Genomic DNA, 50,246 nt, shown 5'->3' on the forward strand with positions numbered 1-50,246 from the left:
GGAAAATGTTTGTGTGGAAAGAGTTTTAAACACACACATATTTTATAATTATGGACATGGAGGGTCAGGTGTAACGTTGTCATGGGGATGTTCACAAGAAATTGTCCACTTAGTACAACAAATGCTCTGCGAATCGGCAAATCCAGTTGCTTTACATAGTAGTAAGATAGATAGCAATAAGCAGACTGTCTTTATGCTACATGATATGTTTCTGAGCAAAACTGATTTTAGACATATCTGCTCAGAGAATAGAAATCTAGTTTTACTCTGTAGTCGGCGAGGACTCAGTGAGGTTGTACCCTCCCAGTATCAATACTTATATATTGTGCAGATTGTAGAACCTTATAATTTACAAAATCTGCTCCAAACCTATCAACAGATTAAGGCTGACTATAAACTATTAGATGATAACTGCCGGATTGTCACCAACGATGAGTATTCAGTACTGTTAGCTGCACAGTTGCGTGAAGCTCTAAATCTGCCAGGCGATCGCCCAACGATGATCCAGCAGTTTACTGATAAGAGTTACCTCAAATCTGCCCTCAAAAATTCCCTGATTCGGATGCCTAAGTATCTGATTTTTGCTCAAGACCGATACCGTAAAGAGCCGGTTTCATACTTAAAGTTTCTTCTAGAAGAACTAGGTAATCACATTTTGATCAAACCAATTATCAGAGTCGGAAGTGAAAAAAGCAGAATAATCTATACTGTTGATGATTTGAAAGCTTGGTGTGAAAGCAATGTAGATTCAGATTCCGAATTTGAGATGAATGAATTCATTAAAGGTCAGTTATACAATACAAGTGTTGTTCTAAAAAACGGTCAGCCTTGTTATTTCGCTGCTTGCAAGCAGTATCGACCTAATGATGAGTTCATTTCTGGTCATCAAATCGGCAATATTATTGTTAGAGAAGAAGAACCAGAATTTCAAAAACTCTGGCAATTTTCAAGTGATGTGTTAGAAAGTTTAGAACACAATTACCCGAAAAATGGTGTACTCAATATTGATTTATTACTACCTTTTCTTAGCGAAGAAGCAATCCTAATGAAAGTAGCTGCACGTCCCCCGGAAGCGCTTGTATCAAGAATGTTTTACATATATCAGGGGCTACGTCTAAACGAGTTACATCTCCAATTACAGATAGGTGATTCGCCTGATATCATTCTCAAGGATAGAAATGAATGGAAGTACAGCGCTTCCTCGATTCATCCAAAGCAGAATGGTGTTGTTACAGAAATTAAGAAGCCAGTTTTTGAAACTGATGTGGAAATTTATTGGCAGATTTATTTGGGAGAAAGACTGGAAAAATCACAAAGTATGAGGGATATTGCCATTGCTATTGTTTTGAGCCATCATGACTTTTCAACCCTTCAAGAGGAATATCAGGTAGCCAATTCTAGCAATTTCTACAATACTAAAAAAGATTTTTTCTAGCAGCCCGAAAGAAACTGTTTTACAGCAGTATTTGAGTTAAAAACCGAAAAATTACCGCCTAAATGAGTAAATTTTAGTGTATTCTGCGCTTTTCTAGAACACCGATTCAGTAATCGGAGAGCAAAAGAAAAATCAGCCCAAAGAGAAATAAACAATGGAGAATAAAGTGTAGAAAACGCTTGCTAGCCAAGACTTATAGCGACAAATAAGCTCTAAGCAATATTTAACAAAATCTTTTGGAGAGGGATAACCTGAATTGAGGTAGATTCAGGTAATAAATGTGAGCTTCGCAAGCAGAGAATCTACGTATGCGGCCAGAAAATTGGAATCCACCGATAGAACTATCAGCAGCAGAGCAAAGTATTGTTAAGCGGATTAAACGAGCAAAGTTGTTTACATTCTTACGGCAATATCGCCATCAATTATTTGATGAGAAATTTCAAGAAGAACTGAGCAAGCTTTATGCAGATTCTCCCAAAGGGCATCCTCCAGTTCCGCCAGCACAACTGGCGTTAACGACAATCCTACAAGCCTATACGGGAGCAACAGAAGCAGAAGCGATTGAAGCATTAAGTATGGACAGGCGTTGGCAATTAGTACTCGATTGCATAGATTGCGAAATAGCTCCTTTTTCGCAGGCGACACTGGTTAGATTTCGGAGTGCGCTAATTATCCAAGGGCTTGACCGACGATTAATTGAGAGAACAGTCGAACTAGCAGAGCAAACCTTGGGTTTTGGCTCAAAGCAGTTACGGGCAGCACTAGAACTCTTGCAAAAGTATTTTGTGGTATGATTGAGAGTTTGGCAATTTGTGATTAGGACTTTGAGGAGCAGTGAAAATAGAGAAAGCCAAGCAGCTTACTGCAAAAAAATTTAAGCGAATGACTGGAGTGAGGCGTAAAACCTTTGAATTAATGGTTGATGTGGTTAAAGCTGATGCTCAAAAGAAGAAGAAGCCTGGCCGCCGTCCTAAATTAATTATTGAAGACCAAGTTTTAATGGTCATCCAATATTGGAGAGAGTACCGCACTTACTATCACATTGGATTAGATTTTGAGCTTTCAGAATCTGCGGTTTGCCGAATAGTTTTTAAAATCGAAAATATTTTAATTAAGTCCAGAAAGTTCAGTCTACCAGGGAAAAAACAATTATGGAAAATATCATCTGAAGAAGATTTAGTCGTAATGGATGTTACCGAGAGTCCAATTGAAAAACCTCAGAAAGGTCAAAAAAGATTTTTTAGCGGGAAACAGGGAGAACATACTTTAAAAACGCAGGTAGTGATCTACCAAAAAAGCAGCAAAATCATCTGTTTGGGGCATGATAAGGGAAAAATCCATGATTTTCGCTTATTTAAAAATAGTGGAATAAAATTTGTAGAATTAATTAAGGTAATAGCGGATAAAGGCTATCAAGGAATTGCTAAAATTCATCAATTAAGTGAAACACCAATTAAAAAACCAAAAGGAAAAAAGTTGACGAAAGAACAGAAAAAATACAATCGGGAACTAAATCGATTAAGGATTGTTGTTGAACACGTAAATCGTCGGCTAAAGATATTTAAAATTTTGTCTGATAAATATCGAAATCGTCATCGACGTTTTGGGTTAAGATCGAATTTAATTGCGGGAATTTATAATCACGAATTAGCCATATAAATCGGATAAAAAATCGAATTAATCCAATAATTTCAGTATTAATCAATAACTGAAATGATGTTTGCTGCAATCTTCTTAACTAGCAAGCGCCAGATAATACTTGCTAGAAGAAAATGATAAACTCTTACTATTTTAATGCCCCAAATTTGAAAATAAAATAACCCTTAACTATACCACAAAATATTTATGCAAGAGTTCTACTGGATTCTAGCCCATTGTGGGGAGCATCAAAGGTCGAAGATACATATAATTTATTGGGTCACGCCCTTAAAAAAGTGATTGGCGTGATAGCCGTTCAGCAGGGGAGGGAGCTGGCGGAAGTTGCTAATGACATTGGCGTAGATATGTTGGCAGGTTCGAGCTTGAAAGCCGCTTTGGACTTAAACTGGGATGACCCAAACCAGAAAAATTTGGCCTTGGGGATTATATAGCAACCGCCACATCGGTTAGGACGCTAGATGTAAAATATGCTCCATTGCATCTCGTAGACATTCATATTGTTCAAGTTGCTTGCGAATGCGACTTTTGAGCCAAGACCAGCATCGCTCAATCTTGTTGAGATCCGGTGAATAGGGAGGTAAGTACAGAAGTTTGCAACCTGCTTGCTGAATCAGTTGCTCAATACGACCACCTTTATGGAACGTGGCATTATCGATGACTACCACCTGCCCTGGTTCCAGCAGAGGGATTAAGCAGGTTTCCAACCAAATCTCAAACACAATCCGGTTGCAGGAACCTTCGACTGTAAAGGGAGCCATCAGTTGCTGGTTACGCAAGGCCGCAATCATATTGACTCGACCTTGCCGTCGTCCTGGCTTCAATGCATGAAACCGTTCTCCTTTCTGATTCCAGCCATAACCATAGTCTTCTCGATTGTCCATACCCGCTTCATCAACATAAACAATCGTTTCATCTGCCTGAGCTGTCAACTGTTCTATGAATGCTTGCCGTTTAACTTCATCTCGCTCTTGATAGCCATAGGTCTTTTTTTTCGCGTGAACCCTATTTTCTTCAATGCTCTTGCAATTGTGCGTTAGCGTAGCTCGCCGTAGGCATCGCTGATATTACCATCCCACAGTTGAGCCATCTCCACTTGGGTTTTATCACCATGAGATTTAGCAAAAGCCCGAAATTTCTCCCAGTCTGTGATTTTATGGTTATTTCCAGGCGGGTGGTTGGGCAACGGCAGAACATCTCCCGTTTCAGCTTTACGCTGTAACCACAGGTTGATCGTGTTGCGGCTGATGTTGAAGAGTTCACTGGCTTCGCTTTTCTTCAATCCATCTAACTCAATGGATTGGATTACCTTCTGGCGGAAGTCGTAACTGTAGGGTTTAGCCATAGCGAATTAGACCAGAGCAACTCATGATAATACTTTTAGTCTATGTCCTAATAGACTAGACGGCTGCTATACCACCTATTTGGTCTGCATCAACAGTGTTGGCATCTACATTACCTCCAGCAAATTGGGAATAACGTTGATCGTAGTTAGAAACTTTCCTCGGATTTTCTGCCAATGCTTTTTGAACTGAGCCTTGCTGTTCCACTATGTCAAACAAGCGGTTAATCTGTGTTTCCTGTTTGAAAATTAGGGTATCTTTATCCTCAAGTCTTGCTTGGTACTGTGCTGACAATGCTTTAGTCGCAAATTCATAGCCCTGCATAAAGTCGTTGTGGATTTTTGCTTTATCTGCATCAGGGGAAACAGTTACTCGGACTACAAGAATGCCGTCGCCTTTCTTCTCAATGCTTTGGACATCCAATTGTGCGCCTTGGTTTTCGACTTCTAGCTTTTTGAAGGAGTAGGCGAAAGCATCCCAGTCGATGCCGTTGCGGAAGATTAGGTCTACTGTTTCTAATAATTTTTGGAACAGTTTAGCAAATTCTCCAGGAGCAAAATTACCACTACTAGGGCGGCGTTCTTGTTGTTTTTGATGGAGGTAGATGTAGTCGCAGATTATTGCATCAAGATTAGTAAAAGCGTTAATTGCCCAGTCTTTTATACAAGATCCAGTTAGACAAACACCTCTTAAATTTGCATCATACAAGCTGGTTTGTGTTAAATTAGTTTCAAATAAATTAGCTTTTCCAAGATCAGCCTTTCTTAAATTTGAGCGATAAAGGTTTGTGTTACTAAAGTTAACCTCTCTTAAGTCTGCCTCTTCAAAATTTGCATCAGTCAGACTTATGTTACTAAGATTCGTTCCTTTCAACTTAGTAATAGAAAAGTTTGTATTTGAAACGAGAGCTTCTTTAAGATTAATGTCTACAAGTATAGCACCATTAAAATTTGCATTAATAAGGTATGCTTGTGTTAAGTTTGCTTTAGTAAGATCGGCTGCTACAAGTTTTGCATCATTAAGAGTTGCTTTACTCAAGTCAGCTTCTATCAGTTTTGTGTCTTGATATTTATTTGAGCTAAGTATAGCCTTATGAAGGTAAGCAGCATGAAGATTAGCTCCACAAAGTTCTGCCCCACTAAAGTTAGTCTCTTCAAAATTGGCTTTTCTCAAATTAGCATTATGTAGTTTAGCCCCAGTTAAATCAGGTCTTACTTTAGGATATTTATTCCTCCACTCATTCCAAACCTCCACTCCTTGCCTAAGTATTGCCAAATGCTCCTCATTCGCCATCACCAGTTACCCCTCTGCTTCATCTGTAGCAACTGAACTATTCAGCATCCTGCCAGCCTTCTAAAGTTGCCAAAAGTATATTCACAAGAGGATGATCCACTAGTTCCTTCAATGCCTCAGTTCCACCAGATTTTAACGCCCCAATTACCCGCGCTTTCAATGTAGGATTATTATCGATTTGCTTGAGTGCTTCTGTCACCGCTACCTGTTTTTCTAGTGGTGTATTAGTCGGGTAAGTCTGCCCTAACTGATTGAGAAGCTGCTGAATTTCTGCTGCGGCTTCTGCAAGATTCTGCCGTTGCTCCGGGGTGTAGTTGGTGATGTTGCCACCGATTTGCTGTGCGGTTACTGTGTCTGCGTTGACTAGACCACCTGCAAATTGAGCGCCTTTGAGGTCAAAGTTAGACTGTTTTTTAGAAGCTTCTGCCATTATGGTATCTCCTTGGTTTTGATAAGTTTGGGCATAAAAACTAGGGCGTTGTAGTGCTGTCACTACCATATTCTGTAGATCAGCAATTCTACTATCTTTTTCGGCGACGAGCGCTTTAACTTCTTGTTCCGCAAGGGCTTTTAGCTGATTATAAGTATCAAAATACTCTGCACTCAGTTGCGATTTGTCGGCTGTGATCGCTGTTTTGGCACGCAGCAAGAACTTGTCCTCACCACGAACTTCCATACCTACAATTCGCAAATCTGCCTCTGGGTTATTCTCAGCTAACTGCTTGAACGAGATAGCGATCGCTCTTGGGTCAACACTTTGATTATGGTATAGGTCGAGCGTGTCGAAGATGGGCTTGATGAAATCCCCAAACTCACCCGGAGCAAACACTTCCTGGCGATTGTCAGGTTTGCGGTGAGGGTCGGGGTTGTCTATAGTGGGCAGGCGCATGTAAACGTACTCGCATCTAACCCCATCAAATTTGGTATCAGTGCTAATGTTCCAATCTTCAATGAATGCGCCAGTGAGAGTTGCACCTGTAAAATCAGTGCCGTCGAGTTGGGTTTGTACTAGCTTGGCTCTGGATAAATCTACATGTTGCAAGTTGGCTTCACTTAAGTCTGCGCCAATGAAACTAACATCTGATAAATTAGCTCCACTCAGATTGACTCCTCGTAAGTTCTCACGTTCAAAGTTTTTTTCTTGTTCCTCTCCTATAACTAGTAATTGGCGGATTTTTTTATCTTTTAAATAAGTGTTTCCTACCTTAGCTAAAGCTAAAAATTGAGCCTTAAACCAAATAGTACGAGTCAGGTTAGCTTCAGAGAAGTTCGTGTTTTTTAATACTGCTTCCGAAAAGTTAGTATCTGTTAAATTACTCTGCCGAAAATTGGTTCCGTCTCTAGCCACAATGTCAATAATAAGAGTGCGAATAAAGACATACTTTTTATCTTCGAGTAAAGCACGCCAACCAATGTAAGCAGATACCCCTGCTAATATTATTGTCAACATAGATGTCACTATTAATGCCTTTCCCTTTGCAGCTAATAGTGCCATCCCTATAGTCACTACTATTGTTCCTACTATTGCACCAGTATTTACTACTGCACTTACCCCTACCACTATTACTGCACTTGATGTTACACCTGCTACTGCCGCTACAACTGCACCACTAGCTAATACTGCCTCTGATGCTATGGGTGCTGATGCTACTGCTGCTGTTAATATTACTATTAATAACTTGAAACCTGCAATCAATCCTTGGTTGAGGGTAAGAATGAAGAAGGCAAGCAAGGTTATGAAACTACCTATACAGGTAAACACCTTTTCAGATGAATAGTTTTCCACAACATCTATCCAGTAGTGGCTACACACTTGGAAGCAAAATCCTGGAATTATAGACAGCATCAAAAAGATTATTAGCCAGCCAATTTCCCATCGTCTTTCAATCCCAGCTTTGGCATGACTAAAGTTTGCTCCGATTAGATTTGCACCAGTAAAATCAGCGCCACGAATATCTGCACCGCTAAAGTTTACCCCATTAAGGTTCTTACCTCGAAAAGAACGACCTCTGAGATTTTGGCACGAGAAGTCTTGGGGCATGGCTAGGCTGGTGAAAGTGAGAGTTTATGCTGGATACAGCTTGAGTATGCGGTTTTACGGTAAATAGTGCAATATTTTTGATAATGATTAAATTCCGGCATTCCACAAAATCCATACTAGACTCTGATCCCCGTAGTTGTGCTGATTTTTTATGGTGAAATTCTTAAATCAGAAAACTACGCTGCGATCGCATTGGGCAGCAAGTACACCTGCGGAATGCGAACAGATGCAGTCCTTGAGCGATGACGAAAGCACGCACCGGAGGTAGAGAACATCAGTCGAGTGGATGGATTCTTGACCAAGTTTTTTATATTAATTTAAATTTCTTGCCAATCAACTTGAGCTAACTAAGATTTGATTAATGTCAGGGAGGATTAAACCTAGTGTATTATCTGTGAATTGTCATAAAATACAGAAGCTAGTTTCATGGCTATGCTCACTCTACATCTGACTACCCACACGAATCCGACTCAACAATGCACTGTTACCCAAATTCCATTCAATATTGGTAGTGACCCAGACAACGATTTAGTCATTAGCGATAAAAGCGTAGACAGCTTTCACGCGCAAATCATTTGGAAACAAGATCAGTACTTGTTGATTGACTTAGGCAGTAGCAGTGGGACTCGCATCGGCAGCATTCAGTTACAACCACACAAGTCCGGCTCACTTGGAGATGCAACTTTAGTACAGGTCGGTTCCATCATTATCGAAGTGAAAATAAGCTCTCCTGTACCAGCTTCAAAGACACTAATATTTGGAGCAGCAGCAAAAATCCAGACAAGCAATAGCACAAAGTCTCAAACAACCACTCAAGAGAATTTGAGATTGGATGCTGTTGGCTTGTACAAATCTACTAGACCAGTGTTTGGGACGACTCTGATCAACGATATTTCTCTGTCGTTCTTTCCTAAAGAGTTTATTGTCATTGCTGGAGTAAGCGGTGGTGGCAAATCAACGCTAATGGATGCACTAAATGGGCAACGTCGTGCATCGGGCAAGGTTCTTACTAATGGTATTAGCCTTTATCGCCATTTTAAGGCTTTCAAACACCGCATAGGTTACGTTCCGCAGGACGATATTGTTCACCCAGAGTTGACCGTAAGGGAAGCTTTAAACTATGCTGTACAGCTTCGGCTACCTTTTGCCACACCAGAACAAAGACAGCAGCGTATCCAAGAAGTATTAGAGCAGTTGCAACTGACCCAACGTAAGCACGTACCAGTCAAGCGACTTAGCGGTGGTCAGCGAAAGCGAGTTTCTATTGGAGTAGAGTTAATTACCAAACCTAGCCTGTTTTTCTTGGATGAAGCCACATCTGGGCTAGACCCTGGCACTGAACTCCAAATCATGGAACTACTGCGGGTGAGCGCAAACGCTGGAAGCACTGTACTGCTGATTACTCATGCTACCAAAAATGTAGCAATCGCTGACTTAGTGGTTTTTCTTGCGAAGGGTGGTAGATTAGCTTACGTTGGCCCTCCTAAGTTGGCGTTTGACTACTTTCAAGTCCAAGATTTTGATGCTATCTACGACAAAGTGGAGCGCCAGCTATCCCCGCAGCAATGGGAAGAACGCTTCAAATCTTCTGGCTTCTACAGAAAATTTATCACTGATCGCCACAAGACTATTCCCCCACATAAGGTTCCACCTGCACCAATAGAATCGAGATTTTGGCAACAGTGGGGAGTGCTGTGCCGTCGCAATTTGAATATACTGCTCAAAAACAAGATTAGCTTGGCATTAATGATTTTGGGAGCGCCAATTTTGGGGTCAGTTAATTTTGCACTGTGGAAATCAGACTTGTTTAGTACCAAGACTGGCAATGCTGGACAGACAATTACAATGCTGTTTGTGACTGTGATTATGGCCGTAATGTCTGGTTCATTAGCAACCATGTCAGAGATTGCTAAAGAAACAGCAATTTACCGTCGTGAGCGTAGTGCTGGGTTAGGTTTACTTCCTTATCTTGCATCTAAGCTTCAGTTAGCATTCCTGTTGGGACTATACCAGTCAGCTGTACTGTTAGGTTGTATGGTTGCAGCAGTAGTAATTCCTATTGATAGTAGCGCTTTAGCCGGAATGTACTTTAGTTTATTCCTAGCATCTTTTGGCAGTATGGTGCTGGGGCTATTAGTTTCTGCGATCGCTCCCAACCAAAGCGTTGCTCCCTTGCTAACAATTTTAGTGCTAGTTCCTCAAATTGTCTTTGGTGGTGGTATCCTTCCACAAGCTGAGTTCAATCCTATTGGTAAGACAGTTAATCAGTTGATGTTGACTAAGTACCCATTTGAATCGTTAGTAACCTTGAGTGCGCTGGGAGAAGATGTAGCGAAAGACTTGTGTTGGCAGAAGTCTGAACAGCAAAAGAAATCATTATCAGAAGCCCAAACAGCCATTTGCAAGTGTTACGGCAAGGATTTGTTTACAGAGTGCAAGTTTCCAGGTTTGGGCAAAGTGGAACGAACCTCCCTTTCCCAAGTAGATTTACTAAAAGGACGTTTATTAATCAAAAGTATTTATGATAGTTATGGAAATATTCTTAGTATTAATTTATTGACGAACTGGCTGCAAATGTTAATAATAATTATAGGAATTACAGTTATATTATTTCTGGCGCAAGTTTTTAAAATTTGAGTCTATCACAAAGTTATTAATGCCATAAATTGTTTTTTTTGTAACAAAAATTGTCTCGATTTGAATGATGCAGAAAATTTTGCAATAATTTTAATTATAGCATGATTATTTAATGTTAATCACAGTCAATGTTGAACTATATGAAAGAGCATAAATTCATCTCTTGGTCTTAGTGCAATAACTACTTTGGACTCTGCGATTGCATTCAACAGTATATTTGTATTTTATAATCTACAACTTGCGTTAATTAGGAAGATATACCCCAAACTCTAATTTTTGAATCATCGGTACCACTAACTAAGATTTTGCCATTAGGACTGAAAGCAAGAGAATTTACTAGACTTTTAAGTTCAAGAGTCTGTAGAAGTGCTGCTGTTTGATAATTCCAAATCCTGATTTTATTATCTTCACCACCACTGGCAATAATTTTTTCTGTTGGACTAAACGTGATAGCATTCACAGAACCTTCATGACCAGTAAGAAGACGATATTCTGTTGGGGTACTTGTATTCCACAGCTTTATTGGTGGATTCAAAACACCATTCTCACCGACATTTGTACCTCCACTGGCAATTGTTTGTCCATTTGGACTAATAGCAACTGCTCGAATTGAACCTACCGAACGGTCTAACCAAGACAGCATAGAACCCCAAAAATTAGAAGGGCGATTTAAAATACTTATTCTTTCGCCACTGCGCCAATCCCAAATCATAATTGCACCATCAATCCCACCACTCACTAAAAACCGCCCATCACAGTTAAAAGTAACAGAATTGACATCATATCCATGTCCACGTAAGGTGCGTAGCTGTTTTCCGCTACTGAGATGCCAAAGTCTAATAATAGCGTCAAAGTGTGCAGTAGCGAGGGTTTGACCATCTGGGCTAAAGACGACGCAATTAGTTCCTAAAGAAACCAGCGAACTGCCTAAAGTTTGTTTAAGCCTACCTGTACTGATATTCCACAACTTGATATTACCATCGTGTAATTCCATTTTACTGGCACTTGCCAAAGTTTGCCCATCTGGGCTAAAGTCAACAGTAAGAACTGGGCTAGAATGTCCTGTTAAAGTAGTTAATAATTCTCCAGTCGTTAAGTCCCATAATTTAATTGTGTGATCGCTACTGCCACTAGCAACTATCTTTCCATCTGGGCTAATGGCAACAGATAAAACAGAATCTAAATGTCCGTTGAGGGTAGTGAGATTTTTATAAAGGCCATCTGGACTATTTACTTGTTTTTCTTGTTTTGCCAATTCTTCTCTAATTTTTTTTATTAAACTATCTATTTTTACCTGATTATCTAAGCCGACATTTTCACGTATTACTTCTAATAAGATACAAAGTGCAGGCTTTTCAGGGGCAATTTCTCCAAATGCTACTAGCTCCTTCACCATTTGGGGAATAAAAACATCCACAGGCGTATCCCACACCAGACGATTCAATACTTTTGCATTAGTCCCTAAAGCTATAAAAAGATAAGACTGACGTTGTTGTTTATCCCACATAAATGGGCTTAACACAAGCGATACTTCTTGGATAATTACCCCACTGATTTCTGCCATTTAAATTACCTCTGCAACCTTGTGTAAATTTCTGGTGTGTTGTTTTTAAGGTCACTCAACAATGCGATCGCACTTGTTCCTGCATTGCGTAAATACTTTTGTTGTGTATTCGGTTCTAGTAACATCCCACCGCTATGGTGAATCCCTACCACCTGAAAATCATCATCGAAAACAGGCGACCCCGATGAACCTGGTTCTGTAGTAGTAGTATATTGCAATACTTGATTATCGGCGTAAGCAACAAAGTTATTCTGTATAGAGATTTTCTTTAAATGCCCACCTGGATGCTGAATAATTGCTACGCGGTCATCTCGCCGCATTAGTTTACTCTTGAAGATTAAAGGCTTGCCGAAACCGGGTACTTCTTTCAGGGTTACTACTGTATAGTCCAATGCTTCGTTAGTGTAAAAAACACCTCCGGCTAAAGCTCCAATAGTCTGTGTTGGGCATTGCTTACCTTTAATATCCAGTTGATAGTTAAAGCTAAAATCACTTTTCTCTCCTACTTCTTGACTATTAATAACGTGATTGTTCGTCATTAGTAAATCAGACGCAATCATAAATCCTGTGCCTAAACCGTCTGGAGTAGCGATCCGAACCACGGCTTTTGAAGCTTCCAGAGCCAAGTTTAAAATGTATATATCGCGTAATGTATTTTCCCCAATAATCTTTTCTTTGATATCAGATGTACTATCTACTCCCTTCCAGTTGCCAATTCCACGGCTAGGACTGACTGGAACATCAAGTGGGTAGTTCCGAAATAGTTCTATGATAAAGTCTGTATCTTCATCCCCAGTAAAAGGCTGAATATAGTTGAGGAAGACAGCAAGAGCTTCTTTATCGTAAGCGACTCGTCCAAATTGAGCTAAAAATCGCACTACTTCCACAGAAACACCCATCGGCGCACCATCCAAATCTAACCGCGCTAGGATAATATCTGCTTGGGCTACACCTTGTAATGCACCTGCGACTAAACGACGGCGATCGCGCACATTACCAAAGTCGGGTAAATTTTGGACTATGCGGGCTAGGCGTTGGAAGTCAAGTATAGATAATTGGACTGTCAATGTCGCTACTCCTATTAGTAAGCATCGATATTATTTATTAGTGATTCTATATACTCGGAATCATGCCTAAACCACCTTCTAGACGCAACAAAGCCACCTCTGCCGCATCTACCGATTCAACTTCAGTAGCTAACTCTGCAAATGAGGATATCTCTCAGCAAGTAGATCCAGCTACAGCAACAATTAATGTTACTGCCGTTGAAGTTCCAGAATTAACCGAGCAGGAAATTAGCGATAAGCCTGACGGCATGGCTACGCTTACCGCTTGCACCTGGAGAGGAAAGTGGAACGGGCGTTTTTTGAAGCGGGAAAGGCTTTAATGGAGTTACGCGAACGCAGACTGTACGGCTCGACCCACAAAACTAATCGGACAGTTACTCAATATGCTCCCCTACCACTCTAAGATACTGTTTGCTAACAATATTTAACTTCCCAAAAATTTTTAAGGTTAAATTAATTTAATTAAATTTTGTAACCGTTATCTTTTTCGATAATCAGGAATCCGGTTGAGAAAGTGATCCATACTCCGTTCTGCCAGAGCTGCAATAGTCAGCGAAGGATTTGAGCAGGCTGTTGAACCAGGAATAAGCGCACTATCAACAACAAACAAGTTGGTATAACCAAAGACCTGTCCATGAGTGTTGCATACTTGTCCAATAGTTGCACCACCAAGCGGGTGTGCTGTACTACTGTAGTCAGGCGGTGCAGCTAGACTTGTACCATTGGCTTGGTTGAGCCGTTGGTAAGTATACTGGAGAGCTTGAGCATTTTTCTGACTATCGGCTGAGTTGCTAGGCCACAACAAATCTGCTGACCCAGTAGACATATTGTAAGTAAGATAGCCCTCCGGTTTTGAAATTCCCTGACCAAGCACAGGAATTAGACCTTGTGGGATAAAAGGAATCGCTTGGAATGGCTCAAGTATTAGTGGCGCAATAGGATTGTCAAGATGCTCAACTGATATCACACCAGGAGTTCCCTGTGTTGGATTAGTCTGACTAGCATTAATCATTAAAGTAGTTGAATCAGAATTTGTCCCCCAAAACTTTCCTACCTGATGATTGAGGCGGCGCAAAGTACCATTGCTTTTAGCACGCAGCAATAGTTCAGTAGTACCAATTGAACCTGCGGCTAAAAACAGATAGCGGCAAACAAAGGATTTTTGAAAAAGCACTTCTCCTTGTTCGTTGATTTGATTGCAGACAACCCGATAACGCCCACGATCTGATTCCCCAATTGTAGTGACTACGTGTAAAGGTCGGATTTCAACGTTACCAGTAGTTTCTGCCATACTTAGATAGTTGCGGTCTACGCTGTTTTTAGCACCACTATTTGTGCCATAGTAAATTTGACCTGCAATAATAGAAGCTACTTTCTCACCAGCAATTTCCTGACGAACAATGTCCCAGTCAAAAGCGATGTCAATCTTACGTGCATTTAAACCCGCTCTGGCTGCTTGCTCCAAAAGAATACGGCTGGCTAAGTAGTATTTAGTTTGTAGAATATCGTCTGGGATTGGAGAGGACTTGAGGATAGAACGCACTCGTGGGTAATAAACTCTATCTAGTTCAGAGTATTTAATAGTGCGTGGAAAAACTTTGTAAAATAGTTCCTCAGTTGGCTGATAGGTGATGCCACCATAGACAAGCGAAGTACCCCCCACACCTGCCCCTCGATAAGCATTGATACCATTACCTCTTTTAACGTCGAAAACACCTGTATATACATTAATAGGGGTTGCTGGAACTGGTGCGGGTAAAACTGTAGTAGGACTAAGCCAGGTAGAACGACCATCTGGATTATCTGTTGTAGAGAAGGTATTACCTGCGCTAGTAATTTGCCATCGTCGTCCCCGTTCTAATACAACTGTTTCAATTCCAGCCTGACCAAGACGCAATGATGCGACTGCACCGCCAAAACCACTACCAATTACTATCGCCTCAACATACTCGTCAACACTGCTAGCCCAAGTGCGAATATTGGATACACCTATGCTGGCAGATGCCGCCGCCGCCGATGCCTGAAGAAATCGACGACGATTTAGCATTTGGGACATACTTTACTCCTATTTTTCACAAGCCATGTTTGTGCGGTTGTAAATCGTAGTTATTTCAGTTAGCTAATTGGCGATTTTTAATATTCGCAACCAAAAATTTGCCTAAATTAGAAAAATTTGCTTGATTTACAACAATTATTAGCATTTATGGATACAAGTAGTATCAGATTAATCATTTCTAAGCAATAATGCTTAGTTAAATTAAATTATAGTTAAAGATTAATTAATAATGGGTTAAGCTTATTCAATAACGATGAAAACTTTTCTTACTTTAAATAAATTGGCTCTTCCGTAGGTGTTATGTTGAAATTGAAACAATAATAATGTGATGGGCTTACGCCCTGCCAAGAGTGCGATGGTGTAATCACCCGCCGGAGTCGATTGCAGAGATAATTGAAGCACCCAAGATTATCACTAGTCGCCCTGACATTGGTTATTGGATTGATACCAGCCGTATTGGTATAAAGCCTTGTGCCAATGAGTTAAAAGGATAGCGATCGCCTACAGCAGGCAGTTAGGCTATCTTGCTTGGCTTAACTAAAGTATTATTCTCCCGAACTTAACTCAGATTGGTTCAAAATTGCCTCTAGCAATCCAGTCGGTAAGCTGCTAGTTACCATGTATTTACACTGAATGCTTAATTACAGAAAAACTTTTAGCTTATGTTCTACTCATAATTGTCGCCTTTAAATTACTTAAGCTTCATCACTTAAACTAAATTTAAACTCTTCACTACGGCTTTACACTTATTAGTGTTTACTTTGCAGCTTCTTGAAGAGAATATCATTACTTTTATCATTGTGATAACAGTTTGAATGATTGATATTAGAGAAGTAGTTTTAATTTGAGTTGATTAAATCAGTGAATAAAAAATGGGCGACTAAACGACTCACAATTAATTTGGCATCAAGTGAAGCAGAAAAATTAGAAAAATACTGCTCAATGACTGGTAGACCTGCAACCGATGTAATTCGAGAGTTGATTCGCTCTTTGCCAGCCGAAGAAATACCAAATGCAAATTAAACTGTTTGATGAGTAACACTCGCTTTTTTGTTCAACTCAAGCACACAATACCAAAGCAAAAAACTGGTTCAGGTAATGCTAATTGCTGTATCAATAAAAAATTTACCTAAATGGTTAATAAAACAGCTAAACTAGCTTTATAATTTCCATTTTTGACTTACCACGGACTAAAGCTATAAATCACTTACTATCTCCTTAAATATTCCTCTGAAAGTTCATGATTAATGCTGATGTGGTTCTTAGCTTTGAGGGAAGAAGCTGAACTAAATACAAAATCGTCAAAACAACAGTTTGTTAAAACATGGATTTCATTAACCAAGCACGAAATTTGGCGGATACGCTCAAAGATAAAGCGCAAGAAGCAGCAACTACTACAGCAAAGGGGATAGAAGAAGTAATTGATGTCATCAAAAATACTACTGTAGAGATTACTAGCTCAAGTATTAATGCAGTTACTAATTTACCTGCAACAGCACAGCAAGGTTTCCAAACAGTACAAAATATCAGTAAAGCATTTGAAACAACTGCTATTGGTGTGAGTACTTCGAGTCTGTCCATAGCTGAAGCATTGCAAAAGCTGCCTTCGACTGCGGCGGAATTAGCCGTAGAAATGCCCAAGATTGCATATAGATTGAGGTATCGTGCTGGTCTGAGAACTGGGGATTTATCTCGATCTGATACAGATGTCATGAAGCTGTTTGAGAAAATTCCCGGTACATCAAAGCTAGGAGGTAATGAAAGAACCATCCGTGAATTCTTGAGCGATAAACATGGTAGCCATATCATTCCACGCTCCCAAGGTGGCTCAAACGGTGCTGACAACATTGTGTGGGAAATAGGCATTGATAATCTCCGTCGCGGAGCCGAAGTTATGACTGTTGGGGAGCAGTTTTATGTTCGGGTTTACAATGCCGTAGATTCTATTGTCAGCAATTCTGGAACAATTGCTAAGTTGGGGATTACTGCTACAGGAACCGCTATTCTCACTCAAGTTATAGTCACAGCGATTTCATACTCCTTGGATCTTTATCGGGGCGATATTACTGTTGAAGAGTATAAAAATTTAATTGTAGAAGCGGCAAAAGCAGCAGGTATTGCGACACCGATTGTTTTTCTGGTCTTAGTAGCTGTATTAGCCTTATTTCCAGAATTTACAGTTGTATTATCTGCACCAGTGGTTATTGCAGGTTTCAATGCCTTATTTGGCATGAGTATTGCGATGCCGATAGTACAATCGCTACTCCGTCATGCTCAAGCTGGTGGTTTTGGCATAGAAACTGCTGATGCTTACAGAAATGCGCTTGGTGGATCTGCGCCTGCTTGAAATCTGCGACAAATTTTAACTGGAGTGCTGGTTTTAGCTTCAAGGCTAGTTTGGTTTGTCTTGACAGCTAATCATACGAAAAAAGTTGAACATTGTTACAATCTCTACATTTACGCGCCCGTAGCTTTTCGCCTTCCCCCCACCCTGCCCCATCAGCACGGAAATACACCCACTGACTTACTGATTCTCCAACGGTACGACCCTAAACAAAATTTTGTGAGCCACAGATAGGACATGGCGTTTCTTGTGGGCTAAGGTTTTTGTGATTCGGTTGGTTGTTCATCAGCTTCTCCCGATAAATTCTGAGTGCAATCTTCAGTAGCTATTGGGCCAGAGTGAAATCGCAATCGCTTGAGATTGAATTACCGATTTTCCCCAACTGACTGATAATTTTATTTGCCAGCAATCATCACCGTAAAAAACTTTCTGTTGTCCGTTGGGTCAAAATATCGCGCACTATCCGTTTCTAACACACCATCCGTCAACAGCAAATACAAAACAGACAGACCATTAGAGTTCTAGAAAATATTTGAAGCAGTTAGCCTAGAAAAATAGGTAATTTAACCAAGATAAGGATATTGTGGCGGTTTGATTTTCAATAATTCTGTCCAGTATTTTATAGCATTATCTTTGGTGGTTTCTGTGTCACGCGATTTATGAACTTTGCATATCTCCATTATAAAATATGTAAGTTTAAGAGCAGTAAGTAAGTTCATCAACCCTACCGCTTGAAAATGTTGTAAAAATAAGTGAATAATAGTTTGTAATTTTTGTTGATGACGAAAATACATCCACCATTTCATTTGATGTATGGCAATGCTGTTTTGATAAACTAATGTAGTTTCTACTTGGGTTAATTTATCTTTAACTTGATGATAAAACTGTATTTCTTTGTCAAATTCACCTGCTATTTGGGCTAAAACAGCATCATCAGATAGTTGATAAGCCTGACTAATTAAATTACCAGCCGTTTCGGACTGCTGTTGAGTATAACCAAGTTTCATATATATAGTAGCTGCTGCTGATGCCAATTCTGCAAACTCCTCAGCATCATGTAACCAATAAATTTGCGCTTGTAATTCCCCCAGTGTGGCAGCTAAAGTCTGATTCATATTCAATCCAACTTTTCCTGATTGACCATAGCACTATTTTAGGTGTTAAGCGATGGATGCCTACAGCGGCAAGCTACGCATCCCCAGTAATCCTAATTCTAACCAATCCCCCAAATCCAAATCCTCTCCGTGTAGAGATACCCTACGGATTACAGTACATACATTGGGCTGGATTCGCAAATTCCACACTATTAGGAAATAGTTTCTCTTGATTAAAACCACATTTTTTGCATTGATAAGTTGTGGCCAGTGGTAAGGTGGTTGGGATCTGACAAAATTCACAAGGTAATCCCTGAATTATTTCAGTTATTTCAAAACCAGGGGTATTACATCTTGGGCAAAAACTGTTAATTTTATTGAGTAAATTATGGGTAGCTTTTGCAATGTTTTTCATCCGAGTGGGATTATACATTGCCCGCATATCTGTCTCAATATTTACCTGGCTATTTGGTGAATTATGCAATGCAAAATCAATTGATGTTATCAAATCTATTTCTTTTGTAATACCTTTAGTTATCTCATTACATCTATTCTCTAAGTTTTCAAACCAGACAACTAATCCATGTTCCGGAAAACCAACTTTCTTAGCAAAAATATATGCTTCATCTAAATTTGTTATAATTTGATGATTAAAGTTAGTATCTGTAGAAATTTCCTCACCAATAATTTCTAGATTATTGATTTTATCTAAAAAAACAACTATTTCTTTATTACAGGAAATGTAAGGAACTAATGGATGGGGTGTAAAACTACCTTCGCTAGCGATCGCTAAATTTTCTTGTGTTAATTCTAAAGCTTTCTCTGCTTTTAATTTAGCTGCGGTAATTTGTGTTCCGGGACGTTCTACTTCTCTAGTAAATGTGCCAAAAATATCAGTATTAAAATCCTGTGGTACTATAATTTTGATGCCTAACTCTTGTTCTAATAGTGGAGCAATTACCTTTTCTTTTTGGTGCATTGTCGCCAACACAGCCAAACGATCATTAAATAATTGCTGGTCATTGATTCTGCGCTAATCCCTATTAGTTAAGTTTGTAGCTTTCTGTAATCCTAAAACGGCTGATTCTTCTGATTTTATCACCGCAAACCAGCTTGAGCTTCTTGAGTGCAAGCGTACTCGCACCGATACCTGCGGTTCAAATAGCCTACGCAATTTGAAGCTCAAGTTCATCGAACCCAAAGCCCCCTAATTAGGGCTTGCCGAATGAAAGTGTAATCTAGTCATGATAAGGGTTTCAAACCTTTTTCCCAAAAAAGTGCCATTTATCCCTCTGCTTTATCTGTAGTAGCTGAACTATTCAACATCCTGCCAACCTTCTAAAGTTGCCAAAAGTATATTGACAAGAGGATGATCTACTAATTCTTTTAATGCCTCTGTCTCGCCAGCTTTCAGCCCTCCAAGTACCCGTGCTTTCAAAGTAGAATTACCATTGATTTGGTTGAGTGCTTCTGTGACTGCTATCTGTTTTTCTAGGGGAGTGCTAGTAGGATAACTCTGTCCCAATTGGTTGAGAAGATGCTGAATTTCTGCTGCGGCTTCTGCGAGATTCTGCTTTTGCTGTGGGTTGTAGTTAGTGATATTGCCGCCGATTTGTTGTGCGGGTACTGTGTCTGCGTTGACTAGACCACCTGCAAATTGAGCGCCTTTGAGGTCAAAGTTGGATTGTTTGTTAGGACTTTGTGACATAGTATTTCCCTGATTACTATAAGTTTGGGCGTAAAATTTAGGGTTTTGCAGTGCCGTAACCACCATAGTCTCTAAACTAGGAATTCGGCTATCTTTCTCTAAAATTAGTGCTTGTAAATCCTATTTTGCTAATGCTTTGAGTTGATTATAAATTTCAAAATATTCCGCACTTAGTTCCGACTTGTCAGCTTCAACAGCAGTTTTAGCACGAATTAGAAACTTGTTTTGGCCGCGTACTTTCATGCCCACGATTCGCAAATCTGTTTCTGGGTGATTCTCAGTTAACTGCTTAAACGAGATTGCAATTGCTTTTGGGTCAACACCTTGGTTATGGTAAAGGTCGAGTGTAAAGTCGAGCTTAGGAACAATCTAAATTTTACTCAGTCGTCGATACCAAAACTGAGAATCTAAACTATGCTTAATTTCTCTAAAGTTATTGCTTTGGCTTTAAGCAGCTTAAGTTTTTACGGTATAGGTGTATCAACGTTATCAAAATCTGCGCTTGCTGGAGAACCAATTATCGATAGAAACTGTCGCCGTCATGAGAGAACACAAGAAGTATTTCAGCAAATACCACCACAGAATCAAGCTAGAATATTGATGACATCTTCCTTTCAAGTTAATAATCAAAAATACGCTCTACAATTGCTAAAATTTCCCAACTCTACAGGTGTTTTATGTCTTTGGAAACCTAATGCTCGGCTACCACAGAGGTTAAAAGACGTGTCAATTATTCAAGACAAGGTAATTGAGAGATTGGAGAAAGACCCTTCTCAACCAGCAAATTATATAATTACAGTCAAAGGCGAGAAAATGGAAGATATCTTAAAAACTGCTTATCGATTAAACCTAACTAATCCCAATCAACCAAAGGTGACACCGTTAATCAGAGTTTACAAAAATTAGACGGAGATTTTTGTCTACAGATGTTTATCTACTTTAAGTCATGCTTTGGTTTAAGGCAGGTTCAAGCGTTTACGCGCACCAAAGCGAAACAGCTTATCAGGTAGTATCGCTCTCAAGCGAGGCAACCATTGTGCCTCATTGCCAACACGGTAGCGTAATCGTGGTGAGGAGCTTGAAGCAATACGAGCGATTGCTTTTGCAACCTTGTCAGGATTGTCACCTTGTGCAATTGCGCCCTGGACAGATGAGAAAATTACATCACGTATAGCGTCATAATCACTATGAGTTACAGTAGGCTGTAACATGGCTTGGTTAAAATTGGTCTTAAAGTAGCCAGGCTCAACTAAAGATACTTTAATATTGAATGGGTCTAGTTCCACACTTAATGCTTCGCTATAACCTTCAAGTGCAAACTTACTTGCAGAGTAAAAACCTTGACCAGGTGCGCCGATCAGCCCTGCTACTGAACTCATATTGATAATATGCCCGCTACGTTGCTGTCTCATAAAGGGCAAGACAGCATTAGTAACACGTACAACACCCCAAAAGTTCGTCTCAAAAATCTCCTTAGCTTGTTCTAAAGAAGTTTCCTCAATCATGCTGGCATGAATTTGTCCAGCATTATTCACAAGTATATCTATGCAGTTAGTCCGCGCAAGCAACCCACTGATACACGATTCTATTGAAGAATCAGACGTAACATCCAGCCTCAACATTTCTACGCCCTGTAAGGCTGGATGTTCTTTGCGACTCGTACCAAAAACACAGTAGCCTACAGCAACCAGTTGTTGAGCAATTAACTGCCCAAACCCAGATGATGCACCTGTAACTAGAACAACTTTTTGATTAGTCATCAGTTTTTAGCTATCTGCTTTATGTTCATAATAGTTGGAGATATGTTCATATACCTCTTCTGGAAACTGTAAGTCCTTGTAAACGTTACAAGCATCTGGATCATCAGGATTCGGACAGATGGGAAATTCCTGTTGGGACTGCCATTGAAGAATACGCTCCCGTCGAGGCGGGTTATAATCTTTACCTTGTACCTGTAGATACAAGGAACGTGCCTCTTGTTCACTGAAGTTTTTATCTTTCTGAAGATAGTCAATTAACTCAGACTCACTCAGAAAATGACGTGCCACCATTGCAAACACTAACCTACCGTAATGACCAATATCTTTGCCAGCATCAAGGGATTCAAGCAGATGCGCCATCATATCGTTTTTTTGCAATTCTTGAATTGCCATATATATTTAGCTCCTTGATTTTGAATATTTGGTCAGGTTCATTTTCATGCCTCTAAATAGTACCTATGTACTGTATAGATGTCCTATCTCTTGTGGCTGAATATGAAGATGTATTTACCTAACCGAAAGTGTGACAGTTACAGCAGTTAGATATTTCTGGGAGCAAAATGATAATTATCTATCGCGCCAAATCGACACAGTAGTAGCCGTGCATTGTTAATTTTCGTATGTTGTTAGAAATTATTTTTTTTCCCCTTTATGAATAAGAGGTAATAATGCTAGATTTCGATTACTTGCAATGTTTCAGGGTGATTTATGAACAAAGGCGAACTAGTGGATGCTGTAGCAGCAAAGACCAACATCACAAAAAAGCAAACCGATAAAATTCAATGGTCTTTAACACAGCGAGATGTTAATTTGATTGAATTACTGATACCTATATGGTCATGGTTTTACCGTTACTATTTTCAAGTAAAAACTGATGGATGGCATCACATCCCAGCAGAAGGAAAAGTGCTACTTGTCGGTTCTCATAATGGTGGAATGGCTTCGCCAGATTTAGTAATGATGATGTATGATTGGTTTTCTAGATTTGGAACTCAGCGTTTGGTTTATGGTTTATTGCATCCTTATGCTTGGAAAGTCAGTCCACAAATAGCCGAACTAGCTCAAAAAATAGGAGCGATTATCGCGCATCCAAAAATGGCTATAGCTGCTTTTGATATGGGTGCTAGCGTACTTGTATATCCTGGAGGGCAATATGATATGTTTCGGACTCACAGCCAACGCTATAAAATTAATTTTGCTGATAATAAGGGATTTATCAAGCTAGCTTTAAAACAAGAAGTTCCAATTGTTCCTTTGATATCAGTAGGCGCTCATGATACCTTGATTGTCTTATGTGATTGCTACGATTTCGTCAAGCAATTGAATCAATGGGGATTGCCGTGGTTATATCAAATAGACCCAGGAGTATTTCCAATTTATTTAGGTTTACCTTGGGGGTTATCTATTGGGCCTCTACCAAATATTCCTCTACCTATACAAATTCATACTCGTGTTTGTCATCCAATTACTTTTGAACGATATGGCTTTGATGCGTCTAGGGATCGTGACTATGTTAATGCTTGTTATGAATTAGTTCATAATCAAATGCAAGAAGAGTTAAATCAATTGGTTATAGATACTCAAAAATCTCCATAAAATCAAAATACTTCAAAAAACTCGGAGAAAAATATTTAAGTAATTTGGGGAAATCTTATTTTTGGAAACTCCATAAAGCAACAAAGTGCGAGGACAGCAAGCAGAGGGCTGCGCCTATGCACTCCTACCTCAGTAATTTACTCAATAACAGAGATTATTTTTTAAATATTGCCTTACCGCCAAAAATTACAATGCTTTCTTAGTTGCACATCCAAGGTATAGATGAGCCATCAAATCTGAAAAATTTTCAGGTGTGAACTGTTTTAGCTCTACATGGTCAAAATGCTGTTCTATCAATTTTTGAATATCTCGATTCAGGTGACATCCATCGGCTACGACTTTTTGAATTGGTGTGAGGCGATGCTGCCAAACCTGTACGCTAGGCTTATCACTCAACCCATGTTCCACGAAAAAGAACCTACCACCCGGTTTTAGTACTCGATAAACCTCTTGGAGTGCTTGCTGTACATTTGCAATACTGCACAAAGTCCAAGTGCTGACCACACTATCAAATGTATTGTCTGGCATTGGGAGATTTTCACTTGAGAGCAGGAGTTGTTCAACTATGATACCAGAGTCACTAATCCGCTTGTTTGCCAAAGCATTCATTCCAGGATTCACGTCAACTGTAGTGATTTTGTGAATAGTATAAGGATAGCAAGCCAAATTTAATCCAGTTCCAAAACCAATTTCCAGAACTTCTCCTGTTACATCAGCTAACAATTGCTGACGATATTTAGCTAAGTTTGGAAGTGACAAACTCCAGTCGAGAAGACGTGGAAAAATAACTCGCGAGTACAACCCCATAATTCTTAACCCTTGACAATTTAATTTTATGCTTAGTAGGGACATTGAGCGAGAAAATCTGTGGAACAGTGGATTATTGTTGCTATTGCTTAGTTATTTTTTATCTCTAAACTTTGCCACAGATACCAACAGGCAATAGAACGGTAGGGTTTCCACATTTGTCCTAAATCTTCTACAGTCTTTTTATTAGGAAGCTCTGCTAAACTATAAACTCTGCGAATCCCAGCACGAATACCCAAGTCATCAACAGGTAGAACATCAAGCCGATGTAAACGAAACATAAGCAGCATCTGCACCGTCCAACGCCCAACGCCTTTTATTGGTGTTAAGGCTTCGATAATTGATTCATCTTCCATTGCCTGCAATTGATCTAGCGTAGGTAATCCATCTAAAACTTTTTGGGCAAGGTCTTTCAAGTACAAAACTTTGGGACGTGAAATACCTGCTCCTCGCAAAACTTCATCTGGGGTATTGAGGATATCTAAAGCTGTAGGGAAAGGGCTATGAGGATAAAGTTGCAAAAATTTGCTATGAATGCTCCCAGCAGCCTTGCCGGAAATTTGCTGGTAAAGAATTGACCGAGATAGGGAAAAGAGCAAGTCTCCAGTTTGTTGTACTTGATAGAGTTTGCAATCTCCAATAATTTCTATTAGCCTTGCCAAGATAGGATCTGAATGCTTGAGAGTTGTAATCGCAATTGAATAATCCATTAGTTTATTAGCTAAGACCTAAGCATTTGCCCTCTCATTGAATCATCCATTCACAAGGACATTAAAACAATTTGCAATTATGTGAAAGTAACGGGGATTTAGCTTAAGCATCAAAACGAGCTGCTTGATAGAAGCAGGGAAGTTAAACCCTCAAACTTTGTTAAAAAATGAAATGGTTAATGGTATTATAGTACAAGCGAACTATTAAGAGCTTTGTGGTTATTTAGGGCAGTAATATTTATTAATAATTTGTAGTTAAAAAGTGAGGAATGTGCTTTGACGAATTCTAATTCCCTACTTTTATGGTAAATGCTTTAACTCCAAAATAGAGCGCCTGGTTGTGGGATGATATATGCCAAAATCACGAAAACTAGAAGAAACTTTATCTACTCTTGCCCAAATTCGAGAGCATCCCACAAGTGAGGAAGGGATCATAATTTTACGCCAAGTTCTTAAGAGCAAATATTCTGTGGCTGTTGCCCAAGCAGCTAAGATAGTAGGCGAATCTACTATTACTGAGTTGGTTGGCGATCTTGTAGAAGCTTTTGCTCGAATGATGCTCAAACCCGCACAAGTAGACCAAAATTGTCTTGCCAAGAAAGAGATAGCACAAGCACTGTATCACTTAGAATACAGCGATGAAAACCTTTTTCTGCAAGGGATTCGACATATTCAGATGGAGCCAGTATGGGGAGGAGTTGAAGATACTGGTGCCCATCTTCGGGGTATATGTGCTTTAGGTCTGGTGAGAATGAACTACTCAGACGTAATGAACGAATTAGCTGATCTACTAGCTGACCCCAAGTCAGAAGCAAGAGTTGCTGCTGCAAAAGCGATCGCCTACACAGGAAATCCTCAAGGTGTACCTTTACTTCGTTTGAAAACCCGCATAGGCGATCAAGCACCACAGGTGATTTCAGAGTGCTTCAGTGGTTTGTTACAACTGGCTCCGGCTGATTCACTTGCAATAGTTGCTGGTTTTCTTTTTGATCCGAAGGAGCAAATCTGTGAGTTAGCAGCATTGACGTTGGGTGAATCACGATTAGAGGAAGCATTTGATCATCTCAGAAATTGCTGGCAGCAAACAAGAAACGTAGAACTTCGTCGCACATTGTTACTCGCAATAGGGATGTTGCGACAAGATAAAGCAATAGATTACCTGATTTCACTAGTGGCTCAAGGAAAAGATATTGATGCAAAAGATGCGATTGCAGCGTTGGCTATTTATCGAGAAGACCGTGAACTGTGGCAGCGAGTTGATCGAGCTAGTGAACAAAGAGCTAATCAATAGGGAGTTCAAAAATGGTGTATTACTTTTGTTCACCCAAAACCATTAGGGAGAGTGTTGGTTGCTGTTGGGAGTTGTCGGGGGAAGTTCTACAAAGCTTTGAGCAATAGCACTTAGATTAGTCATCTTTTGCGAGCGCTGATATTACTTTAAAGGGAGGCATTTACTCCAAACTAATTTTCCACAACCCATCTAGTGCATTAGATTGTTGCAATTGACTATCATTGCTACCAAGCCAATTATTGTCATACACCAAGCCAACACTGAACGTGCTACTTACAGGATATTGCCCTATTTTTCCAAAACCTTCAATTAGGACTAACCTTAAAACTTTCATTGGTACTAATAATCACTTTCAATAAAACTATTTTCTACTTTAAAATATAAAACTAATTTGGTGGATTAACTAGCGATCGCTTAGTTGAAATTGGGAATCCTAAAAGAAGTTAAGAGTGATTTTTAGTACAAATGGTTTTTAAATTTCGCTTGATTGGTGTTGCGGCTTTGCTTCTAGCTCAAATGTCGTTACCCGTATTTGCCAACAATCTTACCGCTACAGTCGTAAGCGTCGGTGATGGTGACACCATACGAGTGAGAACTGGTAACAAAACTTTGACTGTTCGTCTCGCTTGCATTGATGCACCAGAGATGAAGCAAAGTCCTTGGGGACAGCAATCATCTGCAAGACTTAAACAATTGCTGCCAGTGGGACAAGGAATTACCCTACGTGCTATTGAAACTGACAAATACAAGCGCTTGGTTGCAGAGGTGTTTGTCGAGAATCGCAGTGTCAATCTCAATATGGTGCAAGAGGGACAGGCTGTGGTCTATCGCCAGTATCTCAAAGGCTGTCCAGAGTCACAAGATAGTTTGTTGCAAGGTCAAAACACCGCTAAACAACAGCGTTTAGCTTTTTGGAGTCAGGCTAATCCTGTAATGCCTTGGGACTTCCGCCACAAAGCTGCTCAAAAGACAACTTCACAAGCGATTCAACCGCAGCAACAGAATAACTGCGACCCCTCTTACCCAGATTTTTGCATTCCAAAGAATTCACCAGACTTAGATTGCTCAGATATTACCCAAAGAAGGTTTAGAGTCTTGCCACCTGATCCTCATGGTTTCGATCGAGATGGAGATGGGATTGGATGTGAACGATAAAGGAATAAAAATTATGAAATTAATTAAAAAATTTTTGGCAGGATGTTTTCTCTTGTTTGGTATTCCGTTTTCGGTTGTGATGATTTGTGAAATTATTAATCCGAAAACTGCCGATCTAGACAAACAAAATGCTGTAGCTGCTCTAAGTATTTTGACTATTCCATCAACAGTTATGGGAAGCTGGTTGAGTTGGTCTTTAGTGCAGCAGAAAAAAAGAGAACAAACATTACTTATCGAATCAGAGCAAAAGCGGATTGAATTGGTGTTTTTAGAACTAATTGAAAATAACTTTGGGAAAATAACGGTATTGCAATTAGCGAGGAATGCCCAGATATCAACTCAGTCTGCTAAGGAATATCTAGATAAGAAAGCTAAAGAACTAGGTGCTAATTTTGAAGTAAATGAGGATGGAAATGTTTCCTATCGGTTCTCCTAATGAGATCGTTACAATTGCAACATCTTAGGTCATGTTCGATGGAGCAAGCGCAGTTGCATTTTTGGGCATTTTAAGAGAAAAATCTATGATTTAGGAAAATAGACTGGGATTGAAAAGCCTGTTTTATCGGGTTTTTATCAGCGCTGAAATCAGAACTGATGATTTTTGGTTTTGACTCGCTGATACAGTTCTTCCATTGTTTCAATAAAGGAAGCATCATTGTGCCAGAAATCAGGAAAATCCCCTTGTTTCTTAATCAAAATTGCACAGATACTACTTGAAGTCGCCACTTCAATAGTTTGTGGTAATCGCTTTGTACCTAACCAAAATTCTCTGGCATTTGGCATTTGGTTAAGAGATTGCTTTTCTAGCTTAGTGTACAGCGAATTAGAAAGTTCTAAAGGAATTTCCTTAGTATTCAATTCTTCAGAGAGAGCTTTTCCCAAAGGAGAATCAGCTAGTTTGGCTTGAAGTTCTGCTTTCGATAATCCCCGTAATTCAAATAACAACCAGGGATTATTATCTAATTGAGAAGCCACTAAATAGTAAACTCCAGCAATGTGCTTACAGGGATTAGCATAATCTGGACAAGAGCATTTAGTTTTGAAATCCTTACTACTATGGGGCAATAAATGTAGTCCCAAATGAGAGAAAGTATCTTCAATATTTTCTGGGACTTCATTTAGCAGCAATCGAGAAATGATGCTGGCTTTAGAAGAAAGCTTTTGGATAGCTTCATTCCAACGGGTTTTAGCAATAGGTGTAATCTGAATCTCTATATTATAAGTTGGTTCTTTGTAGACTCCAAAATAGGGATTAACTGAGCCTCTGACTTTGGCAGTAATTTTATTTAAGTCAATCTCAAAGCTTTTGACTTTACCACCGCTAGCATAAGACCGTCCTCTTTTGAGTCGGTTATCATCTGTAAAAGCTTCTAGTGCTTGAATAAAGCGATCGCCCCACCAAGTTCGACTAAATTTAGCCATAATATCTATTCCAAAATTGCACTCTTATTCAATGAAATCAACCGCTTAAAGGCTTCATTATCTAATTCGGTGAGCCAAGATTCATTGCTACCAACAACAGCAGCAGAGAGTTTTTTCTTATCCTCAATCATTTGGTCAATTCTCTCTTCTAAAGTCCCAATAGCAACAAATTTATGCACAAAGACATTCTTTTTCTGACCAATACGGAAAGCACGGTCAGTTGCTTGGTCTTAAACTGCTGGGTTCCACCAACGGTCAAAGTGAAAGACATGGTTGGCTTTCGTGAGGGTGATACCTACGCCCCCTGCTTTCAAGGAAAGGATAAAAACCGATGGTTCTGTATTTGGGTCTTGAAATTCGGTAATCATTTGTTCTCGACGTGGGCGACTAGTGCCACCATGCAAATAGTAAGTATTGCAATGCAGACTATGCTTGAGATGTTTTTCAATCTTTTCACCCACTTCCGTAAATTGGCTAAAAATGAGTAAACTTTCTCCTTCATCAACTGCCTCCTCAACCATCTCTGCTAACCGACTGAGTTTGTGGGAACGTAGTGGTGAAAAATCGCTCCCATCTTGCAGAAATTGGGCTGGATGATTACAAATCTGCTTCAATTTCATCAGAGTTGAAAGAATCAATCCTTTGCGCTGAATTCCCTCTGCTGATTGCAATTGTTTTTCTACATCTAGTACCACCACTTCATAAAGCGATGCTTGCTCTTTGGTCAGGTTAGTGTAGAGTTTTTGTTCCACTTTAATCTGGCAAGTCATTAATAATAGACTGGTCAGTTTTTAACCTTCGCAGAATTAGAGGTTCTACCAGTTTTTTCAAGGTGGCAGATTTCACACGGTCATTGTCTTTTTGAATCGGAATCTCGAAGATTTTCCGAAACTGGGCTTCTTTACCCAAGTAACCAGGATTGAGAAAGTTAAAAATTGACCACAAATCCAGTAAGCGGTTTTCTACAGGAGTTCCTGTTAATGCCAGCCGATGTTTAGCTCTTAATTTTAAAATAGCTTTAGTTTGGGCAGCTTTCGGATTTTTAATATTTTGTGCCTCATCCAGTACTAAACGTTGCCACTCGATGCCGCTCAATAACTTTTCATCTTTGCGGACTAGAGTAAAGGAGCTAATTATCACATCGTTTTGTTCACAAGCAGCTTTGAAATCAGCTAGATTTTGCAGCCTAGTGCTACCATGATGCACCATAGTTTTTAAATGAGGTGCAAATTTGGCAATTTCTTTCTGCCAGTTGCCAACAACAGAAGTCGGAGCAATTAATAGTGTGGGCAGGGCAGATAAAGAAGTAATTTTTTCTCCTACTTTCAGAGCTGAATGTAACTCCTTCTCTTGCACTAATCGGGCAATCACCTGCACGGATTTACCTAAACCCATATCGTCTGCCAAACAGCCATTTAATCCCAAGTTTTCTAGATATTGTAGCCAGGAAACACCACGCTTTTGATATTCTCGGAGTGTGCCTTGCAGATTATCAAGTTCAGAAATTGGTTCTAGGCGACTTTTATCTTGTAGCTTTGCTATCATCTCTGACAAAGCTTCGTCATGTTCAATTTCCCATTCTGACCCCAATTCAGCACTGCGTTGTAGAAACTCCAGTAAGGTCATCTGGGGTTGTTCGTTACCGTGGGACTGCCAAAATTCGAGTAACTGCTGCATTTTATCCCGGTCTAATTCCATCCATTGACCGCGAAAATGCACTAGGGGAGTTTTAGCATTAATCAGTTGTTCCCATTCAATAGGTGTGACAGTTTGCTCCCCAATCGCTAACTCATACTGATACTCCACCAGTGAGTCTAAGCCAAAATAGCTTTTTGTTTCCCCTTTCGTTGCAGCAAGTTTGCTACCCGATGCTTTGAGGCGAATTTTAGCGCGGCGACGACCTGTGGGAGTATACCAAGCAGGTACAATTACTTTGAATCCTGAGTCTTCTAACACCCAAGCACTTTCAGTCAGGAAATCAAATGCTTCATCTAAGGTAAGTTGCATTGCGATTGGACTCGCTGTTTCCAACCCAAGCCAGAGTTTGGGATACATCCTGGCTGCATAACCCAGATTCAGCAGTAAATTTGTTTCAAAATCTTTACCAAAATCTTTATGTACGCCAGTTTTGGAAAATTGATTCATTGTCCAGTAGTCTGCTAACGCTAACTTCAAGGATGGATCTTGTTTACTGGCTACTAGAAATTGAATTTGCCAATTGTCTATTTGTGACGATGAAGGAGAATGTAACTGGAAGCACAGATGAAAAGGTGAATCAGCTTGAGTGCGGGTAATTTTGGTTTTCCACATCAACCATTGCTGATATTCCTCAAGGGCAGCATTTGTTGTGAGTGGATTATGCTGACGAGGAGAAAAGCAAGATTCAATTAGAGAATCAGCAATTTGTTTGTCAAAAGCGGCTGTTGATGGGGTGTGAGTTACTAAATCATTAAGTACATATTCGGAAAAGTGACGCAATAGTGTTTCTCGATCAAAAAACTCAATAGGATAACTAACTGTTGCTTTACCTGCCACACATATTAGTGGCATATAGTCAATATATTTAAGAATATTTGCTTCATATTGTTCCGAAATAATTTCCCAGGTGGCATAAATTTCAAATGCTGCTTTATCAGTCTTGCTTTTGCCTTTTTTCTTCGGATTTTCCGATGATAACTGTCGATATTTTAGTGCGGGAATAAATTGGTCTTTGAGGATTACTTGTTTAAAACTTTGAGTATAATGATACCAAAATAATAAATCTGAACCAATTTGAAACTTCTCCGCATTATATATTGCTAAAAAATGGATATCTTTAAGTAGTTTAATAATATTAAGTGCTATTCCGCTTTTGGTAGACACTACTGTTTCATAACAATCAATCTGCCAATATTGGAATTCTTCATAGCTGTCAGTCAACTCAATTTCTAAATACTTGGTTAATTCTGGTGAAGGTAGGGGCTGATTATTGGTGGTTGGTAAGGCAAAGTATTTAGGAGATATGCGTTGGACAAATTGAGTATTGTGTTCTTTAATTCCCAATTCCTGTACTAAAAAGGCGATTAATTCGGATTTAACCAAATGTCCAGGATGAATTTTTTGACTATTGGTGTGACTTTTTTGGGATAATTGAGTTTCTACCCACAAGTAAAAAGACCCTGACTGAATAAAGTCAGTTTCCTCGTTTGGTATCCAGGTGCCATGAAGTATTCTCATAGTTATAATGCCTCTGGATTGTTTGGAAATTCACGCGCCTTAGAATTACTTTAGCAAACAGAGGTGCTAGAACTATTTTCTTTATGCAAAAGAAAGCGATGACGCTATCGTGCGATCGCTTGTTCAGAAATCAGACATAAATCCTACATTTTGGCTACAAATCAAAGTCAAGACTGAATGTTTCACCATCAGAATCTTCTTCTTCCTCCTCTGCGAATTCTGCGAATGGAGTTGCAGTCCTTGAAGAGAGTTTGTTATCTTCTGTATTAGTCGGCGTGAAAGCTACTTGTTGTGTGGGAAATGCACCCTTTCTGAAAGCAAAATAGCAATCAATAATAAAGTAGAGCGTCTCCAGGTAACTCTTGCCTAGTTGCTGTGATTCGGCAAATATCCGCTCTCGGTAGCTATCTTTAATCCGAACTTTTTCTGGGGTTAAGTCAAGTTTGTCTGCCATTGCGATCACTTAATAGATGTAGATGCTGGATTCTTACTGCTAATAGCTTTTGCCATCTCTAAAAGCCCAGAGACATTGGCTTCTACCGGATTGTCCAGGATTTTGAAGCCATTTTTCTCCAACAGCTTCTTAAATCCTGGTAAGAGGCAACCTCCACCAATCGCCCAGATTTCATCCCCCTGGTGCTTGGCATCAAGCGTGAGATTCACCACTTTCTTCAAGTATTTTTCATACCAATCTTTTAAAGAAGCGCTGTAAACATCTTTGATATCGATGTCACGGCTGTATCGGGTATGCCCCATTTCCAAACAAAATCGGATTTTGGATGGATCTCCGATTTTTCCGCCATTTAAATGTTTCATCTTTTGGGAGATATCATCGATGAGAACTTCTACACCGATGGGGTAAGCAGTGTGAACTTCTCGCTGACCCCGGTTGTAACGAGAATACAGGGTTGTTCCATTACCAAAGTCTAAAATGGTTAATTTTTTGGGTAGTGGATGCCCAAACAATGCACCCATACCCTCTAGTACAACTTTCAGTACTTCTACTTTCACGTCTGATTGTTTGCCAGCAAGTATTGGCTGATATTCTCCATTAAGTACTTTTTGTAGTTCGTCAGCCAGACCAACATCATGTAAACTGACGACTAATTTTAAGTGCCAAGCCTTACGGTGTGGTAGATGTGCCAATGCACCCAATAAAGTCAACAACGCATTATTGACTTTATTTTCATTATTATCGGTATTCCGGTCAAAATAATTCCCTGTCCGGTAAGCTGACTCTCCAACTGTGTAAGCACTGCCGTTAAAAACAACACGCCCTGGAACATCTTCCATCTCGGCATTAGTTATATAGCTGGGGACACGAACTACTTCAAACCCTTCGACTAAAAGTTTGAGACTTCCGTAACCGTTATCGAAACCCGCCGGAAAAATTTTTTGTAAGGTGTGAATGTTTGACATCTGCTCCAAGTAATACACAATAAGTTGTGAAAATTATCTGTTCAAGCGATCTGCAAGAGCAAGAGAAAGAAGAATAAAATAGCTACTCCTTTTTGATCCAGAACCAAGAGTTTATCATAACCCCTTGGGGGCTAAATGGGGTACAAAATGTTAATCAGTCAAATATGCCCCATTTAGCACCTATATGCACCCTATATAGGGGTCAAAATGTCCCCAAAGTCCTGAGCTATTGTTGGGGTATATATAGCCCCCATTTAGCCCCCAGTAGGAATTTTTGAAATTTTTTTTATCAACGAAGCAGAAATTAATTTAGATCATCGTTGACCCTTTGATTTATACTTTACTATCGATTTTTTGTTGAAAAGCAATTCAGTTTTGATCTTTATTTAACTTCTTGCTGACTACGTAACGAGTGGGTTACTACTTGCTTACAGGTTCAGCTTTTTCTACTGAATTATCATTCACACCCAAAGTCAATTCCAAAGGAGTTTTTTGGGGATAAGCTTTTACCACTTGTCGATAAACATCATAATTAGTAGGTAGTGTCTGCTGAAAATTACCCACTCCATAAGTCAGTTTGTACTTTACATCTTTCACTAATTCAGGTTTTCCTATCTCTTCTTGAGGTCTTTTACGTTGTTCAACTTCATCAACACTTGGTCGCGGCGGTAAAGTAGGCCACCATAACCCTCTGTCATCTAGGCCAACAACTGCTCCTGGCGGTTTCAATCCATTCCGATTCAACACTGAAGTATTCGCAAAGATTTCAATACGTGGCTGTGGTTGACTTATTAGGTTATTCGCATACTTGACCAGGAGTAACTGGTGAGTGCTGTAGCTTCATACTGTTCAGCAGTAGTAGTACTGCAACTAGTTAATGTCAGTGCCATTAGTGCAGTTATTATTGAGGGTAAAAATCTTATTTGCATTATCAATCGTAAATATCTTTTACCAATCACTCTTCAAAAGGTAGTGTGCCATCATTGCTACCAAGGTGAAGGAATCGATGTTGTAGAAAGCACTTCTCCCGTAACAATCTAATCGCCATTTGCCTATTTTGAAGGAATGACTTTAGGAATGCTGATTGCCATACTAAATGTAGTTTCAGTTATCATCACTGCTTTCAACTAATAAAGCTTCAAGCTCTACTAATATTTTTTGTAATCGCTTGTGCTGATTGGGATTATTCCAAACCTTTGATTTTTTTACTTTACTGTAGGCTTCATCTATCTTCTTTTTTAAAGAAGATGATTTTTTATCTGTATTTCCAGGCGTGTTTGCTTGAATTTCAGCAAAACGCTCTTTAATTTGACTTAAAGATAAATTATTTTGAATTGCATCAGACAGTAATGATTTACGTAGGGCTTCATCCCTAATCCGCGCAATTACTTTGGCTTTAGTATACTCGATTACTCCTGAGCGGAGAGCTTCCATAACATCTATAGGAAGTTTTAATAATGGGAGACGATTGGTTCTAAAACTTTCGGGGGAAAACTTTCCGATTGTGTTAAATACCTCAAGTAGAGACTGCCATTCTTGGCTGTGGATAACGTTATCCACAGCCTCTCGTTCTGGATGAGCTGCTGATTGAAGTAAAGCAACTATTGATTCTGTGGTTTGATTAAGTTTTAATCCTAAGAGAGCAACAATACTCTCTGTTTCCTCAATTGGGTTTAAGTCCTCTCTTTGGAGATTTTCCGAGAGTGCTAGTTCAAGTGCTTCAACATCTGTCATTTCCCTAATAACAGCAGGTACAAACTCTAATTGAGCAGTTTTAGCCCCTTGGAAACGACGTTCTCCTGCAACTAGTTCATATTTCCCATCCTTTTGAGGACGGACGAGAAGGGGCTGAAGAATTCCATGCTGTTTAATTGACTCTACTAACTCAAGCATGGCTTGAGGAGCAAAGTAGCGACGAGGTTGTTGATGTGGTAAAACTATTTGTTCTATTGGGATAAGGAAAGCAGCGCTACTATTGTCTACTGCTTCTTCAACTCCAAATAAAGCATCGACTCCTTTAATTTCATAAGGTTGACTAACACGCTTCTTCATACTCATGGCAACGTCTCCAAACTTTGAGCAATCTGTTTGAGAATAGTGACAGATGGATGCTTAGAATTGTAAAGTGCTAACGGTATATGCTCTTGGGCTGCATCAGCAAAAGCTACGGATCGAGGAATAGCTGGATAAATGGTACCAATCTTAGATAGAGAATTAGTAATTGACTGTAAGCTTTGGGAGCCTTGTCCAGTTCGGTTATCGTACATGGTTGGAACTACTCCAGCAATCTGTAATTTTCGATTTGCCCGAGAACGGACACGCGCAATCGTTGTTAACAATAGTTCTGTTCCTTTTAAAGCTTTATATTCAGTTTGAATAGGAATGAGTACGTGTGTGGCTGCCACCAAGCTAATATAGCTAAGAATACCGAGACTTGGTGGACAATCAATTAAAATGAATTGGTATTGTGCGATAACTGGTTCAAGAGCCTCCTTTAGTCGAATATCTCGCATATCTGCGACAACAAGTTCTAATTCTGCGCCACTTAAGTTAATGTTCGCGGGGGCCATATCCATCCCATGTATATTCTGATGAATTGGTAATGGTTCTTCTCCCAGAATAGCTTCATAAACTGTCTTATCTAGTGAGGATGGCTCTAATCCCATAAAAGTAGATAGTGAAGCCTGGGGGTCCATATCCACTAATAAAACGCTTTGCTGACTTTGAGCCAAATGGTAGCCTAAATTCATTGTCAGAGTAGTTTTGCTGACACCACCCGACTGATTAAAAACTGCAATGACTTTGCTCATTAACTGAACAGAAATAATAAAGACATCAACTTAACAATATCGGTATCAGTCACATACTGGCAAAAGAAACTTACATTCAGTAGACCGAACTTTAACATTTCAACTATGATTTTGCCCTTTCTATGATTGCTAACTTTTTCAGTCTCCAAGCAATGGTTTATCTGGTGTCAGCCCCACTGCCCCGGCTTTTAAGCTTGAACTAGGGTGAGTTTTCGATGACACTAATATTGAATATCTAATTTAGTATTTATGTACTAGAATAGCTAAACTTCCAATATTATAATGATGTGCGGCATCTGATGATAAGCAATGTCCACTCCCCCTAATCTTTCCCCTCAACAAGTAAGTGCCTTTACTCAACACGAAACAATCACTGGAGTTGTAGAACGTTTAACTTTTTACTCTGCTGAATCGGGTTACACAGTGGCAAGGCTGACTCGCCCGCGTAGCACCGAACTCACAACAATTGTTGGCAGCTTTGCTAATATCCAGCCAGGGCAGACTTTACAGCTAACTGGGTTCTGGCGTGACCATCCACAATTTGGGCCACAGTTCCAAGTAGTCAACTACAAAGAAACCAAACCAGCTACTCTCACTGGAATTGAGAAATATTTGGGCAGTGGACTAATTAAAGGTGTGGGGCCAGTTACAGCCAAGCGCATCGTTGCTCACTTTGGTTTAGAAACTCTGGACATCATCGAAAACCAAATTGAACGACTGATTGAAGTCCAGGGTATTGCCAAAAAGCGGATTAAGTTAATTAAAAATGCCTGGGAGACACAGAAAGCCATAAAAGAAGTAATGGTATTTTTGCAAGGGCACGGTGTTTCAACAACATACGCGGTCAAAATTTACAAACAATATGGTGATAAAGCGATCGCCACAGTAACCCATAACCCGTACCAACTAGCAGCCGATATCTACGGTATTGGTTTTCTAACTGCTGATAAGATTGCTCGAAACTTAGGAGTTGCCCCTAATTCTGAGTTTAGATATTGTGCTGGACTTGTCCACGCTTTGAGTGAAGCTGCTGAAGATGGACATTGTTACTTACCACAGCCAGAACTAATTGAGTCCGTGATTAAACTGTTGACTACTGAAGAGCATCAGCCAACAGAAGATGCAATGGCTCAAACTATCAAAGACATGGCTCTGAAAGATGAGCTAATCAGAGAGAAAATCCCAGACCAAACCCTGCTGTGCTACAAACCAACTTATTTTCATACAGAACAAAACCTAGCACAACTGATATCTGGGCGCTTGAGCCAGCCGATTGCACAAGATATTCCCGTGTCCGTGCCTGGATTGAGCGCTTCACGGCTAGTCACAAAATTCAGCTTTCAGAACAGCAACGCCAAGCTGTAGAAACAGCAGCCTATTCCAAAATCATGATCCTCACTGGTGGTCCTGGCGTTGGAAAGACCTTTACCACTCACACCATTGTCAGCCTGTGGAAAGCAATGGGTAAATCTATTGCAATGGCAGCACCCACTGGACGGGCTGCTCAACGCTTAGGTGAAATGACTGGGTTAGAAGCTAAAACTATTCATCGCTTGTTAGAATTTGACCCCCGCTCAAGGGGTTTCAAGCGCGATAGCGAAAATCCTTTACCCCATACGGCAATTATCGCTGACGAAGCTTCGATGCTTGATTTGTTTCTGGCTTACTCCTTAGTTAAAGCAGTATTAGCTGGCGCTCTACTGTTGTTGGTGGGTGACATTGACCAGTTACCATCTGTGGGCCCAGGTCAAATACTTGCTGACTTGATCAATTCTGGGCGAGTTCCCGTGGTGCGGTTAACCCAGGTATTCCGTCAAGCTCAAACAAGTGCAATTATCACTGCTGCTCACCAAATTAATCGAGGAATTTACCCAACAATTGAGCCGATATCTGATAATCCTGTGTCTGATTGTCTGTGGCATGGTGGCGGATATCAGCCTGAACATGGTGTACAGGCAATCTGTGAGTTGATTACCGATTTGATTCCACGCTTAGGTTTTAATCCTGCCACTGGTGTCCAAGTGCTTTGCCCGATGACACGGGGAGTAATCGGGACTCGTAACCTGAACACAGTATTGCAGCAGTTGATCAACCCACCCAGTTCGAGCAAGGTGGAGATTAACAGAGGTGGGAATTTGTTACGCGAGGGCGATCGCATCATCCAGCTAACCAATGACTACAACCGTGAAGTTTTCAACGGCGACTTGGGAATAATCCTCACCATTGATACTGTCGAGCAGGAAGTTACAGTACTGTATGGTGAGCGGACTGTGGTTTACGATTACGCTGACCTTAATGAAATTGCGCTAGCGTGGAGCGTAACTATTCATAAAAGCCAGGGGTCAGAATATCCGGTGGTGATTCTGCCAATCTATATGCAGCACTATATGATGTTGACCCGAAACCTGTTTTACACTGGTATAACTCGTGCCAAGAAGTTAGCGATCGTGGTTGGCGCAAAAAAAGCGATCTCTCTGGCGGTGCGCTCTACTGATGACCAACAGAGGTACACAAGGTTAAAGCAGAGGTTACTTCAGGCAGGACTGAATTGATATGCCTTGGCTATTAAATAATTCGTAATTCGTAACTAAGTTTTGGGTCGGGGTCTAAATCCCCGTCACAAAACTTGCTTATTTTTTGAACTGCGGAATTTAAACCCACGGTACTCGGTTAAAAATAGAAAATTTTAATGAGCTATTTGATTTATACTTTTAAATCCCCTGGTTTAAAAAAGTCGAAAAGTTTGTATGTCCAGCCTGAGTTCCGACATGGTTCGCATCTATTTGCAAGAAATTGGTCAGTATCCTTTATTAAAGCCAGAGGAAGAAATCGCTTATGGTAGACAGGTACAAGAAATGATTGTTATTGAGCAATCTAAAAATGAACTCACTCAACAGCTAGACCGCGAACCAACAATGACAGAATTAGCCAACGCTGTTGAAAAAACCGAAGCACAAGTTCGAGCAGCACTACACCTTGGTCAAAAGGCTAAACAAAAAATGGTGACAGCTAACCTGCGACTAGTAGTTTCTGTTGCCAAGAAATACCAGAACCGCAATTTGGAATTTTTAGATTTGATTCAGGAAGGAGCAATCGGTTTACAAAGGGGTATAGAAAAGTTTGATCCCAATCGGGGCTATAAGCTATCGACCTACGCCTACTGGTGGATTCGTCAAGAGATTACACGCGCTATAGCAGAACAATCGCGCACTATTAGATTGCCTGTTCATCTCACTGAAATACTTACCAAAATTAAGAAAGTACAGCGAGAAAGCTTTCAAAAACTCGGTCGTCATGCCACTGCCGAAGAAATTGCATCAGCATTAAACATAAGCACAGATAAGCTTCGAGAATATCTCACTGCTTCTCGCACAGCCATTTCTTTAAATAAACAAGTCGGAGATGAAAAAGAGACAGAATTGGGCGAAATTTTAGCCAGCGATGCCGCTTCACCAGAAAAACTCCTTAGCCAAGAACTTCTATCGCAAGATGTAGCTAAATTCTTAGAACCATTGACACCTATACAGCGTCAAGTGTTAACTTTAAACTTTGGGCTAGAGAACGATCAGCATTTCAATCTAGCTCAGATTGGCCAACAGCTAAACCTCAGCCGAGAGCGGATTCGTCAAATCCAGGTCAAGGCGATAAGTATTCTCCGCCATCGACAAAGCGATATGCAAGAGTATTTAATTGATTAAGTAGAATTACTTTCGTTAGATGATGCACGGATCTTGTAGAACTAAGACGAAAAACTATATTAAAGAAGTAAGTCCACAACAGTAATCAGTCAATGCCCAGCAAAACAATTGATGTCCGAGAGTACACCGTCAGAGCGCATAAGCGGGAAATTCACACTCGCGTTTTCAACTTTGTGTGTAAGCAGTGCGAACAACCCACACAACGAGAAACCTTTGGTGTCCCACCGCTCTACTGTGAAAGATGTCGTCCGCCACAAGCACCCAAGAAATCAGTAGTCCCTCTTAGAAAACGGAAGCCCAGAGCTATGACTTATAGGAGTGATGAGGGTAAGCGAGGATAATTTTTTGTCAAAGATTGGTAGTCAGTGGTGGTGACTCAAAATCAAGCAAGAAAGTTGATTTCAGTCCCCACTTTTAACTTCGTAATGAACTCAAAAGCTTATTTTTTACTCCAGCATCAATCATTTTGGCGTAGGCATCACTCAAGGGCAAAATAGATAATTGAAAATATACATTTCCCGTGAAGATAGATTTATTCTGTATTCATCCCTGTCTTGTAGAAAATGATTTTGGTACACACAATGCCAAAGTTATTGTTCTTGCTGCCATAAATAAAGACATTGATAGCCATAGTAAATGACTATTATGGAAATACATTGCTGTAATTGCTGATGGAATAAAAACGATTACAGTGGCTTTCAGCATAGCTTGGCGAAGTGTATGACCTTGAGTCAACCCGAGAAAATAACCGTCTAGCGCATAAGCGACTGAGCCAAAACCCAAAACTGGTAACAACCAAGGAATATAAGAACGTAAATTATTGATAATATCAGTATGATTGGTCAGCAATCTTAACAGTGATTCTGGGGCAAAAATAAATGCAGTAGCAAACATTAATCCTATAACTAAGCTACTGACTACAGAAATTTGCAACAGTTGTTTTAAAGAAGTAATATTTCCACTACCTTGAAAAATTCCAGCCAAGCTCTCAGTAGCGAATGCCAAGCCATCAATGAAATATGCCGCCAAGCTCACCAATTGCATAAGCAGGGTATTTGTCGCCAGAATTTCAGTTCCTAACATAGAACTGAGATTGCTAAACATCGCCATTGTCGAAATTAAAGCAAAAGTCCGAATAATAATTTCTCCATTCAGCATGAAAACTGATTTTAAAGCTGATAGGTTAAATACTTCCCCAATTGAAGCTTGTATTTGTTTAAATGAAATTGTTTGACAATATAGCAAAGTACCTACTATTAGCATCAGATACTGACTAGTGGCTGTCGCTAGCCCAGCTCCTCTACTTGACCATCCCCACTGAACAATAAATAGATAATCAAGTAGTACATTTGCACAATTACTAATAGCTGAAAGCAACAAAACTTTACTACTTTGGGCTTGTCCAAGAAACCAACCAATCAAGACAAAGTTAATCAATGTTGCTGGGGCACCCCATATTAAAGCATTATAGAAATCAACACCAGAAGTTTTAACTTCCGGTGTAGCACTTAGAATTGCAAACCCTAATATTTGTAAAGGTTGTTGAAATATCAGGATGGCGAGTCCTAATATCAGTGCTAAAATTCCATGCTGTAAACCAATCAATACTGCCGATTGGTTATCTTTACGCCCTATAGCCTGTGCAACCATTCCAGTTGTACCCATGCGTAAGAAACCGAATGTCCAATAAATATAATTGAATAAAATTGTTGCTATTGCCACACCTGCTAAATGACGAATCTCCGTTAAATGCCCTAAAAACATTACATCTATTAGTCCTGCCAACGGAACCATTAGATTTGAAAGAACATTTACAGATGCCAGTTTGAGAAAACGGTGGATGAATGCTGAATGTTGAGCAAAGATAGACAAAATTAGTAAATCCCTTGAACACAACAATGACCGAAACAATTCAAAATTCAAAATTCAAAATTGAAGAATAGCTCAGTAATTTTGAATTAATTAATTCGCTCTTTTCTTGCCCCCAATGATAGCGCCGCAATACTTCTCGGTTAAGAATTAAGCAGTATTGAGAATAAAAAAAGTGAGTGGTTGACGTTTAGTACCCGCTCCTGTGTGGATGGGAATTCTCGCTGGAAACTTAGAACGAGGTTTTTTGACTACTCTGGGATTTGTTCTACCCTGTCTTTGAGGAATTGTTTGCTCCAAAATTTCCATGATTAGCTTGGAGATGAGCGCAAACTGCCGGCTGATTGCGAAACAGCATGAAACAGACTGAATTCGGCTTAAATTTGAGGTGTGATTAAAATGGGTTGTAAATACAGATAAAATATTATTAATCACTTCCAATTAATTTTTAATAACCTAATTGAATGACTCGATTTGTACACGACGAATTTGCCAAAGATTATCTAGAAGAACTATTAAAACCTTATGGGGAAGTAAAGCCATCATCAAAAATATCAGGAGAGATCAAAGAAATTGATGTGCTATTTACTCCATCATTACAGCAAACTTCTAATTTAAAAGTGCTAGGGCTACTTGGAAGATTTGCCGAATTTCCGGCAATATTAGAACCATTTCGAAATGCTGCTTCTGGTGATGAAATTTGTGATTGTATTCAAAAATTACTAGAAGTAAAAGCTCTCCTGCGACGAGACGCTAAAGCGAATAAAACCAAACTCCAAGAGTCAGATATTCCGAAACTATGGGTTCTAACTCCAACTGCATCTCCAGCATTACTATCAAGCTTTAATGTTAATCACAAATCGGGGTGGTTGCCAGGAGTATACTTTCTAGGTGATGCGCTACGGACAGCAATTGTAGCCATACATCAACTACCACAAACACCGGAAACCTTGTGGTTGAGAATTCTTGGCAGGGGGAGTGTGCAGTCACAGGCAATTGTGGAATTATCAAACTTACCATTGAATCACCCATACAGGCAAGCAACGCTAGAATTAGTTTATAATCTGCGCCAGAATTTAAGAATCAATCAAAATTTAGAATTGGATGATAGGGAGTTAATTATGCGATTAGAACCACTTTATCAGCAAGACCGTGAAAAAGCCAAACAAGAAGGACAACAGGATTTAATTATACGTCAACTAAATCGTCGTCTTGGTGAAATTGATGCATCGTTGATTGAACGAGTTCGAGGATTATCTATTGAGCAATTGTCTATTCTAGGAGAAGCGTTATTAGATTTTTCTGTAGTGGCGGATTTAGAAGCTTGGTTAAATCAGCAAGCCGGATAATAACATGACCCAGATATCCATTTTATAGAGCATGGTAGTATTTGGGGGTATTTATCTTGGCTTTTAAAATGGCAATAGAAGTCTTTCCATCATCATTTTATTGCGACTGTGGACATAAATCGTATTTCTTTGAGAATACTGTCTCTGAGATGGAAAAAATGAGCAGAACAAAACCTGTCACTTTAAGCGACGGACAAGATAACGAACACAAAATTGTTTTTTTCAATGGCTTGGCAATAGAGATTATTTGCTCCAAACTGGGAAACTGTAAAATAACCGACTCACAGTAACAGTTTTTATGGAACAGTGAATTACTTTGGCCTACACCGCCACCAACCAATCGCACACCACAGACCTACACCCACCAGCAAAGTTAACCCAAACTTGCCACTGCCCCAGATATGCATTCCAGTAAAGCTCACATCAGCAATCGTTGGCAGGGAAGGCAACAAGGGTGTTTTTCTCAGCAATACGAGTGGCCAAGAAGTTATGTGATTTGTCACAAAACTGCTCCTCAAATCTAGCCCCTAGTTTTTTTTGCTGTCACCTCTATCTCAATTCGCATTCTAGGATCTGAAAGTCCTGCAACAATCATTGTTGCTGCTGGTCTGACATCTCCTAAATATTTACGAATTACTGGCCAGCTTTGTTCAAAGTCTTCTCGAATCGGTAAAATATAACGAACTCGCACTATATGCTGCATTACCAGTCCCGCCTCTGTCAGCGCAGCATTAATGTTTTTAAAACACTGCTCTGTTTGTTTTACAACATCATCAGATATGGTCATCGAACTGTAATCAAAACCCGTGGTACCAGAAACAAAAACCCAGTCTCCATCAACAACGGCTCTAGAATAAGCAATTTCTTGCTCGAAGATAGAACCAGAAGATATGAATTGACGACTCATTTAATTGTGGAATCTCCTTCCAAATATATCTACAATTAAACCACTATCAACCAATCACACAGTACAGACTTACACCCCGAAGCAAAGTTAACAGCAATCTGCCACTGTCCCAGATACCCATTCCAGTAAGGCTCACCATCAGCTACCCCAATAGCCGCACCAACTGCGGAGACTAGTTCACTGTAGAAGTGACCAGCGCTGTCCAAACCTTGCTGCAATTTCAGTTTCAGCCCTTTCCAGGCTTGTCCTTGGGGATTGGACACTACCTCTTCTAATAATATTTGGGAGGTCGTGTCAATACCTGGTGTTTGTAACTCTATATTGTTCGTGACTGACACCGAATCCCTTGAAAACGCTTCATCTCGATTTAACCACTGCCCAAAAATTGAATTACGCTGATCATCAGGGGCAACAAACCGATAGACGCACTCCCGATTTTCACGCTTACCCAACCGACCAACATAGTTCAACTTCAAATCAATCTTGGCAAGTAACTTCTGTGCGATCGCAATCGGGGTCAGTTTTTCAGAAATGGAAACATTCAAGTAATTCTTGATAACGTGCCGATGCGTTACAGCCAGTGCCTTAAACTCCAGCATCCTCTCGTCACTTCCCCGCAACTTAACGTCTGGTGTAAGAAACTGCAACAGATTCAGATTTTCCAGTAACAACACAGCCGGCAATAGCTGCCCCTTGTTAAAATCCGGTTTCCAAATCGAATTCTCTCCCGCCTCTAACTGCGCTGCTGCCCGTTTCGCATCACGGTTGGTCAGAAATTCCCGCCCCAGCGTCAAATAGTAGTGCATCCGCAACTGAGGATACCAGCCGTCGTCATCTTTCTCGACTAAATCAGGGGTTACGTCAACTTCGTAGCGACGGGATAATTGGGCCTTGCGCTGCTGATGTCGTTCAGTTTTGGTTTTCGCTCTTTTGTCTTGCAGCTTCTTCAATTCAGTTGGGGAAAGTTCATCAGAATCCGCGATCGCTTTACACTCCGCAGCATACAATTCAACAGATGCCGCTTTAACCGACTCGATTACAGCCCCACTCTCGTCATCATCAACATCGTCGGCATCGATAACGGTGTACCCATCCTCGACCAAACCCGCAAGAACAGACTCTCTATCTGACTTTTCCCGTTAAGTCTCTCTAGCAAGCTGCCAACCCTCACAGAGGTCATGCAATTTTAACCAGCCCCGCCACAGTACCTGGATACCAATGGGAGTTTTATGTCGATGTTCTAAGTAACCCCCTAAACGAGCGATCGCTTCCACAGCCCAACTAACTGTTAATATCTTGGGTAGTTTAGGTGATTTAGCTTTCAAAATGCGAAGCTGAAGGGGATTGAGGATAACAATTGCGTCGGCGTTTGGCTGGGTACGGTGTAGATAAGTCAACTGCAAAAGCTCAACAGCAATCACACGTAAAGATTCCAATTAAGGTTTTCATCCCATCAGCAGCAATTCTGTATCTTTCTACCTGACACCCTGACTTGAAAATTTTATGATACTCTTCCACTCGCCAATGGTAAGAATACCAATTTAAAATCGTAGAAGCCATATGGATATCTGCGACAACTTCCGTGGTTAGCAACATCCATTCTACAGGGGTTTCACATAAAGGAGAATCAACTTCTGTGGCATAAATAGCATACACAAGTAGAGGATCGCGATTGTCAAAACGGTAGGGAATACGGAGATTAACAAGACAAAATCTTACAGCCAGATTTGCTTTGCCAAATCCTTGACTTAAAGCATGGCCAATTGACATTGCACGCTCATTCAATCGGCGTTGGCGTTCGCGGAGCGTCTCGTAGAGAAGCCTACCGTAGGTAATCGCCCAACTCACAAGTCGCAAAATTTTTCTCCCACCAGTCCAACATGATTTGTCGCCTCTGATACCACGCTTGGGTTATTTTACTGTAAACCTTGTACCTTGCCCTAAATCCTTTTTGAGCAAGCTTTTCAAGACTTAACGAGAAAAGTCAGAATTTTTGACTGAGTTTTTTAGTATTTAAAACCAATAAAATGTAGATATTTTTAGATTTTAATCTAAAAATAACTTATTTTTAATATTAAATTAAACTATCAACAAATAGGAGTTTGATTTAATATTTGGTTAACTGAAATTTAATTTTAAAAATGATTGACTTTTAAGAGTTTAAATGCATCCATTTTAAAAAATTTTTATTAGTTTTATTTTTCCTTTTAACTACAGAAGTCACATAAGTGTATTAATATATAGTCAAGACACAAGATTTTTATAAACAGGAACTTGCGTTATATGATTTATAAAACAATCACAGATCATCAGCCTACTACTATTAACACTAGTACCCAACAAGATATTGATAATAACATCCTGAAACCAATGGTTGAAGCGACTCAGGGACTGGGTAATTGTTTCAATCCAACAAGCAGTAAAGTTGCTGAGAAAATATTGTTTATAGGCGATAGATCTAACTGGAGTGACTTAGCAAATCAATTTATTCAGGAGGTATTTTCAGATGTTGAAACTATTTTTTGGAATCGAGGTGAAGCTTATCCTTCTAAACTTGAATTATGGGAAGGAGACCGAATATTTTCTTTTAAATCCGACCTTATTTTGCCAAACTATGTTTTAAAAAAATCACAAAAATCTGCTATTAATTTTCACCCGGCACCGCCAAAATACAGAGGAATAGGTGGTTATAATTATGCCCTTTATAACGGTGAATCTATGTTTGGAGTCACATGCCACCACATGGTAGAACAAGTTGATTTTGGGAGAATAATTAAAGTACTTTATTTTCCCATTTTAAATTCAGAGAAGGCTTCTTATTTAAAACTTAGAGCAGGAGCTTTCTGTTTAACATTAATGTATGAAATTATTATCCAGTATATTTTAGGAAAAAATAATTTACCAGAATCCCAAGAAACATGGGGAGAAAAACTATACACTTACAAAAGCCTGGAAAAGTTTATTAATCAATTCAGAAGCAAAAAATTATGGCATCACTGCATCTTGTAGAGTAATCACTCAGAAGTTAAAAAGTTAGCAAAATGAAGGATTAGTCCATTATGAGTAAACTATGGGCGGGAAGATTTGAGAAAGAAATTAGTCCATCTGTTTTAGATTACACGCAAACAATTGAGGTGGATACTCGGCTTATAGAAGTTGATCTTTGGGGAAGTATAGCCCACGTAATAATGTTATGTCATCAAAATATAATATCCCAAGAATACGGACAAGACATACTTCAATGCTTATTAGAAATACTTGAAGATGCACAGCAGGGAAAAGTTCATCTTGATAAAGAATTAGAAGACGTTCATCTTAATTTAGAAAGCCGGGTAATTTCTAAACTGGGAATGAATATTGGGGGTAGGATGCACACAGCTCGCTCCCGCAATGATCAAGTTGTCACAGATACTCGGTTATATCTACGGACGGCTCTGTTGAATATTCAACAGGAACTTTTAAAGTTCATAGAAGAACTCATTTGTTTGGCAAAAATACACACTGAAACAGTAATTACTGGTTACACTCATAGTCAACCAGCCCAGCCAATCAGCTTGGCTTACTGGCTGACAGCCTACGCTAGTATGTTCAATAGAGATATATGGCGATTGAGACAGGCATTTGAAAATACTAATCAAAACCCTTTAGGAGCTTGTGCCTTAGCAGGTACTTCTTTTCCAATTGACAGGAAAATAACGACACAATTACTAGGATTTAATAGTCTACTTTTGCATGGGCTTGATGCAACAAGCTCACGGGATTTCATCACCGAAAGTTTGGCCGCTTTTGGAATAACGATGAGCAATATTTCAAAAATGGCTGAAGAGATTGTTCTATGGAACAGTTTTGAATTCGGTTTGATAGAAGTTGATGACGCATTTGCTACTGGTAGCTCCATTATGCCTCAGAAGAAGAATCCAGTTGTTGCCGAGCTAGCAAGGGCAAGAACAGGAAGGGTATATGGAGCACTTATGCATGTTTTGACTATAGTTAAAAGCGTTACAACTGGTTACAGTTGTGATTTACAAGAGGATAAGCCCTTTTTATGGCAGGCCATAGATGACACGTATTCCACTATATCTATCATGTGTCAGCAGGTGCAGACATTAAAATTTAATACTCAAAGATCTCTAGAAATGTGTTGGGCAAACTTCTCGACAGCGACTGAATTAGCAAATTATTTGGTTGTAGAAAGAAATATGCCTTTTCGAGAAGCTCATAAGATTGTTGGTGCAATTGTAAACCAATTAATAAAATCTAATAAAAACCTAAATGATGTAGATTATATTGCTCAATTGTTAGATAATTTAGGAAGCAATATAGAACTGAATTTGCTGCAAGACCTTCTTGATCCTATAAAAGCAATATCTAGACAGAAAAGCCAAGGAGGAACAGCACCTGAAAGTGTGCAAGAAATTGTAGATATTTTAAATAATGATTTTGTTAATCATCAAGATTTTTTGAGCAAACAGCACCAAAAGATTGATCGTTCTTTTGATAAGACTTTGCAGATTACAAAGCAGTTTATCAGCAAAGGAGATATTCATACTACGTTTGAGCAGATTATGGAAAGTTTATATTAGTGGAGTAATTTATGAAAATTGTTCTTGCATATTCTGGCGGCTTAGATACTTCTGTAGCTTTAAAATGGCTCCAAGATAAGTATTCAGCTGAGGTTATCGCATTCTGTGCAAATATTGGTCAGTTTGAGCCATTAGACACGATAGGATCTAAAGCTAAACAAATAGGTGCATCTAAAGTATATATAGAAGATTTGAGAGAAGAATATCTTCGTGAGTATGTTTTTAAAGCACTCAAAGCTAATGTAGTATACGAGGGTCAGTATCTATTAGCTGCTCCTCTAGGACGCCCTTTAATTGCTAAGCGATTAGTTGAGATAGCCCAACAAGAAAAAGCCAACGCTGTTGCTCATGGTGCAACGGGTAAAGGCAATGATCAAGTCAGATTTTATTGCAGTATTGCTGCCCTGAATCCCGATCTACAAATTATCGCACCAGTTATAGAATGGGAAATGAAGTCCCGTGATGATGAAATTGAGTACGCCAGAACACACAACATTGAGATTGCTGTGTCTGCTGCAAAACCATACAGTATAGACACGAATATTTGGGGAACTAGTATAGAGTGTGGAGTTCTTGACAATATTAAGTTGCCTCCACCAAATGAAGTTTATCAAATTACCACCTCACCATTGTTAGCTCCAGATGAACCACATGATGTTTGTATAGGCTTCGAGCAAGGTATTCCGGTTTCGCTTGATGGTAAGGTTATACCTCCGATACAATTAGTATCGGAGTTGAATACGCTTGGCTCAAAACATGGGGTAGGAAGGATAGATATATTAGAAAATAGAGTTGTAGGGATAAAAACTCGAGGAATTTATGAGAGTCCAGCAGGCGCAATCCTTCATTTTGCACACAAAGAACTAGAAAACTTGGTGCTTGATAGGGATCTCTTACATTACAAGGCACAAGTAGCTCAGCAATACTCAGAATTGGTCTATTACGGTCTTTGGTTTTCTCCACTTAGAGAAGCTTTAGATGTTTTCGTAGGCTATACTCAGTCCCGTGTTAATGGGTATATAACACTGAGATTATATAAAGGAAATCTCATCGTCTTAAATCGAGATTCCGAATATGCAATGTATGATCATTCACTTTCCACATATGATGTTGAAGACCAATTTGATCATAAAGCAGGACATGGATTTTCTTATATTTGGTCAATGCCATTAAGAGTAAAATCCAAAACAGATTTGAAATGGGATATATCAAGAGTCAATCAGTAAAAATTGAAGTTTTTAATTGAGAGGCAAGAGAAGTTTGAGTTGAGATACTCAGCCAATACCTAACAGGACTTACGCAACTGGCACAGAGCGATCGCTAATTAATAGTACATAAGTATTATTTAAATCTGATTCCGAAAGCCTTGTATTCGTAATAAAAGTCGGTGTGTTGGAAGCAAAGTATAAAATATTC

42 protein-coding genes and 7 pseudogenes are annotated in these 50,246 nt (G+C 39.7%); 21 read left to right on the forward strand and 28 right to left on the reverse strand.

Translation table 11 applies throughout. From position 1 onward, the window contains the following. The 4 genes and pseudogenes from H6G92_RS28030 to H6G92_RS28045 form a co-directional block, all read left to right on the forward strand. Window positions 1-1,435: pseudogene (locus tag H6G92_RS28030) on the forward strand (FAD-dependent oxidoreductase); the annotation flags it as partial. 308 nt (window positions 1,436-1,743) lie between these two features. Continuing rightward, a pseudogene (locus H6G92_RS28035) lies at window positions 1,744-2,202 on the forward strand (transposase); the annotation flags it as partial. 67 nt (window positions 2,203-2,269) lie between these two features. After that, window positions 2,270-3,094 carry an IS5 family transposase gene (locus H6G92_RS28040; RefSeq protein WP_190898697.1) on the forward strand — a complete coding sequence of 275 codons (825 nt, stop codon included), beginning with the start codon at window positions 2,270-2,272 and terminating at the stop codon, window positions 3,092-3,094. Between the two features lie 254 nt (window positions 3,095-3,348). After that, a complete protein-coding gene (locus H6G92_RS28045) occupies window positions 3,349-3,525 on the forward strand; it encodes a hypothetical protein (RefSeq protein ID WP_199345003.1) in 177 nt (58 codons plus the stop codon). Between the two features lie 15 nt (window positions 3,526-3,540). Here H6G92_RS28045 and H6G92_RS28050 read toward each other — a convergent pair. From H6G92_RS28050 to H6G92_RS28060, 3 genes and pseudogenes are all read right to left on the reverse strand, one after another. Beyond that, window positions 3,541-4,436 (reverse strand): annotated as a pseudogene (locus H6G92_RS28050) (IS630 family transposase). A gap of 55 nt (window positions 4,437-4,491) precedes the next feature. Next, a complete protein-coding gene (locus H6G92_RS28055; protein WP_190898762.1) occupies window positions 4,492-5,727 on the reverse strand; it encodes a pentapeptide repeat-containing protein in 1,236 nt (411 codons plus the stop codon). Between the two features lie 37 nt (window positions 5,728-5,764). Beyond that, window positions 5,765-7,768, reverse strand: a complete 2,004-nt coding sequence (locus H6G92_RS28060) for a pentapeptide repeat-containing protein (RefSeq protein ID WP_190898699.1) — start codon at window positions 7,766-7,768, stop codon at window positions 5,765-5,767. Window positions 7,769-8,194: 426 nt separating this feature from the next. Here H6G92_RS28060 and H6G92_RS28065 point away from each other — a divergent pair, with 426 nt between their 5' ends. Continuing rightward, a complete protein-coding gene (locus H6G92_RS28065; protein ID WP_190898701.1) occupies window positions 8,195-10,405 on the forward strand; it encodes an ATP-binding cassette domain-containing protein in 2,211 nt (736 codons plus the stop codon). A gap of 247 nt (window positions 10,406-10,652) precedes the next feature. Here H6G92_RS28065 and H6G92_RS28070 read toward each other — a convergent pair whose 3' ends face one another. Next, window positions 10,653-11,969 carry a WD40 repeat domain-containing protein gene (locus H6G92_RS28070; protein WP_190898703.1) on the reverse strand — a complete coding sequence of 439 codons (1,317 nt, stop codon included), beginning with the start codon at window positions 11,967-11,969 and terminating at the stop codon, window positions 10,653-10,655. Between the two features lie 5 nt (window positions 11,970-11,974). Then, entirely contained in the window at window positions 11,975-13,036 is a 1,062-nt protein-coding gene (locus H6G92_RS28075; RefSeq protein WP_190898705.1) for a trypsin-like peptidase domain-containing protein, read from the reverse strand. A 62-nt stretch (window positions 13,037-13,098) separates the two neighbouring features. Here H6G92_RS28075 and H6G92_RS28080 point away from each other — a divergent pair, with 62 nt between their 5' ends. Continuing rightward, a complete protein-coding gene (locus H6G92_RS28080; RefSeq protein WP_390667083.1) occupies window positions 13,099-13,356 on the forward strand; it encodes a hypothetical protein in 258 nt (85 codons plus the stop codon). 158 nt (window positions 13,357-13,514) lie between these two features. Here H6G92_RS28080 and H6G92_RS28085 read toward each other — a convergent pair whose 3' ends face one another. Next, window positions 13,515-15,092, reverse strand: a complete 1,578-nt coding sequence (locus tag H6G92_RS28085) for a GMC oxidoreductase (protein ID WP_190898707.1) — start codon at window positions 15,090-15,092, stop codon at window positions 13,515-13,517. 852 nt (window positions 15,093-15,944) lie between these two features. Between H6G92_RS28085 and H6G92_RS28090 the strand changes: the two genes are divergently transcribed. Further along, window positions 15,945-16,115, forward strand: a complete 171-nt coding sequence (locus H6G92_RS28090) for a ribbon-helix-helix protein, CopG family (protein WP_190898764.1) — start codon at window positions 15,945-15,947, stop codon at window positions 16,113-16,115. A 301-nt stretch (window positions 16,116-16,416) separates the two neighbouring features. Next, complete coding sequence (locus H6G92_RS28095) at window positions 16,417-17,439, forward strand: HNH endonuclease (RefSeq protein ID WP_190898709.1); 1,023 nt, start codon at window positions 16,417-16,419, stop codon at window positions 17,437-17,439. A gap of 560 nt (window positions 17,440-17,999) precedes the next feature. On the opposite strand, the gene H6G92_RS28100 is transcribed toward H6G92_RS28095, so the two are convergent. The 4 genes from H6G92_RS28100 to H6G92_RS40500 all read right to left on the reverse strand — a co-directional run bounded on the left by H6G92_RS28100 (window position 18,000) and on the right by H6G92_RS40500 (window position 20,481). Next, on the reverse strand, window positions 18,000-18,551 hold the full coding sequence (locus tag H6G92_RS28100; protein ID WP_190898711.1) for a hypothetical protein: 552 nt from the start codon (window positions 18,549-18,551) through the stop codon (window positions 18,000-18,002). Window positions 18,552-18,693: 142 nt separating this feature from the next. Next, complete coding sequence (locus H6G92_RS28105; protein ID WP_190898766.1) at window positions 18,694-19,557, reverse strand: DUF6671 family protein; 864 nt, start codon at window positions 19,555-19,557, stop codon at window positions 18,694-18,696. A 288-nt stretch (window positions 19,558-19,845) separates the two neighbouring features. Then, window positions 19,846-20,238 (reverse strand): hypothetical protein, encoded by a 393-nt coding sequence (locus H6G92_RS28110; protein ID WP_190898713.1) that lies wholly within the window; start codon window positions 20,236-20,238, stop codon window positions 19,846-19,848. Window positions 20,239-20,358: 120 nt separating this feature from the next. Beyond that, window positions 20,359-20,481, reverse strand: coding sequence for a hypothetical protein (locus tag H6G92_RS40500; protein WP_277926786.1), 123 nt, complete (start codon window positions 20,479-20,481; stop codon window positions 20,359-20,361). A gap of 171 nt (window positions 20,482-20,652) precedes the next feature. On the opposite strand from H6G92_RS40500, the gene H6G92_RS28115 reads away from it, so the two are divergent. Further along, complete coding sequence (locus H6G92_RS28115) at window positions 20,653-21,144, forward strand: hypothetical protein (RefSeq protein WP_190898716.1); 492 nt, start codon at window positions 20,653-20,655, stop codon at window positions 21,142-21,144. A 50-nt stretch (window positions 21,145-21,194) separates the two neighbouring features. On the opposite strand, the gene H6G92_RS28120 is transcribed toward H6G92_RS28115, so the two are convergent. Next, on the reverse strand, window positions 21,195-21,998 hold the full coding sequence (locus H6G92_RS28120; protein WP_190898718.1) for an SDR family NAD(P)-dependent oxidoreductase: 804 nt from the start codon (window positions 21,996-21,998) through the stop codon (window positions 21,195-21,197). Between the two features lie 6 nt (window positions 21,999-22,004). Then, window positions 22,005-22,391, reverse strand: a complete 387-nt coding sequence (locus H6G92_RS28125; protein WP_190898720.1) for a hypothetical protein — start codon at window positions 22,389-22,391, stop codon at window positions 22,005-22,007. 315 nt (window positions 22,392-22,706) lie between these two features. Here H6G92_RS28125 and H6G92_RS28130 point away from each other — a divergent pair, with 315 nt between their 5' ends. Continuing rightward, a complete protein-coding gene (locus H6G92_RS28130; protein ID WP_190898722.1) occupies window positions 22,707-23,594 on the forward strand; it encodes a 1-acyl-sn-glycerol-3-phosphate acyltransferase in 888 nt (295 codons plus the stop codon). Window positions 23,595-23,780: 186 nt separating this feature from the next. On the opposite strand, the gene H6G92_RS28135 is transcribed toward H6G92_RS28130, so the two are convergent. Next, window positions 23,781-24,401 carry a class I SAM-dependent methyltransferase gene (locus tag H6G92_RS28135; RefSeq protein WP_190898724.1) on the reverse strand — a complete coding sequence of 207 codons (621 nt, stop codon included), beginning with the start codon at window positions 24,399-24,401 and terminating at the stop codon, window positions 23,781-23,783. An 89-nt stretch (window positions 24,402-24,490) separates the two neighbouring features. Then, window positions 24,491-25,111 carry a DNA-3-methyladenine glycosylase family protein gene (locus tag H6G92_RS28140; RefSeq protein WP_190898726.1) on the reverse strand — a complete coding sequence of 207 codons (621 nt, stop codon included), beginning with the start codon at window positions 25,109-25,111 and terminating at the stop codon, window positions 24,491-24,493. A gap of 352 nt (window positions 25,112-25,463) precedes the next feature. Here H6G92_RS28140 and H6G92_RS28145 point away from each other — a divergent pair, with 352 nt between their 5' ends. Beyond that, window positions 25,464-26,402, forward strand: coding sequence for a HEAT repeat domain-containing protein (locus H6G92_RS28145; RefSeq protein ID WP_190898728.1), 939 nt, complete (start codon window positions 25,464-25,466; stop codon window positions 26,400-26,402). 160 nt (window positions 26,403-26,562) lie between these two features. Here the strand turns inward: H6G92_RS28145 and H6G92_RS28150 are convergent, their stop codons facing one another. Beyond that, window positions 26,563-26,736, reverse strand: a complete 174-nt coding sequence (locus tag H6G92_RS28150; RefSeq protein WP_190898730.1) for a hypothetical protein — start codon at window positions 26,734-26,736, stop codon at window positions 26,563-26,565. A gap of 131 nt (window positions 26,737-26,867) precedes the next feature. On the opposite strand from H6G92_RS28150, the gene H6G92_RS28155 reads away from it, so the two are divergent. Beyond that, window positions 26,868-27,557 (forward strand): thermonuclease family protein, encoded by a 690-nt coding sequence (locus H6G92_RS28155; protein ID WP_242059339.1) that lies wholly within the window; start codon window positions 26,868-26,870, stop codon window positions 27,555-27,557. A gap of 13 nt (window positions 27,558-27,570) precedes the next feature. Further along, window positions 27,571-27,993, forward strand: coding sequence for a hypothetical protein (locus H6G92_RS28160; protein WP_190898732.1), 423 nt, complete (start codon window positions 27,571-27,573; stop codon window positions 27,991-27,993). A gap of 149 nt (window positions 27,994-28,142) precedes the next feature. Here H6G92_RS28160 and H6G92_RS28165 read toward each other — a convergent pair whose 3' ends face one another. The 5 genes and pseudogenes from H6G92_RS28165 to H6G92_RS28185 form a co-directional block, all read right to left on the reverse strand. Then, complete coding sequence (locus H6G92_RS28165) at window positions 28,143-28,979, reverse strand: SWIM zinc finger family protein (RefSeq protein ID WP_190898734.1); 837 nt, start codon at window positions 28,977-28,979, stop codon at window positions 28,143-28,145. Window positions 28,980-28,984: 5 nt separating this feature from the next. After that, window positions 28,985-32,195: pseudogene (locus H6G92_RS28170) on the reverse strand (DEAD/DEAH box helicase). A 154-nt stretch (window positions 32,196-32,349) separates the two neighbouring features. Then, window positions 32,350-32,649 (reverse strand): hypothetical protein, encoded by a 300-nt coding sequence (locus tag H6G92_RS28175; protein WP_190898736.1) that lies wholly within the window; start codon window positions 32,647-32,649, stop codon window positions 32,350-32,352. A gap of 5 nt (window positions 32,650-32,654) precedes the next feature. Then, the gene (locus tag H6G92_RS28180; RefSeq protein ID WP_190898738.1) at window positions 32,655-33,614 is read right to left on the reverse strand and encodes a ParM/StbA family protein; all 960 of its coding nucleotides are present in this window, start codon (window positions 33,612-33,614) and stop codon (window positions 32,655-32,657) included. A 420-nt stretch (window positions 33,615-34,034) separates the two neighbouring features. Next, window positions 34,035-34,543 (reverse strand): annotated as a pseudogene (locus H6G92_RS28185) (hypothetical protein). Here H6G92_RS28185 and H6G92_RS28190 point away from each other — a divergent pair. Then, window positions 34,440-34,655, forward strand: coding sequence for a hypothetical protein (locus H6G92_RS28190; RefSeq protein ID WP_190898772.1), 216 nt, complete (start codon window positions 34,440-34,442; stop codon window positions 34,653-34,655). The pseudogene H6G92_RS28185 and the gene H6G92_RS28190 sit on opposite strands and share 104 nt — an antisense overlap. A gap of 63 nt (window positions 34,656-34,718) precedes the next feature. Here H6G92_RS28190 and H6G92_RS28195 read toward each other — a convergent pair whose 3' ends face one another. After that, complete coding sequence (locus tag H6G92_RS28195) at window positions 34,719-35,672, reverse strand: ParB/RepB/Spo0J family partition protein (protein ID WP_190898740.1); 954 nt, start codon at window positions 35,670-35,672, stop codon at window positions 34,719-34,721. Beyond that, window positions 35,669-36,424 (reverse strand): ParA family protein, encoded by a 756-nt coding sequence (locus H6G92_RS28200; protein WP_190898742.1) that lies wholly within the window; start codon window positions 36,422-36,424, stop codon window positions 35,669-35,671. The genes H6G92_RS28195 and H6G92_RS28200 overlap by 4 nt, the downstream gene beginning before the upstream one ends. Before the next feature lie 309 nt (window positions 36,425-36,733). On the opposite strand from H6G92_RS28200, the pseudogene recD2 reads away from it, so the two are divergent. The 3 genes and pseudogenes from recD2 (at window position 36,734) to H6G92_RS28215 (ending at window position 40,463) form a co-directional block, all read left to right on the forward strand. Further along, window positions 36,734-38,976 (forward strand): annotated as a pseudogene (gene recD2, locus H6G92_RS28205) (SF1B family DNA helicase RecD2). Between the two features lie 195 nt (window positions 38,977-39,171). After that, window positions 39,172-40,122: an RpoD/SigA family RNA polymerase sigma factor gene (locus H6G92_RS28210; protein ID WP_190898744.1), complete on the forward strand. Its 951-nt coding sequence runs from the start codon at window positions 39,172-39,174 to the stop codon at window positions 40,120-40,122. A gap of 92 nt (window positions 40,123-40,214) precedes the next feature. After that, the gene (locus tag H6G92_RS28215; protein WP_190898746.1) at window positions 40,215-40,463 is read left to right on the forward strand and encodes a hypothetical protein; all 249 of its coding nucleotides are present in this window, start codon (window positions 40,215-40,217) and stop codon (window positions 40,461-40,463) included. A gap of 202 nt (window positions 40,464-40,665) precedes the next feature. Here the strand turns inward: H6G92_RS28215 and gntT are convergent, their stop codons facing one another. After that, the gene (gene gntT / locus H6G92_RS28220; protein ID WP_242059340.1) at window positions 40,666-41,994 is read right to left on the reverse strand and encodes a guanitoxin biosynthesis MATE family efflux transporter GntT; all 1,329 of its coding nucleotides are present in this window, start codon (window positions 41,992-41,994) and stop codon (window positions 40,666-40,668) included. Window positions 41,995-42,141: 147 nt separating this feature from the next. Further along, window positions 42,142-42,300, reverse strand: a complete 159-nt coding sequence (locus tag H6G92_RS28225; protein ID WP_176727060.1) for a hypothetical protein — start codon at window positions 42,298-42,300, stop codon at window positions 42,142-42,144. Between the two features lie 155 nt (window positions 42,301-42,455). Between H6G92_RS28225 and H6G92_RS28230 the strand changes: the two genes are divergently transcribed. Continuing rightward, a complete protein-coding gene (locus tag H6G92_RS28230) occupies window positions 42,456-43,340 on the forward strand; it encodes a DUF4351 domain-containing protein (RefSeq protein ID WP_190898748.1) in 885 nt (294 codons plus the stop codon). A 311-nt stretch (window positions 43,341-43,651) separates the two neighbouring features. Here the strand turns inward: H6G92_RS28230 and H6G92_RS28235 are convergent, their stop codons facing one another. The 4 genes and pseudogenes from H6G92_RS28235 to H6G92_RS39745 form a co-directional block, all read right to left on the reverse strand. Further along, complete coding sequence (locus H6G92_RS28235; protein WP_190898750.1) at window positions 43,652-43,843, reverse strand: hypothetical protein; 192 nt, start codon at window positions 43,841-43,843, stop codon at window positions 43,652-43,654. Window positions 43,844-43,860: 17 nt separating this feature from the next. Continuing rightward, window positions 43,861-44,247, reverse strand: a complete 387-nt coding sequence (locus H6G92_RS28240) for a RidA family protein (protein WP_190898752.1) — start codon at window positions 44,245-44,247, stop codon at window positions 43,861-43,863. A 35-nt stretch (window positions 44,248-44,282) separates the two neighbouring features. After that, complete coding sequence (locus H6G92_RS28245) at window positions 44,283-45,350, reverse strand: hypothetical protein (RefSeq protein ID WP_190898754.1); 1,068 nt, start codon at window positions 45,348-45,350, stop codon at window positions 44,283-44,285. 36 nt (window positions 45,351-45,386) lie between these two features. Further along, window positions 45,387-45,978 (reverse strand): annotated as a pseudogene (locus tag H6G92_RS39745) (IS4 family transposase); the annotation flags it as partial. Window positions 45,979-46,530: 552 nt separating this feature from the next. Between H6G92_RS39745 and H6G92_RS28255 the strand changes: the two are divergent. From H6G92_RS28255 to H6G92_RS28265, 3 genes are read left to right on the forward strand one after another with little or no spacing between them, the layout of a single operon-like run. Further along, window positions 46,531-47,256, forward strand: a complete 726-nt coding sequence (locus tag H6G92_RS28255; protein ID WP_190898756.1) for a formyltransferase family protein — start codon at window positions 46,531-46,533, stop codon at window positions 47,254-47,256. A 50-nt stretch (window positions 47,257-47,306) separates the two neighbouring features. Beyond that, a complete protein-coding gene (gene argH / locus H6G92_RS28260) occupies window positions 47,307-48,830 on the forward strand; it encodes an argininosuccinate lyase (protein ID WP_190898758.1) in 1,524 nt (507 codons plus the stop codon). 11 nt (window positions 48,831-48,841) lie between these two features. Next, on the forward strand, window positions 48,842-50,056 hold the full coding sequence (locus H6G92_RS28265) for an argininosuccinate synthase (protein ID WP_190898760.1): 1,215 nt from the start codon (window positions 48,842-48,844) through the stop codon (window positions 50,054-50,056). Window positions 50,057-50,246: the final 190 nt, after the last annotated feature.

It is taken from the genome of Nostoc foliaceum FACHB-393, assembly GCF_014698505.1.
Classification (GTDB): domain Bacteria; phylum Cyanobacteriota; class Cyanobacteriia; order Cyanobacteriales; family Nostocaceae; genus Nostoc; species Nostoc foliaceum_A.

Coding starts and splice junctions, on each gene's coding strand:
- H6G92_RS28055 (WP_190898762.1), bottom strand. CDS start 5,727: ATGGCGAATGAGGAGCATTTGGCAATACTTAGGCAAGGAGTGGAGGTT.
- H6G92_RS28060 (WP_190898699.1), bottom strand. CDS start 7,768: ATGCCCCAAGACTTCTCGTGCCAAAATCTCAGAGGTCGTTCTTTTCGA.
- H6G92_RS28065 (WP_190898701.1), top strand. CDS start 8,195: ATGGCTATGCTCACTCTACATCTGACTACCCACACGAATCCGACTCAA.
- H6G92_RS28070 (WP_190898703.1), bottom strand. CDS start 11,969: ATGGCAGAAATCAGTGGGGTAATTATCCAAGAAGTATCGCTTGTGTTA.
- H6G92_RS28080 (WP_390667083.1), top strand. CDS start 13,099: ATGCCTAAACCACCTTCTAGACGCAACAAAGCCACCTCTGCCGCATCT.
- H6G92_RS28085 (WP_190898707.1), bottom strand. CDS start 15,092: ATGTCCCAAATGCTAAATCGTCGTCGATTTCTTCAGGCATCGGCGGCG.
- H6G92_RS28095 (WP_190898709.1), top strand. CDS start 16,417: ATGGATTTCATTAACCAAGCACGAAATTTGGCGGATACGCTCAAAGAT.
- H6G92_RS28100 (WP_190898711.1), bottom strand. CDS start 18,551: ATGAATCAGACTTTAGCTGCCACACTGGGGGAATTACAAGCGCAAATT.
- H6G92_RS28110 (WP_190898713.1), bottom strand. CDS start 20,238: ATGTCACAAAGTCCTAACAAACAATCCAACTTTGACCTCAAAGGCGCT.
- H6G92_RS40500 (WP_277926786.1), bottom strand. CDS start 20,481: ATGAAAGTACGCGGCCAAAACAAGTTTCTAATTCGTGCTAAAACTGCT.
- H6G92_RS28115 (WP_190898716.1), top strand. CDS start 20,653: ATGCTTAATTTCTCTAAAGTTATTGCTTTGGCTTTAAGCAGCTTAAGT.
- H6G92_RS28120 (WP_190898718.1), bottom strand. CDS start 21,998: ATGACTAATCAAAAAGTTGTTCTAGTTACAGGTGCATCATCTGGGTTT.
- H6G92_RS28125 (WP_190898720.1), bottom strand. CDS start 22,391: ATGGCAATTCAAGAATTGCAAAAAAACGATATGATGGCGCATCTGCTT.
- H6G92_RS28130 (WP_190898722.1), top strand. CDS start 22,707: ATGAACAAAGGCGAACTAGTGGATGCTGTAGCAGCAAAGACCAACATC.
- H6G92_RS28135 (WP_190898724.1), bottom strand. CDS start 24,401: ATGGGGTTGTACTCGCGAGTTATTTTTCCACGTCTTCTCGACTGGAGT.
- H6G92_RS28140 (WP_190898726.1), bottom strand. CDS start 25,111: ATGGATTATTCAATTGCGATTACAACTCTCAAGCATTCAGATCCTATC.
- H6G92_RS28145 (WP_190898728.1), top strand. CDS start 25,464: ATGCCAAAATCACGAAAACTAGAAGAAACTTTATCTACTCTTGCCCAA.
- H6G92_RS28150 (WP_190898730.1), bottom strand. CDS start 26,736: ATGAAAGTTTTAAGGTTAGTCCTAATTGAAGGTTTTGGAAAAATAGGG.
- H6G92_RS28155 (WP_242059339.1), top strand. CDS start 26,868: ATGGTTTTTAAATTTCGCTTGATTGGTGTTGCGGCTTTGCTTCTAGCT.
- H6G92_RS28160 (WP_190898732.1), top strand. CDS start 27,571: ATGAAATTAATTAAAAAATTTTTGGCAGGATGTTTTCTCTTGTTTGGT.
- H6G92_RS28165 (WP_190898734.1), bottom strand. CDS start 28,979: ATGGCTAAATTTAGTCGAACTTGGTGGGGCGATCGCTTTATTCAAGCA.
- H6G92_RS28175 (WP_190898736.1), bottom strand. CDS start 32,649: ATGGCAGACAAACTTGACTTAACCCCAGAAAAAGTTCGGATTAAAGAT.
- H6G92_RS28180 (WP_190898738.1), bottom strand. CDS start 33,614: ATGTCAAACATTCACACCTTACAAAAAATTTTTCCGGCGGGTTTCGAT.
- H6G92_RS28195 (WP_190898740.1), bottom strand. CDS start 35,672: ATGAGTATGAAGAAGCGTGTTAGTCAACCTTATGAAATTAAAGGAGTC.
- H6G92_RS28200 (WP_190898742.1), bottom strand. CDS start 36,424: ATGAGCAAAGTCATTGCAGTTTTTAATCAGTCGGGTGGTGTCAGCAAA.
- H6G92_RS28210 (WP_190898744.1), top strand. CDS start 39,172: ATGTCCAGCCTGAGTTCCGACATGGTTCGCATCTATTTGCAAGAAATT.
- H6G92_RS28215 (WP_190898746.1), top strand. CDS start 40,215: ATGCCCAGCAAAACAATTGATGTCCGAGAGTACACCGTCAGAGCGCAT.
- H6G92_RS28225 (WP_176727060.1), bottom strand. CDS start 42,300: ATGGAAATTTTGGAGCAAACAATTCCTCAAAGACAGGGTAGAACAAAT.
- H6G92_RS28230 (WP_190898748.1), top strand. CDS start 42,456: ATGACTCGATTTGTACACGACGAATTTGCCAAAGATTATCTAGAAGAA.
- H6G92_RS28240 (WP_190898752.1), bottom strand. CDS start 44,247: ATGAGTCGTCAATTCATATCTTCTGGTTCTATCTTCGAGCAAGAAATT.
- H6G92_RS28255 (WP_190898756.1), top strand. CDS start 46,531: ATGATTTATAAAACAATCACAGATCATCAGCCTACTACTATTAACACT.
- argH (WP_190898758.1), top strand. CDS start 47,307: ATGAGTAAACTATGGGCGGGAAGATTTGAGAAAGAAATTAGTCCATCT.
- H6G92_RS28265 (WP_190898760.1), top strand. CDS start 48,842: ATGAAAATTGTTCTTGCATATTCTGGCGGCTTAGATACTTCTGTAGCT.